We start from the raw sequence: 57203 nt of genomic DNA on the forward strand, positions 1-57203 counted from the left end.
AGTCGCGTGACGTACCGGTGTAATCGTATTGGGTGTCGGGCGGGAACACCTCGCGGGCGGCCTCTTCCAGATAAGCCAGGGCCTCGCCCAGGCTATAGCCACTGCCGACGTTGGCAGTAATGCTCACCGCGCGCAGTTGGTTGAAGTGGTTGAGCTCGCGCGGCGCCACGGTTTCGCGCACCTCGATCAGGTTGGACAGCTGCACCATGCTGTCGTCGCGACCACGCACGTAGACCCGATTGAGGTCCTGCGGGTTGCTGCGATCGACATCCTGCAACTGCACCAGCACATCGTACTGCTCGCCATTTTGCTTGAAGCGGGTGACCTGACGGCTGCCAAACAGGCTTTCCAGGCTACGACCGATGGTCGCCACGTCGGTGCCGACCGCCACCGCCTGCTCGCGATTGACTGCGACTTTTAGCTGCGGGGCATTCAGCTTGAGGTCGCTGTCGAGGCTTTCCAGGCCCGGGTACTCGCGCACCTTGTTCAGCAACTCGGCGACATAGACCTGCAACTCGGCGTACTCCAGGGAGGAGCGCACCACCAGGTTGACCGGCTGATTACGCGAACTCTGCCCGAGCGGTGGGCGGTTGACCGGAAACGCGCGCACCCCGGCAATGTCCTGCAGCTTGGGCAACAGCTGGTTGCGAATCTCGAACTGGCTGCGCGAGCGGTCGGCCCAGTCTTCCAGCTTCATAAAGGAAATGCCCTGGGCCACCGTGGGGAAGCCGGCAATCACCATGTAGCGATTGGTTTCCGGGATGCTCGCGTAGGCCTGTTCGATCTCCTGCGCATAGCGACCGGTGTAATCGATGGTGGCACCGTCCGGGCCATTGAACACGCCGACGATGGTGCCGGTGTCCTCGGTTGGCGCCAGCTCCGACTTCAAGCCGGAAAACAGCCAAATACACGCCACAATGGTCATCAGCAACACCCCAACCACCACCCAGGCACTCAGGGCCCGCTGCAACAGGTGCTTGTAGCGGTAGGTCAGGCCATTGAGGAAGCCTTCGATCAGGTTGTAGACCCGGTTGTGTTGCTGGTTGGCCTGGTGCGGTTTGAGCAACAGCGCGCACATCATTGGCGTCAGCGTCAGCGCCACGAACCCCGAAACCAACACTGCCCCGGCCAGGGTCCAGGCGAATTCGGTGAACAGTTTGCCGGTGGTGCCCTGCATGAAGCCGATGGGCGCAAACACTGCCGCCAGAGTCAGGGTCATGGCGATCACCGCGAAGGCGATCTCGCGGCTGCCCTTGAGCGCGGCCTGCATCGGCTGCATGCCTTCTTCGATATGCCGGTGGATGTTCTCCAGCATGACGATGGCGTCATCCACCACCAGGCCGATGGCCAGCACCATGGCCAGCAATGTCAGGGTATTGATGGTGAAGCCCATCAGCGACATCAGCGCGAAGGCGCCGATCAACGACACCGGAATGGTCACCAGCGGAATGATGGTGGCGCGCAGCGAGCGCAGGAAGATGAAGATGATCAGGATGACCAGAACCACCGCTTCCCAGATGGTGATGAAGACGTTGTCGATCGACGCGCGAATAAACAGCGAGTTGTCGTTGGCCACCGCCATGTGCATGCCTTCGGGCAACAGCGCGCGGACATCCGGCATGGCTTCGGCCAAGCCGTCGGAGATTTCCAGCGGGTTGGCGGTGGCCTGCTTGATCATGCCCATGGACACAGCCGGGCGGCCGTTGTAGCGCACGATGCTGCGCTCGTCGGCGGCGCCGATCTCGGCATAGCCGACATCGGACAAGCGCAACAGGTAGCCGCGACTATCATCGAGAATCAGGTTGTTGAATTGCTCCGGGGTGTTCAGATCGGTTTCCGAGAGCACGGTGAATTCGCGCTGCTGCGACTCGATGCGTCCGGCGGGAATCTCCACGTTCTGCCGGCGCAGGGCGTCTTCCACGTCCTGCACGGTGAGGTTGTGCGCGGCGAGCTTTTCCGGATCGAGCCAGATGCGCATGGCGAAGGTCCGCGCGCCGCGCACCTGCACTTCTGACACGCCGGGAATGGTCTGTAGGCGATCCTGAATCACCCGTTCCAGCACATCGGTGATTTCCATGGCGCTGTAGCGGTCGCTGTAGAACGCCAACCAGATCACCGGCTGAGCATCGGCTTCGACCTTTTGCACGATCGGTTCGTCGATTTCATCCGGCAGCAAACCGCGTACGCGACCGAGGCGGTCGCGTACGTCGTTGGCCGCTTCGTCGGCATTGCTGCCCAGGCGAAACTGCGCGGTGATCTGGGTATTTTCCGAGCGGCTGATGGAGCTGACGAAATCCAGCCCATCAATGCCGGAGAGCACGTCTTCGATCGGCTGGGCGACCTGCGACTCCATGATTTCCGGGCTGGCGCCGGGGTAGATGATGTTGACCGTGACAATCGGCACATCGATGTTCGGGTACTCGCGTACGGCCAGGCGGTCATAGGCCATCAGCCCGAGCAGCACCACGATCAGCGACAGTACCGTGGCGAATACCGGACGGCGGATGCAGATATCGGACAATGTCATAACACGCGCTCCACGACCTTGGTGCGCACCGCCATGCCGGGATTGACCTTCTGCCAGCCGGCGCTGATCAAGGTTTCATTGCCTTGCAGGCCCTCGCGCACCTCGACCATGCCATCCATGCGTTTGCCCAGCGTGACCTCGCGCTGCTCGACTTTGCCGTCCACCACCACGTTGACCAACAACTGCTCACCCACTGGCATCACGGCCTCTTCGGGGATCACCAGGGCATTCGGGCGTTCGGCGAGAATCACCGAGACCCTGACGAACTGCCCGGGGCGCAGGCGGCGGTCATCGTTGCCGATGTGCGCGCGAATCGCCTGGCTGCGTCCGGCTTCGTCGAGCCGCGGGTTGATGGCGAAGATTTCACCGCGAAAGCGCTCGTTCGGATAAGCATCCAGGCTGATTTCCACGGTCTGGTTGAGGCGGATCTGGCTGACGGCTTTTTGCGGGATGCGGAAATCCACCTTGAGCGGATCGAGCACTTCCAGGTTGACGATGTCCTGGCCGGCGCTGAGGTAATCGCCCGGGCTGACTTGGCGCAGCCCCAGTACGCCATCGTAGGGGGCGAGGACCTGGGTTTTATCCAGCCGTGCCTGGGCCAGCGCCAGGCTGGCGCGGGCCGCTTGCTGCTGGGCGCTGGCTTCGTCGAGGGCCTGGGCATTGCTGGCGCCGCGCTTGAACAGCATCTGCGAACGCTCGAAGTTTTTTTCCGCCAGATTCAGGTTGGCCCGCGCCTGGGCGAACTCGGCGCGGCTGATCGAGTCGTCGAGGCTGACCAACAAGGCGCCGGCCTCCACGGCCTGACCTTCGCGAAAATGCAGTTTGGCGAGACGCCCTTCGATTTCCGGCCGAATCATCACCGACTCGTCCGAGCGCAACGAGCCGAAAGTGATCAGCTCGTCACGCACCAACTGCTTTTTTGCCTGCACCACCTCGACCATCGGGCCATCGGCGGCATGAGCCAATGGCCAAACGGCCGAAAGCATCAAAGCGGATGCCACGAATAAAGACCGCGGATGGGCAAACATATACAACCCCTATTGTTTTGTAGAGGCTGAGTCTAACGGCCGCGCCGTGCGATTCAGCCGTTCAACATGTTTCCCGATATTATTGCGCCGGCCCGGTTACTGGCGCATCCCTCGACCGCTGGCCAGTAGGCGGATGCACACGGTATAGAGCAGCGCAGTGGCCACCAACATAAAGCCAATGGCAATACCGATGCGAATATCCGAGACCCCGAGAATGCCGTAGCGGAAGGCATTGACCATGTGCAGCACCGGGTTGGCCATCGATACCGTCTGCCAGAACGGCGGCAACAGGCTGATCGAGTAGAACACCCCGCCCAGGTAGGTCAGCGGTGTCAGCACGAAGGTCGGAATGATCGAAATATCGTCGAAGTTGCGCGCATACACCGCGTTGACGAAGCCCGCGAGGGAGAAAATCGTCGCGGTGAGCAGTACCACCAGCACCGTCACGCCCAGGTGATGGACTTGCAAGTGGGTGAAGAACAGCGACAGCAGCGTGACGATCAGCCCCACCGCCAAACCGCGCAATACGCCGCCGATGACATAGCCGGTGAGAATGATGTGCGGCGACACCGGCGAGACCATCAGCTCCTCGATCGAGCGCTGAAACTTGCTGCCGAAAAAGCTCGAGACCACATTGCCGTAGGCGTTGGTGATCACCGACATCATGATCAGCCCCGGCACGATGTACTCCATGTAGCTGAAGCCGCCCATGTCGCCGATCTGCCGGCCGATCAGGTTGCCGAAGATGACGAAGTAGAGAACCATGGTGATCGCTGGCGGCAGCAGGGTTTGCGGCCAGATGCGGGTGAAACGGCGGATTTCCCGGTAAACGATGGTGCGCAAGGCCACCAGGTTGGCGGCGAACTCGGAATTCAGATAGGTCGTGCTCATACCGCCACCTTCGCCAGGTTCTTCTCGACCAGGGAAACGAACAACTCTTCCAGGCGATTGGTTTTATTGCGCAAGCTGAGCACTTCGATGTTCTGCAACGCCAATTGGCGGAACAGCTCGGTAATGCCCTGGCTCTTCTCCACTTGCACTTCCAGGGTGTGGTGGTCGAGCAACTGCGCTGGGTAGCCGGTCAACTGTGGCGGCACCAACAGCGACTCTTTCAGGTCGAGCAGGAAGGTCTCCACGTGCAGCTTCTTCAGCAGCTCGCGCATGCTGGTGTTCTCGACGATGCGGCCATGGTCGATGATGCCGATGTTGCGGCACAGCTGCTCGGCCTCTTCCAGGTAATGGGTGGTGAGGATGATGGTGATGCCCTGCTCGTTCAGTTCGCTGAGAAAACTCCACATCGAACGGCGCAACTCGATATCCACTCCGGCGGTCGGCTCATCGAGAATCAGCAAGCGCGGCTGGTGCACCAGCGCGCGGGCGATCATCAGACGGCGCTTCATGCCGCCGGACAGTTCGCGTGACGGCACATCGCGCTTATCCCACAGCCCCAGCTGATTGAGGTATTGCTCGGCACGCTCCTTGGCGATACGTGCCGGGATGCCGTAATAGCCCGCTTGGGTCACGACGATGTCGAAAACCTTCTCGAACTGATTGAAGTTGAACTCCTGCGGCACCACCCCCAGGCAACGCTTGAGTGCAGACGGCTGTTTGTCCAGGTCATGGCCGAAGACATTCACCGTGCCGCTGGTTTTGTTCACCAGGGTCGAAAGAATACCGATGGTGGTGGATTTGCCGGCGCCGTTGGGCCCGAGCAAGGCGAAGAAGTCGCCTTCGGCCACATCCAGGTCAATGCCATGCAGCGCCTGAAAGCCGTTGCCGTAAGTTTTCGTCAACTGCCGGATGGACAGAGCAGTACTCATAAAAAATGCACGCACCTGTAATAAGTGAAGAGATAGAAGGTGAGATTGCGCCGCTGACGCCCTGCGCAGAACCGCCCAAGTCTAACGCCAGTGCGCTGCCGGTCGCAGGCTTATCGCGAAAAACCCTCGGCGGGCGCCTTGCCAAGCCTAGCCATTCGGTAGCGCACAAGCACACGCCCGGCCAGCCTAGCACCGCCCGCAGAAGAAGAAAGACCGTCAGCCTGATGTTGGTTATCGAACGGGTTTATAGCGCTAAACGCGGTCATCCGCAGAGCGCGTAGCGCGCCCTGCAAGGTTACGAAATCGCGCGCCTGCTTGGCGAACTCCACCCGCGCAGGGTGGTCACTATCGATGCAACGGCCGGGTTCGAGGGAGTCACGTATGACTGGCCCTCCGTAACTAGACTCGCAGTCTACCTGCGGCGATTACGCCCATACCACGACGATCCGGCCAAGCTCACCACCCTTGTCGCCATCCTGCCCGGATGAAGGCTAAGCTCGTGGCGGTTGCCTTTAGCATCACCGTCATCATGGAGGATTTTGCATGCTCGCTGTTTGGTTGCTCGTTCTGGTCATCGGTACCGCCTACCTGGCCCACCGTCGCACCGCCCCCCAACTCGCCCTCGGACTGGTTGCCGCCTATCTGGTCAGCATGGGTCTGTTCAGCCATGCGCCCGTATGGCTACTGGCAATTTTCTGGCTGTTGTGGCTCGCCGTGGCCTTGCCACTGGCACTCCCCGAGCTACGCCGCAAACTGTTTACCGCACCGCTGTTCGCCTGGTTTCAGCGTGTATTGCCGCCGATGTCGGACACCGAGCGCGATGCCATCGAGGCGGGCACCGTGTGGTGGGATGGCGAACTGTTCAGCGGCCGCCCGGACTGGGACAAACTGCTCGCCTACCCCAAGGCGCAGCTGAGCGAAGAAGAGCAAGCCTTCCTCGACGGCCCGACCGAAGAACTCTGCGCGATGGTCAGCGACTGGGACATCGGCCAGCAGATGGATTTGCCGGAAAAGGCCTGGGCACATATCAAGCAACACGGTTTCTTCGCCTTGATCATCCCCAAGGAATACGGCGGCAAAGGCTTTTCCGCCTACGCCCACTCCCAAGTGGCGATGAAACTGGCGACCCGTAGCGGCGACCTGGCCTCCACCGTGATGGTGCCCAACTCCCTCGGCCCGGCCGAATTGCTGCTGCATTACGGCACCGAGGAGCAACGCCAGCATTACCTGCCGCGCCTGGCACGTGGCGATGACATTCCCTGCTTCGCCCTCACCGGCCCACTGGCCGGCTCCGATGCGGGGGCCATGCCGGACAGCGGAATCATCTGCAAGGGCCAATGGCAAGGCAACGAAGTCATCGGTCTGCGCCTGACCTGGGAAAAGCGCTACATCACCCTGGGGCCAGTCGCCACCCTGCTCGGTCTGGCGTTCAAGGCCTACGACCCGGATCGCCTGTTAGGCGGCGAAGAAGACTTGGGCATCAGCCTGGCATTGGTGCCCACGGAAACGCCTGGGGTGGAAATCGGTCGACGCCACCTGCCTCTGGGCGCTGCCTTTATGAACGGGCCGAACTCCGGGAAAGATGTATTTATCCCGCTGGATTACCTGATCGGCGGCCAGGAGATGCTCGGCAAAGGCTGGATGATGCTGATGAATTGCCTGTCCGTCGGCCGCTCCATCTCGCTGCCGGCGGTGGGTACCGGCGCAGCCAAGTTCACCAGCCTGGTGACCGGCCAATACAGCCAGGTGCGCGAGCAATTCAACGTGCCGCTGGCCGCCTTTGAAGGGATTCAGGAAGCCCTGGCACGCATCGGCGGCAATGCCTGGCTGATGGACAGCGCGCGCATCCTCACGGCCAACGCCGTCGACCTGGGCGAAAAGCCCTCGGTGCTCTCGGCGATTCTCAAATACCACCTCACCGAACGCGGTCGTGAATGCATCAGCCACGCCATGGATGTGCATGGCGGCAAGGGCATCATCATGGGCCCGAGCAACTACCTCGGCCGGTCGTGGCAAGGCGCGCCAATCTTCATCACCGTGGAAGGCGCCAATATCCTCTCGCGCAACTTGATGATCTTTGGCCAGGGGGCAATCCGCTGCCACCCCTACGTGCTCAAGGAAATGGCCCTGGCCGGGCGCGAAGACCGCGAGCAGGCGCTGCTCGAATTCGACGAACTGCTGCTGCAACACATCGCGTTCGCCGTCAGCAACGCCGCCAGCACCTTGATTCTCAGCCTGAGTCTCGGCGGTTTCGGTCAAGTGCCGGGCGACAACCTCAGCCAGCCCTACTTCCGCGCACTCAATCGCCTGGCAGCGGCCTTCGCCATGCTTGCCGATTTCAGCATGATGCTGCTCGGCGGCGAACTGAAGCGCCGCGAGCGCCTGTCCGCACGGCTCGGCGATGTACTCAGCCACCTCTACCTCGCCTCGGCAGCGCTCAAACGCTACCACGACCTGGATTACCCGGAGCACTCGCGCCCCCTGCTACGCTGGGCCCTGGAAGAAAGCCTGGGGCATGCCGAACAAGCCCTGGACGAACTGCTCAGCAACTTCCCCAGCCGCGTGCTCGGTTGTGCCTTGCGCGTGCTGGTGTTCCCGTTCGGCCGCCGCCACAAAGGCCCGAGCGACGAGCTGGATGCCCAGGTCGCCGCGATCATCGGCCGCAACAGCGGCGATCCGGCGCTCGAAGAACTGCTCGCCGGCTGCTACCGCCCGCAAGCAGAGAAAGACCCGGTAGGCGCATTGCAACACGCGATGAACCTGCTGGAAAACACGCAGCCACTGCAGCAGAAATTGCACAAAGCCCTCAAGGCCGGTCAGGTGCCGCAAACGCCGGGGCAAAACCTGCTCGACGCCGCGGTCAGCGCCGGCGCCTTGAGCGCCGAAGAAGCACAGCGTCTGCGCCAGGCAGAAGCGGCGCGGCGCGTGGTGATCGACGTCGATGACTTCGCCAAGGAGGAGTTGAAGCTGAGCCGTGGCAAGGTGCGTTAGCCTCCACGCGGGACAGCGGGCGCCGGCCGCTCTATAATCCGGCGCCCGTTTTACTCTCAGGATGTTCCTCATGGCCAGCTCCCACATCGACCACCACCTCGCCCTGCTCGCCCACTTGCGCACCATTTTGGTCGCCCTGGGCGAAGCCGAGCAGATTCTCGATGACAGCCATGCCATGTACCTGGAGCGCTACGACGAACTGGTCGCGGAGCTACCAACCGACCCGGAAGCCAGCCTCTACCTGGGCCAGGATCTGATCAGCCAGATTTTCCAGCGTTACCCGCAAATCGCTCACCTGGTACCGCGCGATCTACTGTGGTTCTTCGGCGGTGACTGCCTGCACTTCATGCCAGACGAAGAAATCGAGATGTACCAAACCCTCGAAGAACGCCGCTTCGAAGCCCTGGAGAATGATCAAGCGTTCGACTGGAATCAGGAAAAACAGCTACTGGCCCTGCCCGCACAAAGCAGCAAGCACTAAACGCTGACACCCGGCGCCAAAAAAAGCCCGCACGGCATTACCGGCGGGCTTTTTCTTGTTCGGGCACAACGCTGCAGAAACAAAAACGCCGCTCAGTGAGCGGCGTTTTTATGTATTTGGAGCGGGAAACGAGACTAGAACCGAGCCTCCAACCTTTTGATTTAAAAGGCTTTTCCGCAATCACTGCCTTGGCAGCGGACGCAATTATGGACTTGTTTGATGAACCAGGCAACCCCTGCCTGCAATTTTTCTTTTGAGCCGGCTGGAGGCCGGTGACTCGCCTTGCTGCGTACCCTTCCCCGGCTCGGTGGGGGCTGGGAACATATTCTTTCATTGGTGGTGCATCCCATTATCAAGTGGGGGTATTGTGCCATCAACCGCCCAACCTCTCGCGGCGGTAGAGCGTCCCGGTCGTCTGGCAGCACAAGCGATCCGGGATCACCAGGCGGGACTTAAAGCCCACCAAGGAGCTTCAAAGAGGACTCTTCAAAGACGGAATCGCATGCACCCCACGTGAGGGATGCCCGCGGCCCATCCAAGAGGAGCCCAGCAAGCACGGAGGCTATTTATGCGGATACGTCACCTGCGCTATTTTCTGGTCGTCGCCGAAGAACTGAGCTTCTCGCGGGCTGCAGCCCGAGTTCATATTGAGCCCTCCCCCCTGTCGCGGGCCATCAAAGAGTTGGAGTCGGGGTTGGGGGTCAGCTTATTCCAACGCACGAAGGCAGGTATGCACCTGACCTGGGCCGGTGAAGTCTTCCGGGATGAAGCACGACGCATACTCCGCCTGGTAGAAGACGCGCAGAGCCGTGTCCGCGCGGCGGAGAAAGGCTACCGCGGCCGGCTGCGCATCGGCCTGACAGACAGTCTTGCTCAGCCTTACCTGACCAAACTGTTGGCGCGCTGCCGAGAGGAAGAGCCCCTCACCGAGGTGAAAATCGTTGAAATGACTGTCAGTGAGATGGTCAAGGCGTTGGTGCATGACCAGATCGATGCGGGCTTCACTGTCCATACCGAGCTCAGCGCAGGGCTCGTCAAGGAAGTCGTCTGGACAGATCGCCCCATCATTGCCATCCCGCGAAACCACCCTCTTCTCTCCTTGGAGAAAATTCCTCTCCAGGAGGTGGCTCGGCACACGCTGATTCTGTGCCATCCGGAGCTGTGTTCAGGGGGATACGACGTGATTCACCGCTGGTTCTACGAAGCGACCTTGCCGTTTCCCACGAATGCCGAATATGTTTCCGGGCACGAACCCATGGTGATGTTGGTCGCTGCCGGCTACGGCATCGGCATTGGGCTGGCCTCACAAATCACGCTATACAATCACCCAGACGTGATCGTCCGCCCTGTCACGGACGATGTACCAAGCACAGCGACGTTTATCACGCTACTCGATCAGCCACGTCCCGAGGCTCTCAGCAGATTCATCGACCGCGCCCGGCAAATTGGTGAGGTGGCCATCGGCTGATGTGGGTGTCTCAAAGACTCTGATCTGGCCCAGAGCTTGTGCGTCAAGATCTTTTTTCCGGCGCTGGTCGGACCTTTAAGGTCGCCCCATCACGGAGCCTATGCCATCTCCCGCGGTGCAGCGCACCGGATGTCCGCCGAATCAGCCCCCAGAAACAGATGGAAGTCACTAGCATCGTCCACCAACTTTTTTGGTCACCTCTGTGACCTAGAAGTGCGGACTCACCACCTCATCCTTTCCACAGTAGAACGTTGCGTCTTTTCGATCTTGATAACCCTCGACGCCCTATCAATATTGCCCGGCTTGCGGGTCGGCTGGACGGCGTATGCCAAACAGCAGTGCGAAATTTGAACGGCCAAGGGCCGTTCCTGTAAATCAGGTGGTCAGCACGATCCGATTGTTTGATGCGCCAATGGAGTGACGCCTTTCTACTGCCTGTCACCCCTACGAGTGCTGCCAAGCATAAAGGAGTGACGACGATGTCCACTGAGCAAACCGCGATTGCCGAGCATCGCATCCTGCGCCGCGCCGAAGTGGAAGCCAAAACCGGCTTCAAGCGCGCCCACATCTACAACCTGATGAAGGAAGGCAAGTTCCCCAGGGCCTTGCGCCTGGGGATTCGTGCCGTCGGCTGGGACTCTGCCGAAATCGACGACTGGATCACCGAACGCCTCAAAGATCGCGTTTGACGCGGCTCCACTACAGACAGGGAGTGAGCCATGCACGTGATCGCCATCATTTCGACCAAAGGTGGGGTCGGTAAGACGACCGTTGCCGCCAACCTGGGCGGCTTTGTCGCCGACGCCGGTCGGCGGGTCCTGCTGATCGACCTCGACGTCCAGCCGACGCTGTCGTCCTACTACGCACTCACCCGGAGCTCCGCCGGCGGCATCTACGAACTACTGGCATTCAATGAGCAGTCGCTGCCGCAGTTGGTCTCACAGACCTCCGTGAATAACCTGGACGTAGTGCTGTCCAATGACGAGCATCAGCAGTTGGGAACCCTGTTGCTGCATGCGGCAGATGGACGCTTGCGGCTGCGCAACCTGCTGTCGCTGTTCCGGCCGCATTACGACCTGGTGCTGATCGACACACAGGGTGCCCGCAGCGTCATGCTGGAGATGGCCATGCTCGCCGCAGACATGGCCATCTCCCCGATCACCCCGGAAATTCTGGCGGCGCGGGAACTACAGCGGGGAACGTTACAGCTCATCGATGCAATCTCTCCATACCGCTATCTGGGAATCCAACCTCCGCCCCTGCATTTGCTGCTCAATCGCGTGCCAGCCATCTCGTCGAACGCCAAGTTGGTTCAGCAGACACTACGGCTGATCTTTCGTGAGCACAGTGAGGTTCGGATACTGGGCACCGAACTTCCCGCGATCGAAGCCTTCCCGCGTGCGGCAACCGCGAGCCAACCCGTGCACAGGACCGAATACCGACGCCCGAGCGGGCGGCAGGCACCGGCGGCGCTGGAGACCATGCGCGCCCTGGCAAGTGAGCTTCTTCCCCAATGGCAAGAGCAGTTTGCCAGCGTGACCGGTCGCGTCGGCAGGAGGCCGTCACATGTCGAGCACCTCTGAACGTTGCCGCGGGCACCAGCGGCTCCGGGTTCTGATTGAGTTCGCCTTGCGTGAAGGCTGGGTCGTCCGTCGTATGCCTACAGGGCAGCTAAAGCTCGTGAAGCCAGGTCTGCCGCCGATCTTCACCCGCTCAACAACGAGCGACTACAGAGCAAGCCAAAAGCGGCATCAGGCCGAACGGCGCCAGTAGGGAGGCCGTAATGGCTAACGTCACGCCTCAAGAAATGGCCGGCAAATTGATGGCCGAGGGGTTTTCCCGCTCCGGCCCTACCATACAGGTGCTGAGCGACCCCGTGACCGACACGCCGATGGTGGTCACGCTCGATGACCTGCGCCCCTATGAGCTTGATCCACGCCTGACGCGCAACCCGCTCTACGAAGAACTAAAAGCATCCATCCGTGAGCGGGGCCTGGATGCCCCGCCACCGATCACGCGACGCCCCGGTGCCGACCACTTCATCATTCGTAACGGAGGCAACACCCGCCTGGCGATCCTGCGCGAACTGTGGTCGGAGACCAAGGACGAACGCTTCTTCCGCATTCCCTGCCTGTTTCGGCCATGGCCGGAGCGCGGCGAGATCGTCGCCCTGACCGGGCACTTGGCGGAGAACGAATTGCACGGCAGCCTGACGTTCATCGAACGGGCGCTCGGCGTTGAAAAAGCCCGCGAGCTCTACGAGCAGGAAAGCGGCAAGCCGCTGTCGCAGTCGGAACTTGCCCGCCGCCTCAGCACGGACGGTTATCCCATCCAGCAATCGCACATCAGTCGCATGCAAGACACTGTGCGCTACCTGCTGCCCACCATTCCCAACGTCTTGTACAACGGCTTGGGCCGGCATCAAGTCGAACGCCTGGCAGTGTTGCGCAAAGCCTGCGAGCTCACCTGGGAAAAATATGCGTGCGGCAAAGCGTTGTCCGTCGATTTCGAGACGCTGTTCCACGACGTCCTCGCCCCCTTCGATGTTCAGCCCGACAGCTTTGCCGTTGGCCGCGTCCAAGACGAACTGATCGGCCAGATGTCAGAGCTGCTCGATATCGACTACAACGTGCTGGAGCTGGATGTCGACAGCACCGAGCATCGTCAACGTGCGGTAATCAGTCCTCCCCAGCTGCCGGTTGAAACCGCAACCGTCGTTCACCCTGGACGTGCAACCACTCCATCGCCGGATGTATCTCAGAGCAGGGATGCTGCCGCAGGTATTTCTGGAGCTGCACCGAACAAAAACACCGATTCACCAACACCGTCAGTACAGAAACCTTTACCAGGCGCTTCTCCCAGTGACCAAGATCCCGACGCGCGCCTGCAGGGCCATATTGTCTCCCCCGCCGACAACACCCAGCGTCTGCAAGGCATCCAACACATGCTCGCCGAGCACACCGGTGAGCCGCTGCCGGACTTCGCGGACAAGGTGCTGCAGGCCATTCCGGTGCAAGCCGGCGGGCTGTTCCCGATCAGCGACGTCTGGTACATCGAGCCGGGACTGGATGCGCCCGATCGCCTGCGCATCCACATCGCTCAACTCGCCCAGGAAATCGCCGCGCAAGCTGAGCTGCTCGACTGCATCGAGGCGATCGAGACCGGCATAGGCTTCACCTGCAGTGCATCCCAGGCGGACATGTTGCCACCGGCCTTCGGTCAGGTCGTGTTGGCGTTGTTACGCACCTTGAGTCAGCCCCACACCATGGCCCCCGATCAGGACGATCGGCACCTAGAGGGCCACCTGGGGGCACTGTTGTTGGGAGGCGGTGGCAGCGACGCAGTCGCCCTTCCCCGTCTCAGCGATAACGGCTTGGTCAAGTTGTTCCGTCTGGTCCGGCTGGCACGCCGGCTATTGGATCTGGAGGCCAATCCAGATGAGGCCACCCACTGAAACAGGCCGGAGGGAACCATGTCGGCACCTCATCCGCTTAATCAAGCCGTGGTTGCACAGGCGCTGCACGACCTGCGCAATGGCCAACTGCGCCGCTGCCAGTCGATGGGTTTCAGCGAGCGGGAACTGGACGTACTCAAGCAACCGGCGCTGGTGAGCCTGCTGGCCAATGCCCAGGTGCCCTGGTGCTCCGTGACGGTCAATACGGCCGTCCTCTGGCGCCTGGTCAGCCAGATGCATGACATCGAACAGGAGATCGCCACGATCGATCGCATGCTGCGCCTAGGGGCCAGTACCGAGATGGTCAGCAAGTTCTACGGGCTGACTCATCAGGAAGTCGCCCTGCGCCGCGACATCATTTGCCTGCCCAAGCGCAGGGGGCGGCATCCGGTGCTGAGTGAAGAACAGGAGATGGCCCTGTGGAAGCAGTGGAAGGCCGGCATCACCGAGCGCGGCATTGCGCTGGATGACGACAGCACGATGCTGGAACTGACGATGGATCTGGCCGAAGCCCTCGCCTTGCCCATGTCCGTGATCTGGGCGGCCATCGCAAGCTGGATCGACCAAGGCCTGGTGTAGGGCCATGGTCGCGCAGGCAGGCCCCGCCGCGCTTTCAACGCTGCTCGACGACGCCCTGCGGCAGCTGCCTGCCAGCTTGGAGCACACGCCCGCCAGCGATGGGTTCCTCTACAGCGGCAATCGCCATGAAAGCGTGCCCCGGGCGCTGTTTCTCGACACACGGCTGACCCCGCTGGAGCGCAATGCCTGGCAAATCATCCGGCTCATGCTCAACGCCGATGGTGTCACGGCGTTCCCCACCTACGACCAGTTGCGTCCCTACCTGGCCTCGACGCCCTGCGCGCAGCAGGCGTCGTACGAAACCGTGGCGCGGGCACTGACCCTGCTGCGCCTGACACGCTGGCTGAGCCTCGTGCGCCGCCGGCGCGATCCCAAGACCGGGCGCATCAAGGGCAACCTGTACGTCCTGCACGACGAGCCCCTCACCCCTTTTGAAGCCATGCAACTCGACCCCGAGTACCTGGGGCTGGTGAGCCATGCGCTCGAGCATGCCAGCAAGGCAGTGCAGCGGGTGGGCTACCGCACCCTCCTGGACATCAGCGAAGACCCATTGCTCAGCGGCCGCGTGTTGCCGACGCGGCTGCAGGTGCTGGTGCAACGCATGGCCCAGGGCGGCGTCAGCTCTCAGGCAAGTTATCCACAGGTGCAGCCTATCCACGAATCCGAAGACAGTGCAAATGCCCTTCTTCGGAATGGCGAGCCGCCGTCTTCGGATTCCGAAGCAGGTACCAAAGCCAGCCAAACCGCCTCTCTTCGGAATCCGAAGCGGGACCGTACTAGTACTCGTATAGATAAATCCGTAAGTACGGTACCGCGTGTGCAAGAACACTCGCATCTGCGTCTGCCTGAGCGCTTTCTGGCGCTGCGCGAGGAGCAGCAGGCCGGCGCGCTGGTGGCCCTGCAGCAAGTGCAGGTTGAACAGCGACAGGCCGTGCTCGATGAATGGGCCGCGCGCTGTCGCAGCAACGAGGTGCGCAAACCGGCCGGCTACCTGTTCGGTATCATCCAGGCGGCCATTCGCGGTGAGTTCAACGCCTGGGCCGGACAGGACAAGATCAAGGCCGCCGCTGATCCGCCGCCTGCACCCCGAACGGCGAACCCCGAGGTGGTGCACACCCACCTCGCCCAGCTGCATGCCCTGTTGCACCCCAAGTGACGGTCGAGTAACCCTCCCTGGCTCTCTCTGGCGCTATCCCCAGGGGATAGTTGCAACAGGCAGCCTTCCGCCCGGCAAAGCCGGCAGATCTCGACTGCGCTTTGTTAACTGACCGCCTTCTGCGCTCTGCTCAAGCTGGCGACTCGTTCCCCCTACGCGAGTCGTCCCCATGGCCACCGACACCTCCTTGCAACTGAATCTCGGATCGCTGCGCAGTGCCATGTCGCTGACGCTGCACACCCATCACGCCTCGCGCATCTGGCACGGCCGCGCGGCCAGCGAGGGCAAACCCGGCATTGTCGGCTTGAACGGTTTCATCGCCATCGCCAACAAGATCAAGCGTGGCGCCGAGCAGGACGACCCCTACTCGGACTGGTGGATGCTGAGGCTCGAGGAAAAGCTGACGCAGACCAAGGACAGCCTGCAGGCCTTGCGTGAGCAGGTCGACCAAGCCCTGGCCGACGTACCGCCAGCGCTGTCGCTGGGCGAGAACATGAACGTACAGCCGGTGAAGCTGCCGCTGTTCGTCAACGCGCAGCTCGGCTTCCTCGCCGTATACCTGCTGGCCGACTACGACGACCTGGCGCGCAAATTGATACTGGCCCACCACACTGCACTGATCGACCGCAGTACGCTCGAACGCTGGCTCAACGAAGGGGCCCACGCCCTGCGCAGCCTGTTCTCGCTGGCCCAGCAATATCGCTTCTCGGGCTGCACCCGGGATGACTTCGCGACCAAGAATGCCGCTGCTCGGGCCGCCCTGGAGAAACTCGGCGAACTGCCGCAGGAGGTGCTCGAAGGCACGCTGCGCTCGCGCTACGCACCGCCGATCATCAGGCGCTCGGCGCTGGCCGCCTCGGCACCGCAGGATGCCGCGGATGCCGCGGATGCCAGTGACGACGATGCCCTGCCTGATAGCGCGGATATCACCCTGGCCGCCGCCGGCGATAACGAGGAGGCCTCCGCATGACCTCGACGCCGAGTACTGCGGCAGCCAGCCGCTTCTACCCCCTGGAACAGGCCGACTTCCTCAAGCTGGAACAGGCCGCCTCTCTAAAAGGCCTTTTACAGCCTTTTAAAGGTAAGGGGGCACTTACCCAGTGGGCCAGCCAGTGCCACAGGCTTCGCGATGAGTTGATCGAACTGGCGCAGCGACGCGTGCTGGCACAGGCGAATGCCTATCCCTTCCGCCTGCTGCCGGTGGAGCTGGCCCAGCAGACCACGGGCGCCGGCACGACCTTTCTGCGCTGGCGCAAGCCGGATCGCTCGACCATGGGCGTGGCGCTGTGGCAGGCGCTGATCAGCAGCGCCACCACGCCCGATACCCTGCTCGATGATCTCTACGCCATGGAGGTCCAGCGCATCGTGCTGAACATGCAGATCAGCCTCTTGCACACGCTGGGCCGCCAAGCTCACGAGTGCGCCAGCAAGCTGGCCCAGGCCGAATCGCTTTACCTGCAGCGCGTCCCCGGAAGCGCTGCGTCCATCCGCACCACCTGTTCCAAGGAGTCACTATGAGCACGCACTTTGTTGGCGAAGGCAACATCGGTTCTGCGCCGGAGTTCAGGGAATTTCCCAGCGGTAACGACGAGCCCAGGCGGCTGTTGCGCCTGAACGTGTATTTCGACAATCCGGTTCCGACCAAGGAGGGCTATGACGATCGCGGCGGCTACTGGGCCCCCGTGGAGCTGTGGCACCGTGAGGCCGAGCACTGGAAAACGCTGTACCAGAAAGGCATGCGCGTCCTGGTGGAGGGCCGCACGGTGCGCGATGAGTGGGAGGACGCCGACGAGAACGAGCGCGTGACCTTCAAGATCGAGGCGCGGCGTGTCGGCATCCTGCCGTACCGACTCGATGCCGTAACCCTGAGCCCGAAACCGGCCAACGAGCCCGCCCAGCCGGCTGAGTGATACCGCATAAGACGTCCATGGAACTATCCCCGGGGGATAGTTCCATGGAGTTCCACTGAGGTCCGCCGCCGCCGTGAACGAAGCTGCAGGTGATTACGTGCCTCAGGCTCTGTTCACATCTCTGAGAGGATGCCTACCACCGCACAACTGGGGCGCTGCCGCTGCCACGTTATTTGCTGTCGCCGAGATCACGGATGGCCATGCTGAGGCTCACTCAATGCCCCTACCCCGGAGCCTGTATGCGCCTGTTTCTCTGCGAGAAGCCATCCCAGGGAAAAGACATCGCCCGTGTGCTGGGGGCTGGCCAGCGCGGCAGCGGCTGCTACAGCGCAGCGGGCACCGTGGTGACCTGGTGCATTGGTCATCTGATCGAGGCCGCCCCACCGGAAGCCTACGGCGAGCAGTACAAGCGCTGGTCGCTCGAGCAGCTTCCGATCATTCCCGAGCGCTGGCGTGTCGAGCCGAAAGCCGCAACCGCTGCGCAATTGAAGATCGTCAAACAGCTGGTCGGCCAGGCCAGCGAGCTGGTGATCGCGACCGACGCGGACCGCGAAGGCGAGATGATCGCCCGCGAGATCATCGAGCTGTGCGGCTATCGCGGGCCCATCCAGCGGCTGTGGCTGTCGGCGCTCAACGACGCGAGCATTCGCAAGGCGCTGGGCGCGCTGAAGCCGTCGAGCGAGACGCTGCCGCTGTACGCTGCGGCGCTCGCGCGCTCCCGCGCGGACTGGCTGGTCGGCATCAACCTGAGCCGCCTGTTCACCCTGCTGGGGCGTCAGGCCGGCTACGATGGCGTACTCTCGGTCGGCCGGGTGCAGACTCCGACGCTGGCCCTGGTGGTCACGCGCGACCGCGAGATCGCACGCTTCCTGCCGGTGCCGTTCTGGAGCATCGAGGTCAGGCTATCGGCAGGTGGGCACAGCTTCCTCGCCAACTGGATCGCCCCTGACGGCTGCAGCGATGATGCGGGCCGCTGCCTGCAGCAGGCGGTGGCCCAACAAGCCGCCGATCGCCTGCGCGCCGCCGGCAGCGCCCAGGCGGTCGCCGTCGCAACGGAGCGCGTGCGTGAGGCGCCACCGCTACCCTTCGACCTGGGTACGCTGCAGGAGGTGTGCTCGCGGCAACTCGCTCTGGATGTGCAGGAGACGCTGGACATTGCCCAGTCCCTGTACGAGACGCACAAGGCGACGACCTATCCGCGTTCGGATTCGGGTTACCTGCCCGAAAGCATGTTCGCCGAGGTGCCGGCCGTACTCGCCGCCATGCTCGCCACCGATCCCAGCCTGCGTCCGCTGCTGGAGCAGCTCGACCGTACTCAGCGCTCACGCGCCTGGAACGACAGCAAGGTGTCGGCCCACCACGGCATCATCCCGACGCTGGAGCCGGCGAACCTGGCGGCCATGAGCGACAAGGAGCTGGCGGTCTACAGGCTGATCCGCGCGCACTACCTCGCGCAGTTTCTGCCGCATCACGAGTTCGACCGCACGACGGCGCAGTTGTGCTGCAGCGGGCAGACCCTACAGGCCGTTGGCAAGCAGGTGATCATCCCCGGCTGGCACCAGGTGCTGGCCGTCCCGGAAGCGGACAACGTCGACGGCGAGGCGGCCCCGCGCAGCCAGGTATTGCCAGCCTTGCATGAAGGTCTGTCCTGCCAGGTCGACCACGTCGATCTGAAAGCTCTCAAGACGCAGCCGCCAAAACCCTATACCCAAGGCGATCTGATCAAGGCAATGAAAGGCGTCGCCAAGCTGGTCACTGATCCGCGGTTGAAGCAGAAGCTGAAAGAGACCACCGGCATTGGCACCGAAGCCACCCGTGCCAGCATCATCAAAGGTCTGCTCGAGCGTGGTTACCTGCTCAAGAAAGGTCGCGCCGTGCGGGCCTCCGATGCGGCGGGCACGCTGATCGATGCCGTGCCCGCGGCCATCACCGATCCCGGTACGACCGCTATCTGGGAGCAGGCCCTGGACATGATCGAAGCCGGTGACATGACGCTGGAAACCTTCGTCGCCAAGCAATCCATATGGATCACCCAACTGGTGCAGCAGTACCGCGTGACCACTCTGGCCATCAAACTCCCTGAGGGCCCCGCCTGCCCGCTGTGCGGCAGCGCCATGCGTCAACGCACCGGCAAGACCGGCCTGTTCTGGTCCTGCTGCCGCTATCCCGATTGCAAAGGCACCCTGCCCATCGAGAACGGCCGGCAGGCCAGCGCCAAGCGCAGCACACCACGCAAGCCGCGGCAGATCTCAAAATAGCTCGCCCCCCTTTCCCCATCGTATCGACCACGGTCGATGCGCATCCCTCGTGCCCGCGGGGAACCCAGCACGCCCCTCCTTCTGCAACGCGTGCCCGTCTCCAGTGTGTCGCTGGATCGACGGGAAGGCTGACTCATCCAGCGTCCATATACCCGGATAGGTTGATCTGCTGAGTGTCGCGATGAAGGGTCCCCTGGCGCCTTGTCTCGAAACCCGACGAGGCTCCAGGAGACCCTTCGGGTCGAATGGTATTCAGTGCCGGCGCCCACCGGCGAAACAACGGGTTCCTTTTGTGCGCGGATGCGTGCCAAAGGATGTCGACCCCAGCCACGACACGGGTCGAGTGCAATTGCTGCGACAGCGGATGGCTTTGACGACGGCCACGCCCTGCATCAGTTCACAGGTGGTGTCTTGCTCGACAGCCGAAGGCCCAGGTCTTCGGCTCCTTTTCTCCTGCCCACTCGAAACCGCCGGTGCGACGAGCGAGTCGCCGCCGAACCATGAATAGGGGTTAGCCGAAATGCACCCTCAACCCAGCTGACAACGCGCGCTTTTCCCTGCAGAACAAACGCGAGTGCTCCGACCAACCGCAAAATCAGGAGGTTACCGGTTTCTCATTTCCCGCTGACGCACCGCCCCTCGCCGCTCGAAGCTGCCCCCATGCGTCGTCGACCTCGGTCGACACCATGGCCGCAGCACGGGTCCTCGGCTGCACCGCGGCATCCCCCGCGCCGACCCAACCAGTCCGCCCCGCACCGCCTTGCGGACGAACGCCGGCAAGGCGTCGGTGCTTTGTTCCATTTCAGCCAGGAGGCTTGCCATGTCCCATGCCCCTCCCTCGTCCCCCATTACCACCCAGGCCCAAGCCGAATCCATCGGCTACCTGGCCCTGACCTACGTGGGTAAACGCCTGCCCTTACAGGTACGCCAAAGCGCCGCCGGCTACTTCATCGGCACTGCCGACCACAACGGCCCGGTCTCGCGCGAGTCCGTCGAGTACTTCCGCTCATACGAAGCTGCAGAGCGGGCCCTGAGCACAGGGCACTGGCAGCAGCGCCTCCATCCCTGAACCCTACCCATCGGGAGACCATCATGAATCAGTCTTTACCCCCAGACGTCCTTGATCAGATCGCGCGGGAAATGCTGCATTTCGACAATGCCCCTGCGGCATTCCTGCAGGCATGGAAACGCGGCGTTCACATCGCCGGTGCCGAGTGGTTCGGCGATGGCACTCGTGCCGGGCTGCAGCAGGCCACGAGCAAGTGGGAACTGCGGCCGAATGTGCAGCGGCTCAGCGAGGCCCTGGGCGTGTTGAGCAGCGGCCAACGGCTGTTCCTCTCCGCGATGGTCAGCTTTTACAACGCCAGTGAAGGCGGCGCGATGCTCAAACGCTGCCAGTTCGAGGGGCTTGCCGATCTTGGCGGTCTTGATCTGGAGCGCCGCAAGGTCATCGCCGAGCTGGTACTGCACTACGACGGCTGGTGAGCCTGCCGCTCTCAGCCTCTCCGTTTTCCCAGCCCACGAGGGACGCGCGTCCCTTGGGGGCCATGTCCCTCCGTCTTTTTCGACAGGAGCGACACCATGAACAGCTCGATCAATCCCTTTACCCGTGGCTACCACGGCTTTGATATTCAGCGAGTCGCCGTCATCGGCTACGACGACCGCTGCCCAATGACCTATCTGCCGCTGCATGCTTCACAAAGCCATGTGCCGTACGCACAACTGATCCACCGTCGTTGCATCTTCAGCGACGATTTCGTGCTCGTCACTGAAGGTCAGCAGGTTACAACGGAGCTCGACACGCTCTGCAGCGGAACCGGCATGATCCTGGCTGTGCTCTACAGCATTTACGGCGACGACAACGGCGTATCCAGCCACATCGGCGATGCCCAGACCCTGGAAGCCGCGCGCGAAGTGGTTCAGCGCCTGAGCTTCGAGACCGGGCATTACAGTCGTTGCTGGGAGATCAGCAGTGCGCATGTCACCGAGGATGCGATTCGCTACCTGGAGGACATGGCGGCTACCGAAACGCCCACCGGCCTGCTGTTCGTTGCTTTTCACATCCCCTGCTCACCGGCTGTCGGAGTGAAGCTGATCGCCACGCCTTGGACGAGCGCCAACCTGTCGCACGTCGAAGGCATCACGGCTGAACAATTGCGGCAGGAGCATCTGGATCAGGGCATCCCGCCGTCATTGCTGGAAGTTCTGCATCAGGCGGCCGCTGCCGACGTCCGCATCCTGATTCTGGATGCCGATGCCACCACGCTCGACGGGCTCGCGCTGTATCAGGCGTAACACCGGGCAGTTGGAACGCTCCCTGGTCTTACTCACCCTGCACCTAGCAGTGTAACGCGCTTGACTCGCGGCCTGATTGATTCTCCATGTCTCACCAGTGTCGAACTTTCATCGACTACCCCCGCCAGCTTTAACTTAGGCATACGGGTCATGCCCATTCATTGAGCCCGTAGATCTGCTTCCGGGTTGCCCCATAGAAACCCGAGATGCACCTGGGGAAACGAAGAAGACTTCCTGGTGGTGGCCAATGCGCGGATTCCACCCGCCAAGTTTTCCGATGGGCAGATGACCTTCGTCGACGCCGAATCTTGCAGTGAGCGAACTTCGCGCCTCTCGCACGGGCCACGCACCAATCTGGTGAGCACGCAGTGTCGGCCGTGCCCGCGCCAGTGCTGGCCAGATGCCGCTCCGATGCATCGTCAGGCCGGGCCAGGTTTGCTGGCACCTTTTCTGCATTCAACCTGCTACCAGCGAAACACAACCGCGGGATTCGCTCCTGCAAGGCAACGGCGCCTGAACCCACTGCGGCTTTCTCCGCAGGGATTCAGGCGTTTTTTTTGAGGTATCGGTTGGGTGCCGGGCCAGCAGAGCCGGCAACTCGCCATGTTCCTCGCAACAGGTAACCGGGACCTGGCTTTGCTCGCAGCGACCGGCGGAGAAATGGACTCATGAAGTGGCTTAGCTACCCCGCGCTGCTGTTGCTTCGCGAACTGGGCGTCGTCGGCATGCTGCGCACCCTGCTCGGCATCGCCCTGGCGAGCGGCGCCATGGCGCTGTGGATGCCGGCACACCCCGCCGCACTGACCTGGGTCTTGCTGGCCTACTTGGCGATTTCCAGCCTGTGGCTGCTGTGGCGCGAGCTTCTGCAGCTGCAAGGCTACTGCGACGACTCCGCCCGGCCAGCCGGCCAGGAGCCCCTGGGTGCGACCGATTGGGTATTGCTCCAGCCGATCGGGCGCAGCCTGCAACAGTGGTTGCACCGCGAGCACCGCCAGCAACAGCTGCTGCAGCAGCGCCTGGACGAGATCTCGCACTCCTCGCAGGAGCTAGAGCAGAGCGCCGTGCTGGTGACCCGCAACGCCGAAAACCAGAGCGACGCGGCGAGCATGGCGGCGGCTGCCGTCGAGCAATTGAACGTTAGCATCGTCCAAGTCGCGGCGCTGGCCGACGAATCGCGGCAGAGCAGTCTGGTGGCCAGTGAGCAGCTGAGCGACGGCATCGGTCGGCTCACCGAACTGGTGCAGCAGGTCGCGGAAATGACCCGTCAGGCCGAGACCACCAATGAGCTGATCCTGCAGCTGAACACCAACTCGCACACCATCAACGAGATGTCCGGCACCATCCGCGGCATCGCCGACCAGACCAATCTGCTGGCGCTTAACGCGGCGATCGAGGCCGCCCGCGCTGGCGAGAGCGGTCGCGGCTTCGCCGTGGTGGCCGACGAGGTGCGGCGCCTGGCGCAGCACAGCCAGGAATCGGCGGCGGAGATCAGCCGCAACATCGAGTCAGTGCAGCAGCACATCCAAGGCGCCACCGTGCAGGTGGCCGGCCTCAGCGAGCAGGCCCAACGCAGCGCGCGCAGCTCGGAGGCGGTGTGCAACCTGCTCGATCAGGTCCAGCGCTGCACCCGGCAGTTGACCGAGCAGGTCGACCAGGTCGCCGTCAGCACCGAGCAACAGGGCAAGGCTGTGGCGGAGATAGCCGAGCTGGCCGACCGCGTCCGCCAGGGCAACGCCGACAACCTCAAGGCGGCCGACCAGGCCCGCACCATCGCCCATCATCTGGCGCATCTGACGGGGTAACGACTATGGATGGATTGTACGGACTGGCGCTCACCTCCAGCGTCCTGGTCGCGCTGACCCTGGCCTTCTACGGCCTGCATCGCCGCCTGTTGCGGCAGAAGCAGGCACACATTCGGTCGAACATTCGCCAGTTGGCCCTGCTGCGCGCGCTGATCGCCGGCTTGCAGCGCCATCGCGGCCTGAGCAACGGCGTGCTCTGTGGCGATGCCGGCATGAGCCAGGAGCTGGCCGTCACGCGGCAGACCCTGGATCAGCAGATCCGCGCCGCTGGGGAGCTCGGCGGCAGCAACCGCGACGCCTGGAACAGCCTGATCGACCACTGGTCGCGCCTGCGCGAGGGGCGCGGCGGCGATGCGACCAACAACCTGGCGCAGCATCACCTGATCATCCGCAACAGCATCTTCCTGATGGAGGACGTGGCCAGCGAAGTCGACCTCAGCGAGGGGCGCGCCAGCCTGGGCTACCTGCCGTGCATCTGGCGCGAAGTGGTGCAGGCGGCGGAATGGGCCGGCCAGGCCCGCGCCCTGGGCACCGGCATCGCCGCCGCCGGCAAGAGCAGCGCCGAGCAGCGGGTACGGCTGCGCTTTCTCTACCAGAAGATCGAGCAACTGGCTGGCACCGCCTTCGCCACCCTGCAGCCGCAACGCGAGCTGTTCCGCCTGGCCCAGCGCCAGCGGGTGATCGAGGACTTCCTGCTCTGCATCGAGCAGGAGCTGCTCGGCCAGGAGCAGCCGACCATCGCCGCCAAGACCTACTTCCAGCGCGCCACCCAGGCCATCGACGAACTGCTGGCCCTGGTCGACACGGCGTTGCTGCAGCTGCAGCCACAGCGTTAGGGAGAACTCAGTTGCCAACCGCCGCCCTGCCTCTACCAGCCCGCGCCAGCCTCGCCCAGCCGGCTGCAGCGGCCGAGCCCATGCGGTGTATCCGCTATCGGGGCCTGTCGCTGGGCAGCCACTTCCAGCCGATCTTCAGCGTCGCTCACGGCCGCGCGGTAGGCTACGAAGGGCTGATCCGCGCCTGGCATGAGGATGGCCGCCTGGAGTCGCCGGCGACCCTGCTGGCCATGCCGAGCGATGGCAGGGCCTGCCTGGAGCTGGATCGCAGCTGCCGCACCCTGCACGTGCACAACTTCACCCGCCAGGACAGCGGCCAAGCCTGGCTGTTCCTCAACCTGAACTCGCAGTACCTAGTCAGCGAGCGCCCGGACATCGGTTTCACCCGCGACCTGCTGCAGAGTGCCGGCATTGCGGCACAGCGGCTGGTCATCGAGATCATCGAGAGCGAGGTGCGCGACCAGGACCAGCTGCGGCGCTTCATCCACTATTTCCGCGAACTCGGCTGCCTGATCGCCATCGACGACTTCGGCGCAGGCCACTCCAACTTCGACCGGATCTAGGATCTGCAGCCCGACATCGTCAAGATCGACCGCCGTCTGATCCAGGATGCCAGCGGCTTCCGGCGCGTCGAGCGAATCCTCAATGGCCTGGTCAGCCTGCTGCACGAGGCCGGCAGCCTGGTGGTGGTCGAGGGCGTGGAGACCGAGCACGAGGCCCTGCTGGCCATCGCGGCCAACGCCGATATGGTTCAGGGCTTCTACTTCGCCAGACCGCAGCCGCGCATCGGCGACCCGCCGGGCGTGGCCGAACGCTTCGCGAGCCTGCTGCGCGGCCAGCAATGGCAAAACGTCAAACGCCGTGCCGACCTGCAACATTACTCGCGGGAACTGGAAGGCCTGTTTCGCCAGGCCGTGGCGGACTTCACCCTGCACCGGCAGTTCGGCCAGAGCTGCCGTCTGCTGCTCGCCGACCCGCGTGCGGTGCGCTGTTACCTACTCGATGAAGCGGGTTACCAGGTGTCGCCCAACGTCTATGCGCCGCACTACCAGCAGCAACTGAATGCGCGCTTCGCCCCTCTGTTGTGCGGCGACAACGCCAACTGGTCGCACCGGCACTACCACTACCGGGCTCTGAAACAGCCGGGCGTTGTACAGGTCAGCCAACCCTACCTGTCGGTGGCGGATTCGCGCCTGTGCATCACTCTGTCGCAGACCGTCAGGGTTCTCGGCAGGCTCCATGTCTTCTGTTGTGACCTGGACTGGCAGGAACAGTAACGATCCTATGGCGCCGCAGCCCCGCCCCGACTCAGCTAGGCGTGGCGGGGTCAGCAGATCGGTTACGGCCAGTCCGCCCCCGCCTGGTCAAGGTGGTGCTCTGGCGAATCAACAGACTGAAGCAGGATTTGCGCGCCAGTGCTTCCCGGCCGTTTCGGGAGGCGAGCGTATGATCCAGTTCGTACTCGGCAATCGACGCGAGCCTAGCGACGATCAGCTACTCGAGACATTGGCGGTGCTGGTACAGGACTAGACGCCAGATCAGGCGTTCTCCGGCTGGGCAGCAATATCCCGGATATTCCTGCAGGCATCGATCTTGCCGTGTAAACGCTGGGCCTTGACCGCGGTCAGCAGTGTCGAGCGCAATCGAATAAGGTCGCCACCGGTTACCGATTCCCCATAGCCAAGGAATTCGCGTAGCACCAACCTCCCCTTCATGTTCCGCTGACGTCGTCAGCGACATGCCAGGCAGCTTCGGTCTTCAAGGCTGCCCGCGGTTTCCTCCGTGTGACCGAGCCCGTTCGCACCGCATCCCTCGCGCGAACGACTACCGGCTTGCCGGTAGCGGATGCAGATGTTCCTCAACCCACCGCGGGGTTACGCACCTCCCCGCTCAGGGTCGGTGTGTCTCCGTGTTCTTGTTCACAAGTCAGGAGATTCACCATGAGCAGCACTACTTCCAACCCGAAGTCGTACTTCGACATCCATACCTCGGGCATCGGCTACATCCAGCGTGTCCGCGAAGTACCGGTAAAGGGTGGCCGCAAAGCCACTCCGTTTCTCGCATGCACCATGGCAGCGCTCGTCGGGCCTGCACATAACCCGACCCGGCGCTACTTCGACGTGCGGGTTTCCGGCGCCGAAGCCAAGCAACTCGTCCAGCCCTACATCGGCATCGATGATCCCCAGCAACGTCCGTTGGTTCGCTTCCGTCTCGGCGACCTGTGGATCGATCCATTCCGTCGTCCCTCGGGTGATCCGGCTGCCAGCATGAAGGCCCGGCTACTCAAGGCCGAGTTGCTGGACCGCAATACTCTCGACGAAGTCGAGTATCACGAGCTGCTAACCCGCGGTATCGGCTACTTGAACAATCCCAGGATGATCCCGAACGGCGGTGATCCATTCCTGTCGTGCTCCATCGCAGCCTTGGCCGGCCCGGTCGACGATCCCGAGTATCGCTATATCGAGACCACCGTCGCCGACGACAGCGCCCAGCACCTGGTGCAGCGCTGCATTCAGGCCGTTGAAGCGAAGAAGAAGGTGCTGCTGGCCTTCACGCTCAACGACATGAAGTCCGAGGCCTACGTCCGCAGCAAAGGCGAACACGCCGGAGAAGTGGGCGGCAGCCTGAAGTCGAAGCTGATGCGCATCGGCCTGATCAAAGTCGATGGGGTACAGGTCTATCCGCCGGAATCCGAAGCGCCCGCTCACGAAGACGCTCCCGCATCCGATGAGACGGTTCACGCCGAGGACGACAACGGTGGCCCACAACCCACCGCCACCACTCAGGCCCCTGTCGAGGAGCCCGCGCGGGTGGCTTCGTTCTGATCCGCAGGGCCTATCCCAGGCCCTGCCCTTCCTCCCTCGCCTCCATGCCGCGACACCTCGGTGTCGGCGGCATACGCACCACCTCCCGTCATCGCCCCCTCCGGGGCTTTCTTCATCCCATGCAATCACAGCTGCCGGCCTTCCAGCCGCGCATGCGATTGCCGCCATTCTCAAGGAGAACGACCATGCAACTCGCCTCTCGTTTTGCTCCCCGCTCGCCAATCCTGCGCGCCGATCATCCGCTGTCCGATGACCAGATCCGCGCCGTGGCACCGTCGATCTTTGCGGATTCCCCGCATGAAAGCCGGTCCGAGCGCTACAGCTACATCCCCACCGCCTCGGTGCTCGCCGAACTGCGCGGAGAAGGTTTCCAGCCGTTCATGGTGTGCCAGACCCGCGTGCGCCACGAGGACCGCCGCGAATTCACCAAGCACATGATCCGCCTTCGCCATGCCAGCCAGATCAACGGCAACGAAGCGAATGAAATCATCCTACTCAACTCGCACGACGGCACCAGCAGTTACCAGATGCTCGCCGGCATGTTCAGGTTTGTCTGCCACAACGGTTTGGTCTGCGGTAACACCCTCGCCGATGTCCGTGCGCATCACAAAGGCAATGTCGCCGAGCACGTGATCGAAGGTGCCTACGAGGTCCTACACGGCTTCGAGCAGGTGCAGGCGTCTCGTGATGCGATGCGCCTGATCACCCTGGACGAGGGCGAGCAGATAGTGTTGGCCCGCTCTGCACTGGCGCTCAAGTACGACACGCCCAACCAGGTAGTGCCGATCACCGAGGCGCAGGTGCTGATGCCCCGGCGCGTCGATGACCGGGGCAGCGACCTGTGGTCCACCTTCAATCGCATTCAGGAGAACCTCGTCAAAGGCGGTTTGAATGGACGCAACGCTCGTGGCCGTCGCCAGAGTACCCGGCCGGTCCAGGGCATCGATCAGAACGTGCGGCTCAACCGCGCACTGTGGATGCTCGCCGAAGGTATGCAACAGCTGAAGGCCTGAGGCCACGTGGACTACGCCCCTGGGCGTGGTCCGCTCTTTTCTCATCCAATGGATGCCCAGCATTCTCACCCTCACCGCAAGGAGATCCGCCATGGCCGCTTCAGCCGCCCAGCCGCTACCTGCATCATCCATCGTCGTACCCGGCCAGCTCACGCTGCGCACCATCCACGGTCGCAACGGGCCGTTCAACGTCGGCCGCCTGGTCACGCCCATCGGCAAGTTTGCCGTCAAGGATGCGGAGTTGGAGCAGTACCCCGAAGGCAAGTACGACGGGGAGTTCGTCATCCGCTACATCGATGCGAAAGCCGCACGCCGCTCCTGGCGTATCGGCCAGAAGCAGCCGCTCGGCGAGGGAAGCTAGACCTCGATCAAAGCAAGTATCCGCAACGTTTCTCAACTGGCTAGGATTAGAGTTGCATACTCCAAAGTACTTTTCGCGCCAGGTGTAGTGAGGCCATCCAATCAGCGATTGCTTAGCGCCTCCAGTGCTGCGTCCAACGCCGTGACAGATTCGACAATTGTCCGTACGGTGGCACGGTCGAATTCGTGGTCGCGCTGCGAGTCGTGCACACCACTGTTGAGATAACTCCACTCGATGCTTCCCGCACCGACACCGAGTAGGCGATCCAGTGCGGCAACGACATCCGTGGCGCCGGCATACTGACCTGCGATGCGGCCAACAGCCGACCGCAGCTTGCTGCATTTGTTGTTCAATTCCCACGGCGAGCGCGGTCCTCCGAGCTTGAGCTCGATGCGACCGTCGGTGCGCCGACCCAACCAAGTCCAGATGCGATCTGTCAGGCTCTCCAGCGCGGGTCGCGCTTGACGCAGCGCTCCGCGCTTTTCGTCATCTGCCAATGCCTGCTGGGCCAGCAGAACGTAATTCTTTGTCGGCGGGTCGCTGTCGACGCGCAGCTCGTGCTCGCCGTGATGCGGCAAGAACTTGTAGCGCTTGATGGCCGTGGAGCGCCGCGCCCCCAGCTCCTGCTGGATGCGATGCAGGAACTCCTCGGCGTGCGAGGTCAGGATGACCTGCTTGCCGTCCAGCAGGCCGTCCTCGAAGAAGGTGCGCCAGATGCCATCGCGGTGGTCATCGTCGATCGCGTTAACTACGTCATCGAAGATGACCACAGGGCAGCCCTGTGCAATGTTCTTGGCCAAAAGAATCGCCAGGCCCAGGCACTTGATATGTCCTTCGCTGAAGACGATCAGTGCGTCATAGCGCACGCCCGGTTCTCCGGCGAACTCTACTTCGATCTTGCCGTTCTCTGCCACCGGAAGCCACAGCGCATGCAACAGGTCGCCGGGCGGATCACCGCGATTGAATGCGTTGTACAGATTGCGGGCCTGTTCTCCCAGGCCTTGGAGCAGTGCGCCCGGCAGCGCGGCCAGGTAGTCCTGGATCTCTGGCAGAAAACTGTCGTAGGCGGCCTTGATCCGCTGATGGTGCTCCACTACCGGCACTTCTGCCGCGACGGCTTGGATCAGTTCGCGATTTACCTCGTCGAACAGTGCCGCTGTCTGGCGGGCTGCGGCCAGTTCCTGATCCGCCGTCGTGCGCATCGTTCGCAGTCGTTCGATCTCCAGCCGATGCTGGTCCAGCCTGTCCCGCTCCTGGGTCAGTGTGCCGCGTTGGTCATGCACTTCGCGAGCTTGCGCGTCGATGCGTTCGATGATTTCGGCGATCTGCAGCAGAGCGTTCCAGGCGCGCCACTCACCATCAATCCAGGCACCCAGCCAGTTGCCTGCAGCGGTGGGAGGCAGCACAGGCAGGCCCGCCGCCCGTAGTTCCGCAGGACATATGTTCGCAGCAACCGCGACCACGTGACGCATCTCGTCCCAAAGTGCTCGCACTGCCTCGCTCAACTGCGTCCGAAGGCTGGCTTCGTGCTGCTGAAGGGCGGCCAGTTGTGCAAGTTGCTCCAGGCCTGCGCGCGCTTTGGCGAAAGGGTCTTGTGCCACAGCGGCCAGCCCTGTCCCGCAGGCAGGACAAGCCGTTGCCCCGTCGGCTAAGGCCAGCACCGCCTCGTAGAGCTTGGAATACGACACTTCGCCGGCGCGGCTCGCGAGCTGCCCGGACGATTCCTGCCACAGGCCCTGAAGGCGGTAGGCCTCTGCCAGCAGTGCCTGCAGCTGGGCTTTGGTCACCTCGTGGATGGCAGGCGGAACCGCATCGAGCTGGGCTTGCACATACGGCAGTCGTCCTTGTTGCTGCGGAGTGCCGAGCAGCCAGTCGACGCAAACTTGGTACGTCGCACCAGGCGACATGCGCTGCGCTAGAGCGTGCTCTAGACCCTCGACCCCTGCGATTTTTTGCGGGTAGGCAGTGATCGTCTGTTCCGAGCTCGCCAGCTGCAGGCGGCGCTGCGCCAGTTGAGACGCCTGGGCCCCGACAAGCATAAGGTCCTGATCGAGCGACGGATTGAAGCCGCGCACGAACTCGCTGAACTGATCTACGCCGAACAAGGTTGCGATGAGCTGTCGCTGATCGCCGGGGGTCCGTGCTGCGATGCGAGCGAAGTCGTCAAGGCGGTTCTTTTCGATGAAGCAGAAGCGGTACTCGGATTCGTCTGGCTGCACGACCTCGACTTCGTCTGCTCCCCTAGCCGACAGCACTGGAGCGACATGGCGCCGCAGGCGGGCGTTGTTGCAGTAGGTACGCTGGTCCACCCTCTTAACCTGCGCTTCGCTGATGGAGCCGAGCATCGCCACTTCCAGCGCCTCGCAGAAACTGCTCTTGCCGGTACCGTTGGCACCGTAGACCAGGGTGATGTCATGGCTGAGGTCGAATGTTTCCTGCCGCATGAACCCGCGAAATGGCCCCACTTCAAACTGGTGCAGGCGCCCGAGCGCTGGCCCGGCTTCAGGCCCGTGAGCATCCCCGTCGTACGCGACAGACATCTGCGCCAGATGCGCCACGGCCAGCGGCGCGAGGCGCGTTGACCGTCCGCGGCGCGCGGCGCCGACCTCCGCAAGTGGCTGCAAATAGTTGAGTACCAAGTGCGCGAGCCGGCGAACGTCGTCATGCACCTCTCGCTGCGCCAGGTGTAAAAGGAAGCGGTGGTACTCCGAATGAATGCTTGCCATGCAACCCTCTAGATAGAAAGACGCTTTCGGCTGCGTCCGTGGCGGTGATGATCGGCCTCTCGCTCCGTGGCGTGCGGTCGAGTTTTACTTTCATCCGCCGTCATGGCTTATGGAAGTTCTGGGCGAAATAGTCGATTGTCTGCGCCGCCTGGGTCCCCTGGCGGAAGCGTTTCTGCTCCTCGAAATCGATCGAAGGCAGCATGTGGATCAACTGATGATCTGCATAGAGGGCCAAGACCCTCTGGGCATCCAGCGTCCCGTCGCGTTGTCCCGTGAGCGTGCTCGCCGCCTCTATGGCCGCGCCGATCATTACGTCTGCCAGTTGCACCGCGGGACTAGTTTTGGAGTCGACCTGTGTCACCGACTGGAGCTTGAGTGGAAAGGTGATGCTCGCGATCTCCGACTGGCGAAACGTGATCGCGTCCTCGTGGTGAATAAAACGCTGTAGTAAGTCGTGGTAGGTGAGTAGGTTCTTGGACTGATCGTGCTCGACCCAATAGGGACCGTCGGCCATGGCTTCCATCCGGCTGATCAGCGACTGCAGTACCACGAGGGCGGCGTCTGTGGTGACACCTGGGGTGGCGATCGCTTGCAGGCATTCCGGCGCCGCAAACTGCGCCAAGGGGCCCAGTGCTTCTGGCAGTTCCCGCCAGCGCGAGGCGCGAGCGGCCTCGACCAGATCGGCAAGCGCCTCCGGGCTTTTCTCCTTTACTGCACGTTGGAAACAAGCCAGCAATCGGTCAAGAGCGCTTTCCCCAAGGAGCGTTGGCCCTGTCACGTACAGCAGCGATGCGAGCGAGTAGTTCTGCCCATCCTCATAGAAGTCGATCCCGCGCTCGTAGTAGAACGGCTCGACCGCGTAGTCCAGGAACATCAGCAGCAGAAGGAAGCGCTTGTCGCAGACGTAGGTCACGCATTTGTGCTGGGTTAGCAGGTCGCGCAGTAGCGCCAACAGGCGCGGGTGGTTGGCTGGGCGGCGCGCCAGAGCCCGATACTTGAGCTCGTCCGCCTGCAGCTTGGGAAAGTGCTCCCGGATCAAGCGCCGGGCCTGGTCATCGTCGATGGCGATGGCCGCCGCCCCCTGGAAGCGCTGCTCGGGGTTAAGCAGGTCGAAGCCGGTGTAACCGCTTTCGTCGATTCTAAAGCATTCCATCTGCAATTCCCGGTATGCGGCTGGAGGGATTTATTTAGAAAGTACAGCTAGGAAAAGGCCCTAAGCATGCAGGCTGTTTTTCGGCAGCGTTGCCAATTCGTTTCATGTTGCACCTGGCTGGCTGTTGCCTGTCGCCATCGGCAGCCGCCGGCCGATTGTGTTGAAAAAGTCGACCCTGCTTGACCAGCCATGCATTGAGGGGTGAAAACGCATTTTTGCACGCCTCTACGTCAAATCTGAGTGCCGAAGCCTGTGCTTCGTAAGTGGATTACAATCTCAGACGCGTACTTTTCTGCCGTGGAAACCGAAACCGACTTTTTCAACAGAATCGGCCAGGAGCGGCCAATCCCGGCAGGACGCTGTCTTCAATCTAGCAATACATGGCATCACGAAAGAGAAGCAGGGGGCTCAAGTCCAATCAGATGAGCTGCGGTTTGCTGTGCTTTCTCCAGATCGAGATACATCGTGGCGAACGACTCCATAAGAAGCTCAGGAGGCAGCGCCCAGTCCCATTTCTCCCTGATCATATTCTGAACGTTGTGAAGGACAGTGCTCGCCTTGAGCTCCTTCAAAGCTGCGACCTCTCGAAGCTTGCTTTCAAGCAACGCCCCTCCACCCTGCACCTCAATGACCAGTCCTGAGTTCTCAGTGGGCAAGCCGACGTACTCGAGAAGGACGGCCAAGGCATCGTTGGTCCAATCGCCCTGCCAGGTGAAAAGACAGGTTCTTCCTCCGCTCTCAATAAAGCTCTGATGGCTCAACTTAAGATCAGCAAAGCCTTGTCGCGCCTCCGCCAGTAAACTCTGTGCCACTGGATCGAGGTAGGGATAAGCCTCCTCTTCCTGCAGTACGGTTTTCATCTCTTGCCGAACATTGTCGTGAACTCGAGCAGCAAGACCGTCAAAAGCCGGGGGAGCTCCTCCTGGGGAGGGCTTGACGACAATCACCTTGCCTTCCGTATCAACGTTAATCACCTGCCAACGACGCCCGGCGAAGATGATGCGTTGTTCAGCACACAGTGGGCGCGAGACAGGTAAGGCCCCAAGTGGTCTTCCATCGCAAACAACTCGGAATTCTTCATTGCTTGTGAATGCACTGTAGAAATCGTAGTGGTTGATCAGTTGCTCGCCCAACTCACCTGGCAGCAGAAGCCCGGCCGGTTCCTGAATGATCAGATCTCGCTCACCCAAAGCACGCAGGAGATTCAGAAAGCTGCCCTGCTCGACAGCCAAGAAAGGGCCGTTACGTACTAACGTTCCCCACAACTCAGCCGCAGTGGCACCACCTTGCTGCGCAATCATCGAGAGGCATTGTTGCACCAAGGTCGACAAATGCAGCCCCTGCGCTCTTGGCGGTTCAAACCATCCCCTCATCAGTAGCCGGATCATCGCGATGCTTTGTACCAATCCTTGGCGCAAGCGATCCGATATTGGAGAGTCATCTGTCAATCGACGCTCCTTGCAGTATCCGCGGAGAATGGCCGCCTCTCCTGGGCGACGCCCAGAACGGCCAAGACGCTGGCGTAAACTGGCAACTGAAGGCGGCGGCCCTATCTGTACAACCGTTTTGATGCTGCCAATGTCGATGCCCAGTTCCAGCGTAGTGGTACAGATCGCGGTCGCCGGCCGGTCCCCCGCTTTAAGGGCCCGCTCGGTATCCTCCCTAATATCTTTCGACAGGCTGCCATGATGCGGCCAGAACTCATTAGGTATACCGTCTTGCTCGCTGCGACGCCGTAGCTGATCGGCAAACCATTCGACCTGAGTCCTGCTGTTAGGGAACACCAAGTTGTTGCTTCCACGCAGCACCTGGAAGAGGTGCTCGGAAACTGCGTGATCGGAGGCTGAGTTGTCTTCTAGGCTCTCCTTATCTTCGGGCTGTTGGGGTGCGTCTTTCTCTGGCTCCTGAAAGCCTCTGATCTGAACTTTCAGAATTTGCCCCGAACCTTTCGATTCGATCACCGTCACCTTGCTCGGGGAAGCTGGGCGCAAGAAGGTAGCAGCCAGCATCATGTCACCCAGTGTCGCTGACAAACCTACTCGCGGGAGAGGACGTCCGATCACCTGCTCGACCCGATGCATCAAGGACTGCAGTTGCTTGCCTCGCTCACTGCCGATAAAGGCATGCAGCTCATCAATCACGAGGTAGCGCAGGTTCGCGAAAATCCCGGGCAGACTCGTCCCCCGGTTCACGAACAGCGCTTCAAGAGACTCAGGTGTGATCAACAGCACGCCTTCAGGGGATTTTAGAAAGCGGTGCTTGCGGCTCGACGAGATATCGCCGTGCCAGGCAACGACGGGAATCTCGAGTTCGTCGCATAGCTTGCTCAATCGCTCCCACTGGTCATTGATCAGTGCCTTGAGCGGACTGATGTAAAGCACTGACCCTGGCGGTTCCTGCTGCTTCAGCAGGTTCGTCAGAATGGGCAGGAACGCGGCCTCGGTTTTCCCCGCCGCCGTCGCCGCGGCGACGATGACGTCCTGATCAGCATTGAGCAGCGCGGGGATGGCCCGCTCTTGGGCATCTCGTAGAGAGGTCCAGCCTTCCATCCAGATCCAGCGCTGAATCCGGGAGTCAAGAAGGCTGAAGCCCTCCGACTCAGAGCTGGAAGGTTGCGAGCTCATCGTCGGCATCTACTTGAGTGTCGGCTTCACCACCTCTATCCGGGCTCAGCTCCACAGCCCCCAACAAATGTCTCCAGTCCGCGCCCGGGTTCTGCTCCAGCACGGCCAGCAAGTTGATGAATGCCGTGATCGTGGTGCGGGGTGTACGAAAATAGGCATCCCCCAACCGTTGGTTGCAATGCGCCATGAACAAAGGCAGCGCCTCGTCAGGAAGGAGGTAGCGTGCGCTGTCGCCCGAGGCGTAGACATGGCGCAGCTTCTGAAGAAGCACATAGAAGTCCTCGGGTGTCAGGCTCGCTAGGCGGATGACTGGTCCTGACAGATCCACCAACCCAGACTTGGCAAAACTGTTTTCCGCCAGACGCGACTGCAAAGCCGGATAGCTGTACAAGCCGCGGCGGGTATCCATCAGGAATTCGGGGGTGCCTCCGAGCACAAATCCAAGGCCTTCGGCAGAACCCTGCAAAGAGTCGTTGAGGATGCGCAGGATCTGTTCGTAATTGGCGTTACGCGCCTGGGTATTGGCTAGCTTGTAGAGATTGACCAGCTCATCCAGGCAAACCATCAACCCCTCAAAGCCCGCCAAGCGGACAAACCGGGCCAGGAGCTTGAGCTGATCATAGACGGAAGCATCGTCGATGATTGTGCGTACACCCAAGGCAGCGCGCGCCTCGGTTCTTGTGGTGAACTCACCTCTCAGCCAGCGGATGGCATCGGCCTTGAGCTGTTCGTTGCCCTCCTCGAAGCCCTTGCAATAGGCCGCGATCACATCAGCGAAATCATAGCCGTTGACCATCTCGGTCAATTGGCCCAATTGCTCGCGTATCACAGCCTCGCTGTCCTTACCGGACGCCTTGGCCTCGCTCTTGGCTTGGGATATGAACCTTTCGACAATGCCCTGCAGGGCTCCGCCATCAGGCTTGGTACGCGTGGACATGTTTTTCGCCAACTCAGCATAAAGCGAGCGAGCCTGGCCACCAGAGGCATGGAGCCGGCGATCGGGATTCAGATCCGCATGCATGGTCACGAGCTTGCGCTCCATCGCAATGGAGCGCACAAGATTCAGGAAAAAGGTCTTTCCCGCCCCGTATTCACCAATCACGACTCGAAACGCTGAACCGCTCTCGGTCAAGCGTTCGACATCACGAATGAGCGCCTCCAGCTCACCAACCCTACCCACCTGGATCAGATGTTGCCCTGCCCGCGGGACGACTCCCGCACGGAGGGACTGAATAACCGCATCGCGATCTTTAGCTCTGATGCTGCTCATAACGGTAGTTTTCCCATAATGTCAGGATTGATCTCGAGGGGATCTTCACCTTCGGTAATAGGTATATCGAAATGCTCGAAGGCCATGTCGTTGATGTGCTCAAGCGCGCCATCGAGCATGAGATCCATATCGCTGGCCACCGCTTCCAACTCCTCTCGCGACCATTCCATCCGAGAGACAAGCAAGCGGAGGAAGGCCGAATGATCAGCATCCAGCCCACAGATGCTGCTGGTGTCATCCGAAGCGCCACCGTTATCGGGCTCCTCAGGCTCTACGATTTGCTCATCCACGAAAACTTGGGCCAGCAACGCCGACACCTGCTCGGTTTCACGTTGCAGTTGGACAATCCGATCATGATCCAGCGCGAAGCCAGTCACCGACGCTGGCGATGCCGAGGAAGTTGGCACCGACGCAACCGTCGGAGCAGTGCTCGTCGACGTACTACTAGCTGCCACATGAAGGTCACCGTATAGGAGCTGGGAATCCAGTTGCAGAACCTTGTAGACACGCTCAAGCAATTTCACTTCCGCAGGGCTCACCTCGCCATCCACTTGAGCTAAGTGGGCAAGGAGCGCCGCCACGGTTCTCTTCGCCGAACTGGCCAACGGCTCCAGCTTTTTCTTCAGGCTTTGCAAGGTCGGCGGCTGATTGAGCTGTAGACGGAGATGGGCCTTCAGGCGCTTGCGATGTGCCCCACTCAAGTGGTTCCAGGAATCGACGTGACGGGACAGCAGCATGATCTCTTCTGGAGATGTGTCGCCATCCGCCGCCGCAACGGCACAGGCTAGATCCAAGGTGACCGAGGCGGCATTGTAAGTGGGAGATGCTCGTAGATCCCCGTCTTCGATTTGGGTGGCAAATAGCACTACGGTATCTTCCGCCTTAGGTGTTTTGCTGCCGGCTAATACATCCGGCTCAATGCCGATATGCAATGACTCCAACGCGCGCGCCAGCGCGATCACCTTGTCCCGCGAAAGGGCTCCGGCACTTTTCAGTCGCCCCGCCAATTCGCCGAAACTCATGACCACCATGCCGTCGCCTATGCGCTGCTTCAGCGCATCCAACTCGGCACGCGCAACCACCGGCCACAGTATGATGGGAAGCTGCAGCAAGCCTTCCAAGGCCTCGGGGGTATCGGGATTACGACCGAGATATCGGCTGTAGGGCTCCAGCTCCGCCGTGCATTCGTCGACTATCTGCTGCAGCTTTTTGCGGGGTGCTGAAGTTGCTGTTACGTCGGGGATATCACCCAACCCCTCGAGCGTTTGAACCGGCAAGGCAGCCGAGGCGGTATTGTACTGCAACTTCAACCTGGTCTTATTCTGCGGCAGAACCATACCGTCGCCATGAAACTGCTCGTACTTGATCTTAAACAAAGTGGCGAAGGCGTCCTGGCAACGGCTAACAGGCGTCCGTTTGCCAATACTGTGATCCGCCAGCGCCCAGGCCAAGGCCCATGCGGCAGGCACACGCTGCTTGTCGGTAGCTAGTTGCCCCAGGCCAATACGCAACTCTATGGGCATTTCATAACCGTAGGCCTGGTTGTCCGTAGGTGGTGCTAAGTAACGTCTCGGCGGGGTCTCACCCATGCGCAGAAACGCGAGAAACCGACCGGCGTAGTTGCTGAATGACCCGCTTCCCCCATAGATGACAAGAAGTCGCTCGACTTCCGACACGATGCCGGCGATTTCGGCAGCGGCATTGGGATCGCTCTTCGCATCAACGAATACTCGCCGCTCAAGACCGTAGAAAAACAGGAATACGTAGCCGATATTGGCATGAGGTGCTTTCCGCCCACTGGACAGCCATTGCAAGTAGGCGCGACGCGCCTCGGGGGAAATCGAGTCGTAACTGGCCCAGTAGCCAGTCAGCCGCTCGGCGATGTCGACAACACCATGCGCAACCTTGAGCTTGGGGTTGATCAAAGATGGCTCGGGTGGAGCATAACGATCAGTTCGCCCGGCCCCCACATAGATCATGCCGCCGGGAATCTTTTCTCCAGCCACTTCAACGAACTCACTGGCCGGAATCCAGCGAACCTTTTCATCCGTCAGCGTTACAGGCGCACTCGGCAGGCGATATGAGGATGGCTTCGAGACCTCGAGGGTAACCGTGAAAAATTCTGAGTCCGCTCGTCGCCTGACTTTCTCCTCCGCAGCAGGTGCCAGTTCCTGAGGGCTGCCTGTATAGGCCTGATCTTCGATCTCGACCTCGTCCAGAGAGAACACTAGGCCATGATTCGGGTCAGTCTCTACCGCTCTATGCCGATTTCTCGAAGATGGAGGGCAGTGCTGTGGATGCGTTACAGGGGGAGGGGTTCTGGACGAGTCGCTGTTGGCCTTTACGATCAACCATACACCGAAGCCGATAACCCCGACTCCAGCAAGAGCAATCCACGCTTCTTTGGGGATGGAGGCAATCGCTCCCAGGAACAGGACTCCCAGAATCGCCACCCCGGAAATATCAGATTTGTTTCTTCGCTTCCGTGCCATCAGGTCTGACCGCCCCTCTAAATCGATACCGGCTTACTGTCAGTATCGGCAATTTGAGCTGATCAGCCAATCTCTTTGATCCTCGTGATAAGGCCTCGTGAAACAATTTTGCCCGCGGTTTCAGTTCGTGTTCACAGATGCCCAGAATCTAGCGAAATTCAGTGCTCGGCGGCCAGCCCCACAAGCCCGCTTCGAGTTATCCACAAAATCTGTGCATAACCCTTTCGATAAGATCCGAATCCCCCAATGCGTAGGGCCTCGGGCTCATCTGCTGTTTTTTTGATCGCCGCTGAATCAACTGCCCGCTTTGGGCCGCTCTGAAAAAACGGCAATACAGCAATCCCATTGTTTGCTGATTCGCGCACGTAGTAGGGCGATGGTCTCGGCTCGACCTTGCCGAGAGCCGAGCCATGCACGCCATCCGTTCCTATCGCAGTTGCCTGCTGCTGGCCGCATTGGCGGCCGGTTGCGTAACGCCACCAGCACCTTCTCCCGTTCCCGCCGAGGTCGCGGCTCCGACTCTGGCTCCGGAGTACGTCCCGGTCGTTCGCTACGGCCGCTACACCCTGGTCGAGCTGACGCCGACGGCCACCCAGCAGGATCTGCTGTTGCAGGTGGTCGACGTGTCCATTCCCGGCACGCTGCATGCCAGCGTCGGGGATGCGCTGCGGCATGTATTGCAACGCTCCGGCTATCAGCTCTGCAGTGGACGAGACACCGATACGTTGGGCAGCCTCCCGCTGCCGGCGGCGCACTATCACCTCGGCCCACTGCAACTGCGCGATGCCCTGCTGACCCTGGCGGGGCCAGCGCGAACGCTGCACATCGACCACAGCACGCGCCGCGTCTGCTTCAGCCAACCCAATACAACGCCTGCCGAATCGACGCCGGCCACCGCTCCCCTGCTGGGTGCCGCCGGGGAGCCGCAGCCATGACGACGATGCCAGGCAGTGCCACCCGCCAGCACGGCACCCTGATGTGCGCCGCCACAGTGACCGGGCTGCTGCTCATCAGTGGCGCCGTCGTGATCAACCACGTTGCGCTCTCGGGTCTGGCGGCACAGGTTGAAACCCATGCACCCAGCCCACAGGTCGCCGTATTGGAAAAGCGCCTGGCCGAGCTGGTTCAGCAGGTCGAGCACGCCCAGCAGCAACCGGACGCCCTGCCCCAGGCGCGCTACGAGGCTGAAAGTCAGGTATTGGAGCAGCGGCTGAACGTGATCGAGGAGGCGCTCGGTAGCCGCCCGGCAGCGGACAACCTGCTGCCGCTGCAAGCGCGCATCGAGCAGTTGGAAGCGCGGCTCAGCGCACCTCGCCCAGCACCATCAACGACGCCTCGCCCACGCGCCGCCGCACCTGCCAAACCGAAGGCCACCGAGCCTTTATTCCGGGTGATCGGTGCCGAGCTGCGCGCCGGCGAGCAGTTTCTCTCGATCTTGCCAGCTTCCTCCGACGCGCTCGCGCAGGTTCGCCTGCTGCGCCCCGGCGAGACCGAGGCCGGCTGGCACCTCGAGGCTATCGAACAAAACACTGCCGTGTTCCGGCACGGCGACGACAGCCGTCGCCTGCCCATTCCGGCGCGGTAGGAGGGGCAGATGAGGCCTCGCCGTATCGTTCCCGCCCTGCTCCTCCTACTGACCGGTAGCCTTGCCCAGGGCACGCCAACCCTCAGCAGCGACAACAGGCCCAGCCGCGAGCGACCGTTGGCCATCGAACGCCCCGCCAAGCAACAGGCCCGTGACTGGGGTCTGAGCGTCGAGGAATGGACGCGCTACCGCGACCTGATGCAGGGGCCGCTGGGCGTCTACTCGCCGCACATCGACCCGCTGACTGCGCTGGGTATCGAGGCGCGCTCCGATCAGGAACGGCAGCGCTACGCGGAGTTGCAGGTCGCGGCCGAAGCGCAGCGCGTCGAAAAGCTGCTCGCCTACCAGCGGGCTTACGACCGCGCCTGGCAGCGGCTCCACGCCGATATGCCGCGCGTCATCTTGCCCGACGCCGGCCCGGCGTTCTCGCCCATGTTGCCAGCGGCAAGCGGACGGCTCGCCCTGTTCGTCGAGGACGCCTGCCCGACCTGCGATCAAGCCGCGCTGCGGCTGCAGGCCGCCGGTCGGGCGTTCGACATCTACGTCGTCGACAGCGGCGCCGATGACGCGCGCATCCGCGCCTGGGCGCAGCGCATTGGCATCGACCCGGCCAAGGTGCGCAGCGGTCAGGTCACGCTCAATCACGACGCGGGCCGCTGGGTGTCGTTGGGGCTGCCAGGCGATCTGCCGGCGGTCGTGCGTCAGGTGGGCGGCCAATGGCAGCGGCAGCCGTAATGTCGGGCCGCACCGTGCTCGCACTGCTGGCCTGTGTGCTGGCCGGCACTGTCCAGGCAGGGGAAATCCCCCCGCCGGCCTATCAGGTCGCCGCGCAGCGCGCCGGCATTCCCTCGCCCGTCTTGTACGCCGTGGCGCTGCAGGAGAGCGGCACCCGCGTGGGTGGCCGTCTGGTGCCCTGGCCTTGGACACTCAACGTCGCCGGCACATCGCAGCGCTACACCACCCGCGCCGAGGCCTGCGCCGGGCTGCGCCAGGCACTTAGGCGCACGCCGGCCACGCGCATCGACGCGGGACTCGGCCAGATCAATCTCGGCTACCACCCGCAGCGCTACGCCCAGCCCTGCGACCTGCTCGACCCCTACCGCAACCTGGCCATCGCCGCCGAGATCCTGCGCGAGCAGCACGTCGAAGGCGAGGACTGGCTGCTCGCCATCGGTCGTTACCACCGCCCTGCTGGCGGTGCGCCGGCTGCGCGCTACCGCCTCAGCGTCGGCCAGCACCTGGTCCGCGTGTTGGGCGCCCCCCGACTGGCCATCAGCGCCCGAAGGAACCTGCCATGAACGCCCTGCCCGTTCTCGTCGCCTTCCTCTCTCTGCCGTGGCTGCCAGTGCTAGCTCAGGCCGATGCGCTGATCGTCGTCGAGGATCGTGGCGGCGCCTCAGCCTTGCCGTATTACGAAGCCCTGAACTTGCAGCCGCGCGCAGAAGTGAGCGCGCCACGGCTTGAGATGCCGCGTCCACCCGCTGGGGTGGTCAACGAAGCCAGCATGCTTCCGGTACGCTCCACACGATTGTCGCCCGGTGTTGTGGCGCGTCGGGTGATTGAGGCCCCCGGGCTGCCGCCATTTTTTCTCGTCGGCGACGACCAACGCTCGCGTGCCTGGCTGCAACAGCGGGCGCCGCGCCTGCGTGAGCTTGGCGCCGTGGGCCTGATCGTCAACGTCAGCTCGGCCGAATCCCTGGCCAGGTTGCGTGCCCTGGTGCCGGAGCTGCCGCTATCTCCGGTGGCCGGCGACGACCTCGCCGAGCGCCTCGGCTTGCGGCACTACCCGGTGCTGATCACGGCCACCGGCCTCGAACAGTGACGCGCCGGCCATGGCCCAGTCCCACGCGATCGAGGTGCTGCTGCGGCCAGCGGTGGAGCTGTACACCGTGGCAGTCTGCGCCGCCGCCGCGCTGCTGTCCCTGGTGGCCCCCTGGTCGCTGGCGCTGAACCCAACGATTGGCCTGGGCAGCGCACTGGCCTTCCTCACCTTCGGCGCGATCCGCCTGCGCGATGCGCTGGTGATCCTGCACTACCGCCGCAACATCCGCCGCCTGCCGCGCTACGTGATGACCAGTCGCGATGTGCCGGTCAGCCAGCAGCGGCTGTTCATTGGCCGCGGATTTCGCTGGGAACAACGCCATACGCATCGCCTGACGCAGACCTTCAGGCCGGAGTTTCGCCGCTACGTCGAACCCACGCCCGCCTACCAGTTGGCGCGCCGTCTGGAGGAACGCCTGGAGTTCGCGCCGTTTCCGCTGTCGACGCTGGCCAAGCTCACCGCCTGGGACATCGTGCTCAACCCGGTACGCCCGTTGCCGCCAGTCGGCGGCCTGCCCCGGCTGCACGGCATCGAGCCGAACGAGATCGATGTCAGCCTGCCGCTCGGCGAACGGGTCGGGCATTCGCTGGTGCTGGGCGCGACCCGGGTCGGCAAGACCCGCTTGGCCGAGCTGTTCGTGACCCAGGACATTCGGAGGCGTAACGATGCGGGAGAGCATGAGGTGGTGATCGTGTTCGACCCCAAAGGCGATGCCGACCTGCTCAAGCGCATGTACGTGGAGGCCAAGCGCACCGGGCGCGAACGCGAGTTCTATGTCTTCCACCTGGGCTGGCCGGATTTCAGCGCGCGCTACAACGCCGTGGGCCGATTCGGGAGAATCTCGGAGGTTGCCACGCGCATCGCCGGGCAACTTTCCGGTGAGGGCAATAGCGCAGCGTTTCGGGAGTTCGCCTGGCGGTTCGTCAACATCATCGCCCGCGCCCTGGTCGAGTTGGGCCAGCGCCCGGACTACCTGCTGATCCAGCGCCACGTCGTCAATATCGACGCGCTGTTCATCGAGTACGCGCAGCATTACTTCGCCAGGCACGAACCCAAGGCCTGGGACATCATTGTGCAGCTCGAAGGACGGCTGAACGACAAGAACATCCCGCGCAACATGATAGGCCGGGAAAAGCGCGTGGTCGCGCTGGAGCAGTACCTGTCGCAAGTCCGCGTCTACGACCCGGTGCTCGACGGCCTGCGCAGTGCCGTGCGTTACGACCGGACCTATTTCGACAAGATCGTCGCCAGCCTGTTGCCGCTACTGGAAAAGCTCACCACCGGCAAAACCGCGCAACTGCTCGCGCCAAACTACGCGGACCTGGCCGATCCGCGGCCGATCTTCGACTGGATGCAGATCGTCCGTAAACGCGCGGTGGTCTATGTCGGCCTCGATGCCCTGTCGGATGCTGAGGTCGCCGCCGCCGTCGGCAACTCGATGTTTGCCGATCTGGTGTCGGTCGCCGGGCATATTTATAAATTTGGCATTGATGATGGACTGCCCGACGCCCTGGCGGGTGCCCGGGTGCCGATCAACGTCCATGCGGACGAGTTCAACGAGCTGATGGGCGATGAGTTCGTGCCGCTGGTCAACAAGGGCGGCGGGGCAGGGCTGCAGGTCACGGCCTATACCCAGACGCTCAGCGACATTGAAGCGCGTGTCGGCAACCGCGCGAAAGCGGGCCAGGTAATCGGCAACTTCAACAACCTGTTCATGCTGAGGGTGCGTGAGACCGCGACCGCCGAACTGCTCACCCGCCAGCTGCCCAAAGTGGACGTCTACACCACGACACTGGTCAGCGGCGCCACCGACAGCTCCGATGTGCGAGGACCGACCGACTTCACCTCCAACGCACAGGATCGCATCAGCACGGCCAGCGTGCCGATGATCGAACCCGCCCACGTGGTCGGCTTACCCAAGGGTCAGGCCTTTGCCCTGCTGCAAGGCGGCCAGCTGTGGAAAATCCGCATGCCGCTGCCGGCCCCCGATCCTGATGAAGCCCTGCCCGAGGATCTCCAACAGCTCGCAGGCTACATGCGCCAACACTATGCCGAGGCCGGCGACTGGTGGGAGAACCAGGGCCTGCCAGGCCTGCAGGATCAGCCGCTGCCCGATGACCTGCTCGACGGCTTCCGCCACCTGGCCGACCCGGACACTGCTGTCGACCGCGAGGCACGGCGATGAAGGACCCAGCCGCCACCACCCAGCGCGAACAGGCACGCCAGCAAGGCTTGCTCGCTGTCATCGTCACCCTGCCGCTGCGCATGCTCGGCGTACTGATCGGCTCGCTGCTGCTGTCGATCAGCATCGAGTGCATCGGCATGCACCTGTTGTGGCCCGATCAGGGCTGGCGTCACGCCCAGGGCATGCTCGACTACGAGCTGAACCACCTTTCCACGCACTTCACCCGCAGCGCGGTGATACAGGAGCCGGGGCGCACCGCACACGAGCTGGTCGAGGGGGCCTACCAATGGCTCTTCGTGAAGACCGGCCTGCTCGACTGGATGAGCCAAGCATCGGCGCGCTCCCGCGCACCCAGTCATGGCGATGCCCGAGACATCCGTTTCTACATCAGCCAGGTCTACGTCTGGAGCGAGCGTTACCTGATCGCCGCGGCGTTCACCACACTGACCTTCATGGTGCGGCTGCTGGTCCTGGTGCTTACCCTGCCGCTGTTTCTGCTGGCCGCCTTCGTCGGCATGGTCGATGGCCTGGTGCGCCGCGATATTCGCAAGTTCGGCGCGGGCCGCGAGTCGGGGTTCATCTACCACCGTGCCAAAGCGAGTCTGATGCCGCTGGCGGTCCTGCCGTGGATCCTCTACCTCACCCTGCCCGTCAGCGTGCATCCGCTACTGGTGCTGCTGCCGAGCGCGGCGCTGCTCGGCCTGGCGGTGAACATCACTGCGGCAAGCTTCAAGAAGTACCTCTAGCTGCGCGGCAGCGGACGCTTATTTGTCTTCGGCTTCGGCCCGCTGCGCCGCCAGCACCTGTTGGGCCATCTGCTCGATGAAGTCGAAGACCTCTTCCGGAACCCTGTACTGATACTGCTTGCGCCGGTTGTTGGAAACGATCCCATCATTCGACAAGCACATCATCACCAGGTTGGCGAGATCACTCCCACGCAGGTCGTAGCGTTCGTCCACGGCCTGGTAGACCGTGTCGTAGCACGCCAGGAAGGCCGCTTCCTTGTGCAGCTCGACTTCAAGCGCCAACCTGGCCATCTCCAGGGTGAAGGCAACGCAGGGAGTCGCATCCCAGAAGCGATACACCGCGCCGTCCCCTCGGAACTCGAAACCGTATTGGCCGAAGTCAATCCACTGCACGTCCCAGAAATCACGCACTGGCCGAGAGAAGGACTGGAGCGTCTCCAGATACTGGCGTTCCTGGCGTTTCATCGCCACCGAAACGGGTAATAGCAACCCATTTTCCAGCGCGCCGGCGCGGCATAGCGCTTGGTGGATCAGGAACCGAGACAGACGCCCGTTGCCATCCATGAAGGGGTGAATGAGCACGAAGCCAAACGAGATGATGCCGGCGGCCACCAGTGGATCGATCTGGGTCGGGGCCTCATTGGCAAAACCCATCAGGCTCTCCATCAGCTCCCGGCAGAGCTCCGGGGGTGGCGGCAGATACGTCACCCCGACGGCCCCCTGGGTACCATCGGAGAGGTGATTCTGCTCATGCCTAAACGCTGCCGCCATATCGAGGGGGTTCGAGACCGTCGCGTTCTGCAGGCTCACCAGATAGTCCTCTGTCAGCAGTTGGCGCTCATGAGCCTGGCGCAGCAGCTGGATGAAACGCCGAGATTTGTCTTCCGTCGGCGCCTCCCGCTCGATGGCGAACGAATCCTTGGTCTCGTGCAGGTAGGCCCAGTTGAGCGCCCGGTCCATCATGATCGGGGGCAGCGATTCGATGAAGGCTTTGGCCCTGCCGAGGATGTCATGGGCCAGCAGCTCAGTGATGAGCGGGATCCGCTCAACCGTAGCGCAGTAGGTGAGATCGCCCAGACCGTTGAACTCGATGCGCCATTTCGCATTGCGCTCGCCCGGCCGCGTGATGTAACGCTCCGTATCAAACAGCGGGCTGTACGGCACCCGGACCGGGGCATGCTGCGCGATGGGCTCACCGGTGAAGGCCTCCCTGAGGTAACAGGCCTTCCGGATATAGATCCCGTTGGGCGCAGCCCGGTAGGCCTGCTCGAACGCTGCGGCCGGAATTCTCGGCAGCGCCTGGGCGAGTACCGCCAGGTTGAGTCCCTCGTGCTTGAGGGCGAACAACACGTGGCCAAGCAGATCATCCGGCGCCGGTGCGATACCCGGCGGCACGGCCAAGGTGTGCCCGATGAGCTCAATGCGCGTGACCGGTTGTACAATAGCTGGCAGACGTAGTGGTACCGCCGTGAGTCCCAGCTGCTGGATGAGAAGCGAGTAGCCCGCGGCGTTCATCACAAAATCCTTTCTTCGGTTCAGGTAGCCAGGATTTTCCTCACTCCACAAGGAAAATCCTCACTTCTGGCCAGTATGCCGATTTTTTCCTCACTTACCATCGCCTGAACGGTATGCGTGGGATGGGCGCCTGTCGCACATGCGAGAAGCTGGCCGCCGAAACCTCGCACGTCGACGTGTTTCAGCCACCCGCGCCAGGGTCGCTAACAAGCCGATCACGACCAATCCCGCATTGATTGCAGCATCGCCCGCGATTGCTGAGGAGCATCGCGCCATTGCTCGCCAATCGTGGATTGCCCCATGTCCAAGCGACTGCTCTCTCCCGCCAACAGGCATCACGCCAGCGGCCTGATCCCGGCGCTGCTGCTCGGTCTGGGTCTTGCCGGCCACATCAGCGCCGACGATGCCACGCCCGAGCACGCCCGCCTCGCCGCCGCGCTGCGCCAACTCGACAGCATCGAGCGCCTCGTTGCGCAACAGACCGCCCAGCCGCCAGACGTACGTGCTCGCTACTACTTCGACTACGGCCGTCTCGCCGCCGATCTTGAGCGCGTGCGCGGCGGCATTCACGACTACCTGACGCCCTCGCGTGCACAGCCACGCGACCCTGCCGAGCTGCTCGGCGACTACCGCCAGCCAGCCGCCGCGCTCGAAGCGCAGGGCGCGCCATGAACGCCGCCCAAACCGCCGCGTTCCAAGCCAACAGCGGCCTCACCCCGACCGAAATGGCGACCGTACTGCTCGGTGCGGTGTTCGCCGTGCTGCTCCTGTGGGGCGTCTGGGCGATACGCAGCGCCTACGTCGGATGGGCCGAAGAACAGCTTTCCCACCGTCAGTTCCTGGTCGTCGTAGTGCGCTTCGTCGTGCTCTACCTAGTGCTGACCTTATTCCTGCTTTCGTAAGAGGTCATCCTGATGAAGCCGCTCGCCCGCTCCCTTCTCTCCCGTCCCTTCGCTGGCCTGGCGGCACTGCCGCTGTTCGGCGTGCTGTCGCCATCGGCCCAGGCCGCTTTGCCAACCCTGGAGAACCCGTCGCGCGGGGTCGGCACGGGCATCCTGCAAACGCTGCAGAACTACGGCTACGACATCGTAATGCTGATCGCCCTGCTGGTGGTCGCCTCGATGTTCGTCGGCGTCTGCTACCACGCCTACACCCGCTATGCGGAGATTCACATTGGCCGCTCGACCTGGGGCCAGTTCGGCCTGACCGTGGCGGTCGGTGCGATGTTGCTGGTGGTGGGCATCTGGCTGCTGACCGAAGCCATCGGTGTGCTCTGAACCGAGGACTGCCGAGATGACTGAAGACATCCGCCTGGACGGGACGGTGCTGTTTCTGCCCCACCGCCTCAACCGTCACCCGGTAGTGGTGCGCGGGCTGACGGCGAATGAGCTGTGGGTCTGCGCGGGCTTGTCGGGTCTGCTTGGCCTGGCGAGCGGCATAGCGCTGGCCATCATGCTGGCGACGATCGCCATCGTCCCCACGGCCATCCTGCTGGCAGTCAGCGCAGGCATCTTCATCGGCGGCGGTGCACTGCGCCGACTCAAGCGCGGCCGCCCCGAGACCTGGCTGTACCGGCGGTTGCAGTGGTGGATCGCGCTGCGTCTACCGGCGCTCGCCACCCTCACCGACAGCCAGCGGCTGGTGACCCGTTCCGGTTACTGGAGCACACGCAGGAGCACGGCACCGTGAGCCGGTTCAAGAACGAAGTGCTGCGGCTCGACGCCCACATCAGGACCCTGCGCATCGGGGCCAGCCTGCTGGTGATGCTGGCACTGGTCATGGCCATCGGCTGGTGGAGCGCGCCGCGCGATCTGACCATCCATGTGCCGCCAGACCTGCGTTCAGGCAGCACGCGCCCCTGGTGGGACGTACCGCCCGAGAGCGTATACGCCTTCACCTTTTATGTCTGGCAGCAGCTGCAGCGCTGGCCGACCAATGGCGACGACGACTACCCGCGCAACCTACACGTGCTGTCGCCCTACCTCACGCCCGCCTGCCAGGCGTTCCTGCAGCAGGACTACGAGTACCGCCGCAACAGCGGCGAGCTGCGCCGGCGTGTGCGTGGCATCTACGAGATTCCCGGCCGCGGTTACGGCGACAACCCCACGCTGCGCGTGCGCAGCGTCTCCACCCGTGAATGGGTGGTGAACCTGGATGTCACGGCCGACGAGTACTACGCCTCGGAGCAGGTCAAACGCGCCCTGGTGCGCTACCCACTGAAGGTCCTGCGCAGCGACGTCGATCCGCAGCGCAACCCGTTCGGGCTGGTCATCGACTGCTACGAAGGCGCGCCGCAGCGCATTGCCAGCCCTGTCGATCCGGCGGCCACGCCCGTCCCTGCCCTGGAAAACACGCCATGAACCGTTTATTGCCCCTGGCCCTCGCGGCGTTCGTGCTGGCTCCGTTCAGCGCCCCGCAGGCCACCGAAATTCTGCGCTGGGAACGCTTGCCCCTGGCTCTGCCGCTGGTGGTCGATCAGGAACGCGTCGTCTTCGTCGAGCGCAATGTCCGCGTCGGCGTGCCCGCGTCGGTCGGCAGCCGCCTGCGCGTGCAGAGCGCCGCCGGGGCCATCTATCTGCTGGCGAGCGAGCCGATCGAACCGACCCGGCTGCAACTGCAGGATGCCGATACCGGCACTGTGATGCTGCTCGACATCGCCGCCGAACCCGCCCAGGACGGTCACCCCCCCCTGGAGCCGGTGCGCATCATCGAGGCCGCGTCACCTGCTACTCAAACCAATACAGATGACAGCAGTGCCGCCTCGGCGCCTCCTGTGCGGGCCACACCGCAGCCCGTGATCCTGACCCGCTACGCCGCCCAGAACCTCTATGCCCCGCTACGCACCGTCGAACCCGTGCCGGGTGTTACGCGCGTCACCCTGCGCCGCGACCTGCCGCTCGACACCCTACTGCCCACCCTGCCGGTACAAGCGCACGCGCTGGCAGCCTGGCGCCTGGACACCCTGTGGGTCAGCGCCGTGCGCCTGCGCAACCACAGCGCGCACTGGCTCGACCTGGACCCGCGCGCGCTGCAAGGGCACTTCCTCACCGCCACCTTCCAGCATTCGACGCTGGGGCCGAACGGCACGCCGGACGACAACACCGTCGTCTACCTCGTCACCCGTGGGCACGGGCTGGCGCAAGCCCTGCTGCCGACCCTTGCCCCCATCGACGCCGCCCTCAACCTGCCCGTGCCATCACACGAGGGAGGCCGCGATGCACAGTAATGGCCTGCTCAAGTGGCTGATGATCCCCCTGGTGCTGTTGCTGGTGTTCGTTGCCGTCAAGCTGTTCTCAGCCGGCAACGACGCGCCCGGCACAGCGGAAGATGCCAGCCGTCTCACGCCCGAGGAAGCCAAAGCGCTCGGCATCGAGGGCGACACCCCGCGCGACACCTTGGCAACACTGGTCGCCCAGGTCCGCCAGCTGCGCACCGAGTTGCAGACCGCACTGAGTGACAACAAGGTGCAGCGCGACGAGAACCAGCGCTTGCGCCAACGTGAAGGGTCCATCGATCAGCGCATCCAGAGCGCGCTCGACAGCGAGCGCGACCAGTTACATCAGGACCGCCAGCAGCTCAGCAGCGAACGCCAGCAAACCCAGGGCCTGCTGCAGCAACTGCAGCAGCGGCTCGATGCCATCGGTAAGGATGACCACGCCGACCTGCCGGTCGGCCTGGGTCTTGAGCCGAGCGACGGCCTGCCTGGCGACACCCTGCGTTGGATCGAACCGGAAGATCGGCGCGACGACGACCAGTCGCGCACCGCCGGCAATGCCGGCAGCTTCAGCTTTCCCACCCGCTTCGGACCGGCGCAGAAGACGCTGGAAACCACCGCCAGCTCGGCCGTCGACGCCGGTCGCCGCGCCGCAGGGGTGCCGGAGACCACGGCGATTTACACCGTGCCGACCAACTCGACCCTGATGGGCTCGATCGCCATGACGGCGTTGATCGGCCGCGTCCCCATCGATGGCACTGTCAACGACCCCTACCCCTTCAAAGTGCTGATCGGGCGGGACAACCTCACCGCCAACGGTATCGAAATACCGGATGTGGCCGGCGCCGTGGTCAGCGGCACAGCCTCGGGTGACTGGACGCTGTCCTGCGTGCGCGGGCAGATCCGTTCGGTCACCTTCGTCTTCGAGGACGGCACCATCCGCACCCTGCCGAAAGACGACGAGCGCGGCGGCAACCGCCAGAACAGCAGTGGCAGTAACACTCAGGACGGCCTGGGCTGGATCAGCGACCCGCATGGCATCCCCTGCGTATCCGGCCAACGGCGCAGCAACGCCCAGCAGTACCTCGGCACGCAAGCCCTGATCACCGCGGCCGGTGCCGGTGTCGCCTCGCTGATCGACTCTGACAGCGGTCAGGTTTCCTACATGAGCAGCGACGGCTCGGTCGGCACCGTAGGCATCGGCGCCAACGAAGCCATGGGCCGTATCCTCGCCGGTGGCGTGCAGGACATGTCCGCCTGGGTCAACCAGCTCTACGGCCAGGCGTTCGCGGCGGTCTACGTCAAGCCCGGCGCTCAGGTAGCCGTGCACCTCGAACACCCCCTGACCCTCGACTACGACCCAGCCGGTCGCCGCGTCGACCATCGCCTTGGAGGGCTGCTCTATGCACAAGACCTGGACTAACGGCCTGACCCTGCTGGCCATGGCGCTGCTGCTCGGTGGCTGCGCCACCAGCAAGGAAGATCTGTTGCCACACGACAACCGCAGCATGCTCGATATCTGGACCGTCGAGACCGGCGGCGGCAGCGCCCGGCAACTGCTCGATGCGCGCCAGGCGCTGCGCCGGCCACTGAGCGAAGCCGATGTCCAGGCCGCGCCGGCCGTGCAGGCCCGCTATACCCGCACGGCACAGAATGAGATCTACCGGCAGTTCCACCGCCTGCCCAATCCCGATCTGCTGATGTACGTGTTTCCCCACCTGGCCGGCAGCGACCCGGTGCCGGTGCCCGGCTACACCACGCTGTTTCCCCTGTACCAGCGGGTGCAGTACGCCCTGCCTGGCGAGCGGCTGGAGGACTACTGATGGCCTGGCCGTGGTTCATGCGCCGGCCCCAGGCCGAGGAAGCCGCACCACCTGCAGACGCCTGGGCGCGCCACGTCGCCGAGCTGCACGCCCACGGCCTCGCCGAACCCACGGCACAGAGCACGCGTCGGCCAGCCACCCAGGCCGATGAGCAGGCGCTCTACAACGTGGCGCCCTCTTTCGCCGATCGGCTGCCGTGGGCCGAGTACCTACCCGAGTCGCAGTGCATGCTGCTCGATGACGGCACCTCGGTCGCCGCCTTCTACGAACTGCTACCGGTCGGCACCGAGGGACGCGAACCGGCCTGGCTGCTGCAGGTGCGCGACACCCTGGAGAACGTGCTGCAGGATGCCTTCGATGAGCTGGAGAACAACCCCTGGGTCGTGCAGTTCTACGCCCAGGACGACCCCAGCTGGGAGCGCTACCTCGACGCGCTGCGTGCCTATATCCAGCCGCGCGCCCAGGGCAGCGCCTTTACCGAGTTCTACCTGCGCGTCTTCGGCCATCACCTGCAGGCCATCGCCAAGCCTGGCGGGCTGTTCGAGGACAGCACCGTCACCCGCCTGCCCTGGCGCGGGCAAACCCGCCGCACCCGGCTGGTCGTCTACCGCCGGGTCGGCCAGGTCCCGCAGCGCCGCGGGCAATCGTCCGAGCAGGCGCTCAACCGGGTGTGCGAGCGCCTCATCGGCGGCCTGGCCCACGCCGGTGTGCGCGCCCGCCGGCTGGGCGCGGCGGACATTCACGCCTGGCTGTTGCGCTGGTTCAACCCGAATCCGACTCAGCTCGGCCACACCGCCGCAGACCGCGAACGCTTCTATGCCCTGACCCGCTACCCGGACGAACAGGAGTCTGGTGAGGTCGAGCTGGCCAGCGGCACGGACTTCAGCCAGCGCCTGTTCTTCGGCCAACCTCGCTCGGATGTCGCAGAGGGATTGTGGTACTTCGACGGCATGCCGCACCGCGCCATTGCCGTCGACCGCCTGCGCAGCCCGCCGAGCACTGGCCATGTCACCGGCGAAACCCGTAAGGGCGAGGCGATTAACGCGCTGTTCGACCAACTGCCGGAAGACACCATTCAGTGCCTGACGCTGGTCATCACCCCACAGGACGTGCTCGAAGCGTACCTCAACCATCTGGGCCGCAAGGCCGTGGGTGACACCCTCGCCTCGGAACAGGCCCGCGCCGATGTGCAGCAGGCCCGCCACCTGATCGGCAGCGCCCACAAGCTGTATCGCGGCGCCCTGACCTTTTACCTGCGCGGCCGCGACCAGGCGGAACTGGACGCCCGCGGCCTGCAACTGGGCAACGTACTGCTCGGCGCCGGCCTGCAGCCGGTGCGCGAAGAGGATGAGGTGGCCCCGCTCAACACCTACCTGCGCGGGTTACCCTGCGTCTACGACCCGGCAAAAGACCGGCAGCAGTGGTACACCCAGTTGATGTTCGCCCAGCACGTGGCGAACCTGGCGCCGCTGTGGGGCCGCAGCCAGGGCACCGGCCACCCGGGCCTCACCCTGTTCAATCGCGGCGGCGGGCCGATCACCTTCGACCCGCTCAATCGCCTCGACCGGCAGATGAACGCCCACCTGTTTCTCGCCGGCCCGACCGGCTCCGGCAAGTCGGCCACGCTGAACAACCTGCTCAACCAGGTCACCGCCATCTACCGGCCGCGGCTGTTCATCGTCGAGGCGGGCAACTCCTTTGGCCTGTACGGCGACTTCGCCGCGCGCCTGGGCCTCAGCGTACATCGGGTCAAGCTCGCGCCGGGGGCCGGGGTCAGTCTGGCGCCCTTCGCCGACGCCCAGCGCCTGGTGGAAACCCCCAGCCAGGTGCAGACGCTCGATGCCGATGCCCTGGACGACGAGCACGCGGCGCACGAGGGTGACGAGCAGCGCGACGTGCTCGGCGAGTTGGAGATCACCGCGCGGCTGATGATCACCGGTGGCGAGGACAAGGAAGAAGCGCGCATGACCCGTGCGGATCGCAGCCTGATCCGCCAGTGCATCCTCGACGCCGCACGGCGGTGCGTGGATACCCAGCGCACGGTGCTCACCCGTGATGTGCGCGATGCGCTGCGCGAGCGCAGCCGCGACACCGGCCTGCCCGAGCTGCGCCGGGCCCGACTGCTGGAGATGGCCGATGCCATGGACATGTTCACCCAGGGCAGCGATGGCGAGATGTTCGACCGCCCCGGCACGCCCTGGCCGGAAGCCGACATCACCATCGTCGACTTGGCCACCTATGCCCGCGAGGGCTACAACGCACAGCTCTCCATCGCCTACATCTCGCTGATCAACACGGTCAACAACATCGCCGAGCGCGACCAGTTTCTCGGCCGGCCCATCATCAACGTCACCGACGAAGGGCACATCATCACCAAGAACCCGCTGCTCGCGCCCTACATCGTCAAGATCACCAAAATGTGGCGCAAGCTGGGGGCCTGGTTCTGGCTGGCGACGCAAAACCTGGACGACCTGCCCAAGGCCGCCGAGCCGATGCTCAACATGATGGAGTGGTGGCTGTGTCTGGGCATGCCGCCGGACGAAGTGGAGAAGATCGCCAAGTTCCGCGAACTCACCCCGGCGCAGAAGACCCTGATGCTCTCGGCCCGCAAAGAGGCCGGCAAGTTCTCGGAGGGGGTGATTTTGTCGCGCAGCATGGAGCTGCTGTTTCGCGCGGTGCCGCCCAGCCTCTATCTGGCGCTCGCGCAAACCGAACCGGAAGAAAAAGCCGAGCGTTACCAGCTCATGCAGCAGCATGGCATCAGCGAACTCGACGCCGCGCTCAAGATCGCCGAGCACATCGACCGCGCGCGTGCTATCACCTCACTGCCGCAGGACTGGGCCAGCCCGCGGCAGCCCCACTGAGGAATCCGCAGCATGAACAAACACCCCATCTCTGGCAGAATCAGGTACTTCTCCGGAGCCCACCCCCTCGATATGCCGCTGCCCTACGACATCCTGCGTTTGTTCACCTCCGCGCAGGGCTATCTCGTCGAGATCGAACACCTGGCAGGCCAGGCCGCTGCGGCACCAGCCGCGCGGGAATGGCTCTGGGTCACGGATCGCTCCGTCACCAGCCTGCGTGCCCTGCACACGGAAAGCGATACGCCGCAGGTGCACCATTTCCGCGAAGCGCAGTTGCAGCTCGAAGGCATACGCGCGCAGTTGATGTGGCCCAACGGTGACCGCCAGGCGCTCATGGCCTGCTCGATGCCGGCACTGCCTGCCACGCAACACCAGCTCATCCACAATCATCTGAGTTGAACACTCACCGTAGCGCGAGTTTCTGCAACGCCCCGCCCGGGTCATAGACGCGCAACTGCGCCGGTGATCTTGCCGAGCTGCGGTAGATCACCAGGTTGGTTCCCCCTGGCCGCGCCTGGGAGGGAAAGAGGATACCGTCCAGTCAGGCCGCTACCACGTCGTCAGCCATGTACCAGGTCGGCGGCTCGATGGATCTGCCGAACCATTCCGCCCGCCAGTCCACTGCAAAATCGGCCCACAGCGATGACCAGTGCTCGGGATCAAAGCCTGCACTCAGGTCGGCTACGCGCAATCCGTTGACGAAGAAGGTGCAGATCGTACCCGGGCGCAACCACGGATTGTCCTGCTTGTACTCCGCCAGCGCCGTCGACTCATCCAGCGACAGGTACAGCGCCTCCTGCTCGGGACGGTTGAAACGACCACCCTGGCACGCCGCGCCCATACCGGACAGCGGCGAGCTGGCGTAGGCCGGCACGATGACCCGATAGAAGGCCACGTCCCCGCCCTCGCCGAGGGTTATCGAAATCATCCGGCGGAACCACCGGCGAGGGATTCCAGATAGGCGATCACCGCATCAGCCCGCCCTTCCTGGATCAGGTCATCGGCTGTTTTGTAGCCAAAGGCCCGCAGCGGCTCGTTGCGCACCAGGAAGGCCGCACGCTCAAGGTCTCCGGTCATCTCGGTGGCCACGGCCAGCACCTTCACCATGTCCTGCAGGTACTTCTGCAACTGCGGGGCCTGAGGCCGGGCGGTCGGTGTATTGCGATGCACGTGCGCGCGTTCGGCCAGTTCCTGCACCCGAAAGCCAAAGAACTCACCTACCCTGTCCGGCAACGACCCTGACGCTAATTGCCTTTGCCGATGCCCAGAGCAAAGCGGACACGCCGATTTCCGATTCCTTGTCGTGCGCCTCGCCGTGCTGCGCTCGACTGATACGGCAAGTCGGTAGCCAGGATCTGCAAGGCTACGGCGCCGCATTGCCGCGCTGACCCGCCCCGTTCGCTCCGCATCCCCGTGCGAACAGCCACCGCCAACACGGTGGTCGATGCCCAGTTCATCTCGACACCATCCTATCGTCCTCGGAGCCAAGCCCTCCAAGGGCGTACCTCTGGGCTCTCCCACGGAGGTCTATGCCATGCTCACATCCCTCGCCCGTCTCGACGCCCCAGCAGAACCCTGCTCTGCATCGGTTCTCGCCTATGAGAACCGCATCATCACCCAAGCCATTGCCATCCTGGAGCGTAGGCTCTTCGTCGATGGCCCGCCGATGTCGGACCCACAGGTCACCGGCGACTACCTGCGCCTGAAGCTGATGCCGGAACCCAGCGAAGTCTTCGTTGCCGTCTTTCTGAATGCCAAACATCAGGTCATCGCCTGTGAAACTCTGTTCAGAGGCACCATCGATGCAGCTCAGATACATCCCCGTGTGGTGGTTCAGCGGGCGCTGCTTCATAACGCCTCGGCTCTGATCGTCTCGCATCAACACCCCTCGGGTTGCTCAGAACCCTCATCCTCGGATGAGCGCCTGACCCAGCGCCTGAAAAGTGCGCTGGAGTCCGTCGATGTGCGCCTGTTGGATCACTTCATCATCGGCAAAGGTCAGCCGTTCTCGTTCGCGGAGCATGCCCTGCTGTAGTCCTTCGTGGCCGTGCGACGCCTCCTCCCTCACCCGCCCAGAGCCGGCCGTCCACGTGGACGCGCCGGCTCGCGATCAAATCGGCGCGCCGCGATTCCCGTTTGTTTGTCGTCGCGCCCCCGGCCAGCGAGTCAACTGTCCGTACAGTCCACCTCAGGGTCCTTCGACATGCCAGCCAAACGTCCCTGCCTGTCCCCATTGCGCAAGTACCTACGTGCCGCAGCGCTGTGCGCCGTGCTGCTCGGCCCCCAGGCGCAGGCCGCTGACATCCTGGTCGTCACCGATGGTCAGCACCCGGTGCAAGCCGCCAGCGGCGCTCGGCTTATCGAGTTGGACCAACCCGCA

General features: G+C 63.1%; 51 protein-coding genes and 2 pseudogenes (2 of these 53 only partly in view). 40 read left to right on the top strand and 13 right to left on the bottom strand.

The features are described 5' to 3' along the window. From B3M58_RS15255 to B3M58_RS15270, 4 genes are all read right to left on the bottom strand, one after another. Nucleotides 1–2527, bottom strand: partial view of an efflux RND transporter permease subunit gene (locus B3M58_RS15255; protein ID WP_296220338.1) — the 5' portion only. The gene continues 539 nt to the left of window position 1, outside the view; 2527 of the gene's 3066 nt are visible here — the first part of the coding sequence; its start codon is at nucleotides 2525–2527; the stop codon falls past the left edge of the window. Next, nucleotides 2524–3513 (bottom strand): efflux RND transporter periplasmic adaptor subunit, encoded by a 990-nt coding sequence (locus B3M58_RS15260; RefSeq protein WP_296220339.1) that lies wholly within the window; start codon nucleotides 3511–3513, stop codon nucleotides 2524–2526. The genes B3M58_RS15255 and B3M58_RS15260 overlap by 4 nt, the downstream gene beginning before the upstream one ends. A gap of 138 nt (nucleotides 3514–3651) precedes the next feature. After that, a complete protein-coding gene (locus B3M58_RS15265) occupies nucleotides 3652–4431 on the bottom strand; it encodes an ABC transporter permease (RefSeq protein WP_296220597.1) in 780 nt (259 codons plus the stop codon). Nucleotides 4432–4442: 11 nt separating this feature from the next. Continuing rightward, nucleotides 4443–5375 carry an ABC transporter ATP-binding protein gene (locus tag B3M58_RS15270; protein WP_296220340.1) on the bottom strand — a complete coding sequence of 311 codons (933 nt, stop codon included), beginning with the start codon at nucleotides 5373–5375 and terminating at the stop codon, nucleotides 4443–4445. Nucleotides 5376–5918: 543 nt separating this feature from the next. Here B3M58_RS15270 and B3M58_RS15275 point away from each other — a divergent pair. The 18 genes and pseudogenes from B3M58_RS15275 to B3M58_RS15360 all read left to right on the top strand — a co-directional run bounded on the left by B3M58_RS15275 (nucleotide 5919) and on the right by B3M58_RS15360 (nucleotide 25882). Continuing rightward, on the top strand, nucleotides 5919–8366 hold the full coding sequence (locus B3M58_RS15275) for an acyl-CoA dehydrogenase (protein WP_296220342.1): 2448 nt from the start codon (nucleotides 5919–5921) through the stop codon (nucleotides 8364–8366). 70 nt (nucleotides 8367–8436) lie between these two features. Then, nucleotides 8437–8847 (top strand): PA2817 family protein, encoded by a 411-nt coding sequence (locus tag B3M58_RS15280; RefSeq protein WP_296220343.1) that lies wholly within the window; start codon nucleotides 8437–8439, stop codon nucleotides 8845–8847. A gap of 568 nt (nucleotides 8848–9415) precedes the next feature. After that, entirely contained in the window at nucleotides 9416–10315 is a 900-nt protein-coding gene (locus B3M58_RS15285) for a LysR family transcriptional regulator (protein ID WP_296220344.1), read from the top strand. Nucleotides 10316–10794: 479 nt separating this feature from the next. Then, nucleotides 10795–11004, top strand: a complete 210-nt coding sequence (locus B3M58_RS15290; protein ID WP_296220345.1) for an AlpA family transcriptional regulator — start codon at nucleotides 10795–10797, stop codon at nucleotides 11002–11004. A 30-nt stretch (nucleotides 11005–11034) separates the two neighbouring features. Continuing rightward, nucleotides 11035–11898: a ParA family protein gene (locus tag B3M58_RS15295; RefSeq protein ID WP_296220347.1), complete on the top strand. Its 864-nt coding sequence runs from the start codon at nucleotides 11035–11037 to the stop codon at nucleotides 11896–11898. 200 nt (nucleotides 11899–12098) lie between these two features. After that, nucleotides 12099–13769: a ParB family protein gene (locus tag B3M58_RS15300; RefSeq protein WP_296220349.1), complete on the top strand. Its 1671-nt coding sequence runs from the start codon at nucleotides 12099–12101 to the stop codon at nucleotides 13767–13769. Between the two features lie 18 nt (nucleotides 13770–13787). After that, the gene (locus tag B3M58_RS15305; protein WP_121305411.1) at nucleotides 13788–14348 is read left to right on the top strand and encodes a DUF2857 domain-containing protein; all 561 of its coding nucleotides are present in this window, start codon (nucleotides 13788–13790) and stop codon (nucleotides 14346–14348) included. Nucleotides 14349–14352: 4 nt separating this feature from the next. Then, the gene (locus B3M58_RS15310; protein ID WP_296220352.1) at nucleotides 14353–15504 is read left to right on the top strand and encodes an STY4528 family pathogenicity island replication protein; all 1152 of its coding nucleotides are present in this window, start codon (nucleotides 14353–14355) and stop codon (nucleotides 15502–15504) included. 169 nt (nucleotides 15505–15673) lie between these two features. Then, nucleotides 15674–16474: a PFL_4669 family integrating conjugative element protein gene (locus B3M58_RS15315; RefSeq protein ID WP_296220354.1), complete on the top strand. Its 801-nt coding sequence runs from the start codon at nucleotides 15674–15676 to the stop codon at nucleotides 16472–16474. Then, complete coding sequence (locus B3M58_RS15320) at nucleotides 16471–17022, top strand: DUF3158 family protein (RefSeq protein ID WP_296220355.1); 552 nt, start codon at nucleotides 16471–16473, stop codon at nucleotides 17020–17022. The genes B3M58_RS15315 and B3M58_RS15320 overlap by 4 nt, the downstream gene beginning before the upstream one ends. Then, on the top strand, nucleotides 17019–17414 hold the full coding sequence (locus B3M58_RS15325) for a single-stranded DNA-binding protein (RefSeq protein WP_296220356.1): 396 nt from the start codon (nucleotides 17019–17021) through the stop codon (nucleotides 17412–17414). Before B3M58_RS15320 ends, B3M58_RS15325 begins: the two co-directional genes overlap by 4 nt. Nucleotides 17415–17653: 239 nt before the next feature. Continuing rightward, nucleotides 17654–19672, top strand: a complete 2019-nt coding sequence (locus tag B3M58_RS15330; protein WP_296220357.1) for a DNA topoisomerase III — start codon at nucleotides 17654–17656, stop codon at nucleotides 19670–19672. An 820-nt stretch (nucleotides 19673–20492) separates the two neighbouring features. Further along, nucleotides 20493–20741, top strand: a complete 249-nt coding sequence (locus B3M58_RS15335) for a hypothetical protein (protein WP_296220358.1) — start codon at nucleotides 20493–20495, stop codon at nucleotides 20739–20741. Nucleotides 20742–20764: 23 nt separating this feature from the next. Then, nucleotides 20765–21157, top strand: a complete 393-nt coding sequence (locus B3M58_RS15340) for a hypothetical protein (RefSeq protein WP_296220360.1) — start codon at nucleotides 20765–20767, stop codon at nucleotides 21155–21157. A gap of 96 nt (nucleotides 21158–21253) precedes the next feature. After that, entirely contained in the window at nucleotides 21254–21967 is a 714-nt protein-coding gene (locus B3M58_RS15345; RefSeq protein ID WP_296220362.1) for an ABC transporter substrate-binding protein, read from the top strand. A gap of 1256 nt (nucleotides 21968–23223) precedes the next feature. After that, the gene (locus tag B3M58_RS22640) at nucleotides 23224–23769 is read left to right on the top strand and encodes a methyl-accepting chemotaxis protein (protein WP_414704098.1); all 546 of its coding nucleotides are present in this window, start codon (nucleotides 23224–23226) and stop codon (nucleotides 23767–23769) included. Between the two features lie 5 nt (nucleotides 23770–23774). Then, a complete protein-coding gene (locus tag B3M58_RS15355; protein ID WP_296220365.1) occupies nucleotides 23775–24605 on the top strand; it encodes a nitrate- and nitrite sensing domain-containing protein in 831 nt (276 codons plus the stop codon). A gap of 80 nt (nucleotides 24606–24685) precedes the next feature. Further along, a pseudogene (locus tag B3M58_RS15360) lies at nucleotides 24686–25882 on the top strand (EAL domain-containing protein). A 261-nt stretch (nucleotides 25883–26143) separates the two neighbouring features. Here B3M58_RS15360 and B3M58_RS15365 read toward each other — a convergent pair. After that, a complete protein-coding gene (locus B3M58_RS15365; protein ID WP_296220367.1) occupies nucleotides 26144–26305 on the bottom strand; it encodes a hypothetical protein in 162 nt (53 codons plus the stop codon). 240 nt (nucleotides 26306–26545) lie between these two features. On the opposite strand from B3M58_RS15365, the gene B3M58_RS15370 reads away from it, so the two are divergent. From B3M58_RS15370 to B3M58_RS15380, 3 genes and pseudogenes are all read left to right on the top strand, one after another. Next, on the top strand, nucleotides 26546–27430 hold the full coding sequence (locus B3M58_RS15370) for a DUF3577 domain-containing protein (protein ID WP_296220369.1): 885 nt from the start codon (nucleotides 26546–26548) through the stop codon (nucleotides 27428–27430). 185 nt (nucleotides 27431–27615) lie between these two features. Further along, nucleotides 27616–28443: a DUF932 domain-containing protein gene (locus B3M58_RS15375; RefSeq protein ID WP_296220371.1), complete on the top strand. Its 828-nt coding sequence runs from the start codon at nucleotides 27616–27618 to the stop codon at nucleotides 28441–28443. Nucleotides 28444–28534: 91 nt separating this feature from the next. Beyond that, nucleotides 28535–28750 (top strand): annotated as a pseudogene (locus tag B3M58_RS15380) (DUF3275 family protein); the annotation flags it as partial. A 155-nt stretch (nucleotides 28751–28905) separates the two neighbouring features. Here B3M58_RS15380 and B3M58_RS15385 read toward each other — a convergent pair. From B3M58_RS15385 to B3M58_RS15405, 5 genes are all read right to left on the bottom strand, one after another. After that, nucleotides 28906–31530, bottom strand: a complete 2625-nt coding sequence (locus B3M58_RS15385; protein ID WP_296220373.1) for an AAA family ATPase — start codon at nucleotides 31528–31530, stop codon at nucleotides 28906–28908. Nucleotides 31531–31630: 100 nt separating this feature from the next. Then, entirely contained in the window at nucleotides 31631–32683 is a 1053-nt protein-coding gene (locus B3M58_RS15390) for a DUF3800 domain-containing protein (RefSeq protein WP_296220375.1), read from the bottom strand. Nucleotides 32684–33069: 386 nt separating this feature from the next. After that, nucleotides 33070–35307, bottom strand: coding sequence for a DEAD/DEAH box helicase (locus tag B3M58_RS15395; protein ID WP_296220377.1), 2238 nt, complete (start codon nucleotides 35305–35307; stop codon nucleotides 33070–33072). Next, nucleotides 35282–36577 carry an ATP-binding protein gene (locus B3M58_RS15400; RefSeq protein ID WP_296220379.1) on the bottom strand — a complete coding sequence of 432 codons (1296 nt, stop codon included), beginning with the start codon at nucleotides 36575–36577 and terminating at the stop codon, nucleotides 35282–35284. The genes B3M58_RS15395 and B3M58_RS15400 overlap by 26 nt, the downstream gene beginning before the upstream one ends. After that, nucleotides 36574–39069 (bottom strand): TerB N-terminal domain-containing protein, encoded by a 2496-nt coding sequence (locus B3M58_RS15405; protein WP_296220381.1) that lies wholly within the window; start codon nucleotides 39067–39069, stop codon nucleotides 36574–36576. Before B3M58_RS15405 ends, B3M58_RS15400 begins: the two co-directional genes overlap by 4 nt. Before the next feature lie 410 nt (nucleotides 39070–39479). Between B3M58_RS15405 and B3M58_RS15410 the strand changes: the two genes are divergently transcribed. Genes B3M58_RS15410 through B3M58_RS15440 form a run of 7 tightly spaced genes read left to right on the top strand, consistent with a single transcriptional unit; the run spans nucleotide 39480 to nucleotide 45407 of the window. After that, a complete protein-coding gene (locus B3M58_RS15410; protein ID WP_296220383.1) occupies nucleotides 39480–40004 on the top strand; it encodes a PilL N-terminal domain-containing protein in 525 nt (174 codons plus the stop codon). Beyond that, nucleotides 40001–40654, top strand: a complete 654-nt coding sequence (locus B3M58_RS15415; protein ID WP_296220385.1) for a hypothetical protein — start codon at nucleotides 40001–40003, stop codon at nucleotides 40652–40654. The genes B3M58_RS15410 and B3M58_RS15415 overlap by 4 nt, the downstream gene beginning before the upstream one ends. A gap of 9 nt (nucleotides 40655–40663) precedes the next feature. Continuing rightward, on the top strand, nucleotides 40664–41389 hold the full coding sequence (locus B3M58_RS15420; protein WP_296220387.1) for a TIGR03759 family integrating conjugative element protein: 726 nt from the start codon (nucleotides 40664–40666) through the stop codon (nucleotides 41387–41389). Next, nucleotides 41389–41952, top strand: coding sequence for a transglycosylase SLT domain-containing protein (locus B3M58_RS15425; protein ID WP_296220389.1), 564 nt, complete (start codon nucleotides 41389–41391; stop codon nucleotides 41950–41952). The genes B3M58_RS15420 and B3M58_RS15425 overlap by 1 nt, the downstream gene beginning before the upstream one ends. Then, nucleotides 41949–42476, top strand: coding sequence for an integrating conjugative element protein (locus B3M58_RS15430; protein ID WP_296220391.1), 528 nt, complete (start codon nucleotides 41949–41951; stop codon nucleotides 42474–42476). The genes B3M58_RS15425 and B3M58_RS15430 overlap by 4 nt, the downstream gene beginning before the upstream one ends. A gap of 10 nt (nucleotides 42477–42486) precedes the next feature. Continuing rightward, nucleotides 42487–44661 carry a type IV conjugative transfer system coupling protein TraD gene (gene traD, locus B3M58_RS15435; RefSeq protein WP_296220393.1) on the top strand — a complete coding sequence of 725 codons (2175 nt, stop codon included), beginning with the start codon at nucleotides 42487–42489 and terminating at the stop codon, nucleotides 44659–44661. Next, entirely contained in the window at nucleotides 44658–45407 is a 750-nt protein-coding gene (locus tag B3M58_RS15440; protein ID WP_296220395.1) for a TIGR03747 family integrating conjugative element membrane protein, read from the top strand. The genes traD and B3M58_RS15440 overlap by 4 nt, the downstream gene beginning before the upstream one ends. Nucleotides 45408–45425: 18 nt before the next feature. Here the strand turns inward: B3M58_RS15440 and B3M58_RS15445 are convergent, their stop codons facing one another. Beyond that, nucleotides 45426–46922: a Fic family protein gene (locus B3M58_RS15445; RefSeq protein WP_296220397.1), complete on the bottom strand. Its 1497-nt coding sequence runs from the start codon at nucleotides 46920–46922 to the stop codon at nucleotides 45426–45428. A 300-nt stretch (nucleotides 46923–47222) separates the two neighbouring features. On the opposite strand from B3M58_RS15445, the gene B3M58_RS15450 reads away from it, so the two are divergent. Genes B3M58_RS15450 through B3M58_RS15495 form a run of 10 tightly spaced genes read left to right on the top strand, consistent with a single transcriptional unit; the run spans nucleotide 47223 to nucleotide 55222 of the window. Beyond that, complete coding sequence (locus tag B3M58_RS15450) at nucleotides 47223–47594, top strand: RAQPRD family integrative conjugative element protein (RefSeq protein ID WP_296220399.1); 372 nt, start codon at nucleotides 47223–47225, stop codon at nucleotides 47592–47594. After that, entirely contained in the window at nucleotides 47591–47824 is a 234-nt protein-coding gene (locus B3M58_RS15455) for a TIGR03758 family integrating conjugative element protein (RefSeq protein WP_296220401.1), read from the top strand. The genes B3M58_RS15450 and B3M58_RS15455 overlap by 4 nt, the downstream gene beginning before the upstream one ends. Before the next feature lie 12 nt (nucleotides 47825–47836). Then, nucleotides 47837–48199: a TIGR03745 family integrating conjugative element membrane protein gene (locus B3M58_RS15460; protein WP_296220403.1), complete on the top strand. Its 363-nt coding sequence runs from the start codon at nucleotides 47837–47839 to the stop codon at nucleotides 48197–48199. Nucleotides 48200–48215: 16 nt separating this feature from the next. After that, nucleotides 48216–48611: a TIGR03750 family conjugal transfer protein gene (locus B3M58_RS15465; RefSeq protein ID WP_296220404.1), complete on the top strand. Its 396-nt coding sequence runs from the start codon at nucleotides 48216–48218 to the stop codon at nucleotides 48609–48611. Then, a complete protein-coding gene (locus B3M58_RS15470; RefSeq protein ID WP_296220406.1) occupies nucleotides 48608–49282 on the top strand; it encodes a PFL_4703 family integrating conjugative element protein in 675 nt (224 codons plus the stop codon). Before B3M58_RS15465 ends, B3M58_RS15470 begins: the two co-directional genes overlap by 4 nt. Beyond that, entirely contained in the window at nucleotides 49279–50148 is an 870-nt protein-coding gene (locus tag B3M58_RS15475; RefSeq protein ID WP_296220407.1) for a TIGR03749 family integrating conjugative element protein, read from the top strand. The genes B3M58_RS15470 and B3M58_RS15475 overlap by 4 nt, the downstream gene beginning before the upstream one ends. Beyond that, nucleotides 50138–51559: a TIGR03752 family integrating conjugative element protein gene (locus B3M58_RS15480; RefSeq protein WP_296220409.1), complete on the top strand. Its 1422-nt coding sequence runs from the start codon at nucleotides 50138–50140 to the stop codon at nucleotides 51557–51559. The genes B3M58_RS15475 and B3M58_RS15480 overlap by 11 nt, the downstream gene beginning before the upstream one ends. After that, nucleotides 51540–51959, top strand: coding sequence for a TIGR03751 family conjugal transfer lipoprotein (locus tag B3M58_RS15485; protein ID WP_296220411.1), 420 nt, complete (start codon nucleotides 51540–51542; stop codon nucleotides 51957–51959). Before B3M58_RS15480 ends, B3M58_RS15485 begins: the two co-directional genes overlap by 20 nt. Continuing rightward, nucleotides 51959–54823, top strand: coding sequence for a conjugative transfer ATPase (locus B3M58_RS15490; protein WP_296220413.1), 2865 nt, complete (start codon nucleotides 51959–51961; stop codon nucleotides 54821–54823). The genes B3M58_RS15485 and B3M58_RS15490 overlap by 1 nt, the downstream gene beginning before the upstream one ends. A gap of 12 nt (nucleotides 54824–54835) precedes the next feature. Next, nucleotides 54836–55222: a hypothetical protein gene (locus B3M58_RS15495; protein WP_296220415.1), complete on the top strand. Its 387-nt coding sequence runs from the start codon at nucleotides 54836–54838 to the stop codon at nucleotides 55220–55222. A gap of 142 nt (nucleotides 55223–55364) precedes the next feature. Here the strand turns inward: B3M58_RS15495 and B3M58_RS15500 are convergent, their stop codons facing one another. Next, nucleotides 55365–55751 carry an RES family NAD+ phosphorylase gene (locus tag B3M58_RS15500; protein WP_296220416.1) on the bottom strand — a complete coding sequence of 129 codons (387 nt, stop codon included), beginning with the start codon at nucleotides 55749–55751 and terminating at the stop codon, nucleotides 55365–55367. Further along, nucleotides 55748–56020, bottom strand: coding sequence for an MbcA/ParS/Xre antitoxin family protein (locus tag B3M58_RS15505; RefSeq protein ID WP_296220418.1), 273 nt, complete (start codon nucleotides 56018–56020; stop codon nucleotides 55748–55750). Before B3M58_RS15505 ends, B3M58_RS15500 begins: the two co-directional genes overlap by 4 nt. Nucleotides 56021–56357: 337 nt before the next feature. On the opposite strand from B3M58_RS15505, the gene radC reads away from it, so the two are divergent. Next, nucleotides 56358–56858 (top strand): RadC family protein, encoded by a 501-nt coding sequence (radC, locus tag B3M58_RS15510; protein ID WP_296220419.1) that lies wholly within the window; start codon nucleotides 56358–56360, stop codon nucleotides 56856–56858. 168 nt (nucleotides 56859–57026) lie between these two features. Further along, nucleotides 57027–57203, top strand: the 5' end (the start) of a protein-coding gene (locus B3M58_RS15515; protein WP_296220421.1) for a TIGR03757 family integrating conjugative element protein. The gene runs 261 nt beyond the window's last position; only the first 177 of its 438 coding nucleotides appear in the window; it begins with the start codon at nucleotides 57027–57029; its stop codon lies off the right edge, out of view.

It is taken from the genome of Pseudomonas sp. UBA2684 (assembly GCA_002354655.1).
In the GTDB taxonomy this organism is placed as follows: domain Bacteria; phylum Pseudomonadota; class Gammaproteobacteria; order Pseudomonadales; family Pseudomonadaceae; genus Aquipseudomonas.

What these genes read in the sequence shown, in the direction of transcription:
- B3M58_RS15305 (WP_121305411.1), top strand. Translation starts at nt 13,788, where the DNA reads ATGTCGGCACCTCATCCGCTTAATCAAGCCGTGGTTGCACAGGCGCTG.
- B3M58_RS15270 (WP_296220340.1), bottom strand. Translation starts at nt 5,375, where the DNA reads ATGAGTACTGCTCTGTCCATCCGGCAGTTGACGAAAACTTACGGCAAC.
- B3M58_RS15445 (WP_296220397.1), bottom strand. Translation starts at nt 46,922, where the DNA reads ATGAACGCCGCGGGCTACTCGCTTCTCATCCAGCAGCTGGGACTCACG.
- B3M58_RS15340 (WP_296220360.1), top strand. Translation starts at nt 20,765, where the DNA reads ATGAATCAGTCTTTACCCCCAGACGTCCTTGATCAGATCGCGCGGGAA.
- B3M58_RS15335 (WP_296220358.1), top strand. Translation starts at nt 20,493, where the DNA reads ATGTCCCATGCCCCTCCCTCGTCCCCCATTACCACCCAGGCCCAAGCC.
- B3M58_RS15490 (WP_296220413.1), top strand. Translation starts at nt 51,959, where the DNA reads ATGGCCTGGCCGTGGTTCATGCGCCGGCCCCAGGCCGAGGAAGCCGCA.
- B3M58_RS15275 (WP_296220342.1), top strand. Translation starts at nt 5,919, where the DNA reads ATGCTCGCTGTTTGGTTGCTCGTTCTGGTCATCGGTACCGCCTACCTG.
- B3M58_RS15495 (WP_296220415.1), top strand. Translation starts at nt 54,836, where the DNA reads ATGAACAAACACCCCATCTCTGGCAGAATCAGGTACTTCTCCGGAGCC.
- B3M58_RS15260 (WP_296220339.1), bottom strand. Translation starts at nt 3,513, where the DNA reads ATGCTTTCGGCCGTTTGGCCATTGGCTCATGCCGCCGATGGCCCGATG.
- B3M58_RS15280 (WP_296220343.1), top strand. Translation starts at nt 8,437, where the DNA reads ATGGCCAGCTCCCACATCGACCACCACCTCGCCCTGCTCGCCCACTTG.
- B3M58_RS15290 (WP_296220345.1), top strand. Translation starts at nt 10,795, where the DNA reads ATGTCCACTGAGCAAACCGCGATTGCCGAGCATCGCATCCTGCGCCGC.
- B3M58_RS15385 (WP_296220373.1), bottom strand. Translation starts at nt 31,530, where the DNA reads ATGGCAAGCATTCATTCGGAGTACCACCGCTTCCTTTTACACCTGGCG.
- B3M58_RS15405 (WP_296220381.1), bottom strand. Translation starts at nt 39,069, where the DNA reads ATGGCACGGAAGCGAAGAAACAAATCTGATATTTCCGGGGTGGCGATT.
- B3M58_RS15330 (WP_296220357.1), top strand. Translation starts at nt 17,654, where the DNA reads ATGCGCCTGTTTCTCTGCGAGAAGCCATCCCAGGGAAAAGACATCGCC.
- B3M58_RS15465 (WP_296220404.1), top strand. Translation starts at nt 48,216, where the DNA reads ATGACTGAAGACATCCGCCTGGACGGGACGGTGCTGTTTCTGCCCCAC.
- B3M58_RS15475 (WP_296220407.1), top strand. Translation starts at nt 49,279, where the DNA reads ATGAACCGTTTATTGCCCCTGGCCCTCGCGGCGTTCGTGCTGGCTCCG.
- B3M58_RS15410 (WP_296220383.1), top strand. Translation starts at nt 39,480, where the DNA reads ATGCACGCCATCCGTTCCTATCGCAGTTGCCTGCTGCTGGCCGCATTG.
- B3M58_RS15375 (WP_296220371.1), top strand. Translation starts at nt 27,616, where the DNA reads ATGCAACTCGCCTCTCGTTTTGCTCCCCGCTCGCCAATCCTGCGCGCC.
- B3M58_RS15480 (WP_296220409.1), top strand. Translation starts at nt 50,138, where the DNA reads ATGCACAGTAATGGCCTGCTCAAGTGGCTGATGATCCCCCTGGTGCTG.
- radC (WP_296220419.1), top strand. Translation starts at nt 56,358, where the DNA reads ATGCTCACATCCCTCGCCCGTCTCGACGCCCCAGCAGAACCCTGCTCT.
- B3M58_RS15370 (WP_296220369.1), top strand. Translation starts at nt 26,546, where the DNA reads ATGAGCAGCACTACTTCCAACCCGAAGTCGTACTTCGACATCCATACC.
- B3M58_RS15415 (WP_296220385.1), top strand. Translation starts at nt 40,001, where the DNA reads ATGACGACGATGCCAGGCAGTGCCACCCGCCAGCACGGCACCCTGATG.
- B3M58_RS15425 (WP_296220389.1), top strand. Translation starts at nt 41,389, where the DNA reads ATGTCGGGCCGCACCGTGCTCGCACTGCTGGCCTGTGTGCTGGCCGGC.
- B3M58_RS15390 (WP_296220375.1), bottom strand. Translation starts at nt 32,683, where the DNA reads ATGGAATGCTTTAGAATCGACGAAAGCGGTTACACCGGCTTCGACCTG.
- B3M58_RS15400 (WP_296220379.1), bottom strand. Translation starts at nt 36,577, where the DNA reads ATGAGCAGCATCAGAGCTAAAGATCGCGATGCGGTTATTCAGTCCCTC.
- B3M58_RS15455 (WP_296220401.1), top strand. Translation starts at nt 47,591, where the DNA reads ATGAACGCCGCCCAAACCGCCGCGTTCCAAGCCAACAGCGGCCTCACC.
- B3M58_RS15460 (WP_296220403.1), top strand. Translation starts at nt 47,837, where the DNA reads ATGAAGCCGCTCGCCCGCTCCCTTCTCTCCCGTCCCTTCGCTGGCCTG.
- B3M58_RS15395 (WP_296220377.1), bottom strand. Translation starts at nt 35,307, where the DNA reads ATGAGCTCGCAACCTTCCAGCTCTGAGTCGGAGGGCTTCAGCCTTCTT.
- B3M58_RS15320 (WP_296220355.1), top strand. Translation starts at nt 16,471, where the DNA reads ATGACCTCGACGCCGAGTACTGCGGCAGCCAGCCGCTTCTACCCCCTG.
- B3M58_RS15345 (WP_296220362.1), top strand. Translation starts at nt 21,254, where the DNA reads ATGAACAGCTCGATCAATCCCTTTACCCGTGGCTACCACGGCTTTGAT.
- B3M58_RS15485 (WP_296220411.1), top strand. Translation starts at nt 51,540, where the DNA reads ATGCACAAGACCTGGACTAACGGCCTGACCCTGCTGGCCATGGCGCTG.
- B3M58_RS15440 (WP_296220395.1), top strand. Translation starts at nt 44,658, where the DNA reads ATGAAGGACCCAGCCGCCACCACCCAGCGCGAACAGGCACGCCAGCAA.
- B3M58_RS15450 (WP_296220399.1), top strand. Translation starts at nt 47,223, where the DNA reads ATGTCCAAGCGACTGCTCTCTCCCGCCAACAGGCATCACGCCAGCGGC.
- B3M58_RS22640 (WP_414704098.1), top strand. Translation starts at nt 23,224, where the DNA reads ATGACCCGTCAGGCCGAGACCACCAATGAGCTGATCCTGCAGCTGAAC.
- B3M58_RS15315 (WP_296220354.1), top strand. Translation starts at nt 15,674, where the DNA reads ATGGCCACCGACACCTCCTTGCAACTGAATCTCGGATCGCTGCGCAGT.
- B3M58_RS15420 (WP_296220387.1), top strand. Translation starts at nt 40,664, where the DNA reads ATGAGGCCTCGCCGTATCGTTCCCGCCCTGCTCCTCCTACTGACCGGT.
- B3M58_RS15325 (WP_296220356.1), top strand. Translation starts at nt 17,019, where the DNA reads ATGAGCACGCACTTTGTTGGCGAAGGCAACATCGGTTCTGCGCCGGAG.
- B3M58_RS15310 (WP_296220352.1), top strand. Translation starts at nt 14,353, where the DNA reads ATGGTCGCGCAGGCAGGCCCCGCCGCGCTTTCAACGCTGCTCGACGAC.
- B3M58_RS15430 (WP_296220391.1), top strand. Translation starts at nt 41,949, where the DNA reads ATGAACGCCCTGCCCGTTCTCGTCGCCTTCCTCTCTCTGCCGTGGCTG.
- B3M58_RS15300 (WP_296220349.1), top strand. Translation starts at nt 12,099, where the DNA reads ATGGCTAACGTCACGCCTCAAGAAATGGCCGGCAAATTGATGGCCGAG.
- B3M58_RS15285 (WP_296220344.1), top strand. Translation starts at nt 9,416, where the DNA reads ATGCGGATACGTCACCTGCGCTATTTTCTGGTCGTCGCCGAAGAACTG.
- B3M58_RS15500 (WP_296220416.1), bottom strand. Translation starts at nt 55,751, where the DNA reads ATGATTTCGATAACCCTCGGCGAGGGCGGGGACGTGGCCTTCTATCGG.
- B3M58_RS15355 (WP_296220365.1), top strand. Translation starts at nt 23,775, where the DNA reads ATGGATGGATTGTACGGACTGGCGCTCACCTCCAGCGTCCTGGTCGCG.
- traD (WP_296220393.1), top strand. Translation starts at nt 42,487, where the DNA reads ATGGCCCAGTCCCACGCGATCGAGGTGCTGCTGCGGCCAGCGGTGGAG.
- B3M58_RS15295 (WP_296220347.1), top strand. Translation starts at nt 11,035, where the DNA reads ATGCACGTGATCGCCATCATTTCGACCAAAGGTGGGGTCGGTAAGACG.